Raw genomic sequence first — 57671 nt, 5'->3', positions numbered from 1 at the left:
CGCCCGGGACCGCGGTGCCCCGTCGGTCGCCGCCCAGCTGGGGCTCCTCGCCGCCCGGCACACCCCCGCCGACAGCGGGCCCGGACCCGAGGAGCGGCGGCTGCAGGCGGCCGAGGACGCGATCACCGCGGGCGAGGTCGACCTGGCCCGGGACATCGCCCGCGAGGTGCTGACCCGGGCGACCGTGCCCGCGGAGCGGGTGCGGGCCTGGATCATCGTCATCGACACCGCCGGCCACACCATGGCCGAGGTCGACGCCGTCTTCCCGCAGGCCCTCGCCGACGCCGGCGACGATCCGCGGCTGCTGGCCCTCGTGCACTACCAGCTGGCGTGGCGGGCGCTGATCGTGGAGGGCGACTTCACCGAGGCCCGCGAGGCGGCCGCGCACGCCGCCGAGCTGGCCGAGCGCGGCGGCGACCGGCGCACCGAGCTGCTCTCCCTCGCCTTCCAGGCGCAGACGGAGACCCTGATGGGCCATCCGGAGGCCCCGCGGACCATCAAGCGCGCCCTGAAGGAGCCCCAGGACCCGACGGTGGCCTGCCACCACAACGGCGCGGGCAGCGCCCGGTTCCGCTGGCTGGTCATGGGCGACCAGCTGACCGAGGCCCGGGCGACGGTCACCGCCCTGCTGCGCGAGGTGCGCCGGCGCGGCTCGGTGGAGAGCGAGGTGCACTTCCTGCGCGGCCTCGCGGAGACCGAGCTGCATGCCGGGCACTGCGGCCGCGCCCTCGAACTGGCCCGCGACAGCCTCCGGCTCGCCCGGGACTCGGGCATCGGCGAGACCGCCTCGGCGATGCTCACCTCGCTCACGGAGGCTTCCGGCGGGGACGTGGACCGCGCGCTGGCCCTCGCCCGGGAGGCGGTGGAGCACGCCGAGGAGGACGGCGACCAGATGTACCTGTCCCGGGCCCTGGCCGCGCTCGGGTACGCCCAGTTGGTGGCCGGCGACCCGGCGGGCACGGTCCGCTCGCTGCGCCGGGTGCGCAGCCTGGAGCTGGGCCTCGGCATCACCGACCCGGCGCGCGGCCGCTGGCACGGCGATCTGGCCGAGGCGCTGGTCCGGATCGGTGAACCGGCCGAGGCGCAGGACGTCATCGACGCCAGCCGTGAACACGCCCTCCGGCTCGGCCGGGAGAGTGTGCTCGCCGTGCTCGACCGCGCGGAGGCCCTGGTGCGGGCGGCCCACGGCGACCAGGAGGCCGCCCTCGCCCAGCTGACGTCCGCTCAGGACCGGCTCGCCAAGCTCGGCTACGGCCTGGAGGAGGCCCGGGCCGCGTTCGCGCAGGCCCAGTTGCGCACCCTGCGCCCGGAGAGCGGCCAGCGCCGGGCGACGGCGTACGACGAGGCCACCCGGCTGTTCCGGCGCTGCCGCGCCCTGCCCTGGCTGCGCCAGGTGGACGAAGCCCTCAGCGCCCCGGAGCCCGAGCCGGCCCACGCCGTGCCGGAGGCGCTGGACGCCTTGGCGGGCCTTGCTGCGATGGAGCGTCAGGTCGCCGCCCTCGTCATGGAGGGCGCCACCAACCGGGAGATCGCCTCCCGGCTGTTCGTCAGTGTGAAGACGGTCGAGGCGACCCTGACCCGGGTGTACCGCAAGCTCGGGATCCGCTCGCGGGTCGACATCGTCCGTTTGGCGGCGGCGAGGCGCGCGAAGTGACGACGCGCCAGGTTAACTGAGCTGGACCGAGGGTAACTGAGCTGGACCGAGGGTTTTCCCTCACCCAACCCCCTAGGGGGTTCCCTCATTGGGAGCCGAGGGTTCCGGGTCCTAGCGTAAAGGGCGTGCCGCTCGCCCGGGCATACGGGGGTCGGTCCCGCGACCCCCGTGCTCTACCCACCCGCGCGACCCCCCACCGGCAACCCCCACTGAGGAGACTCATGTTCGGGCTCAGACGTGCCAGACAGACCGCCGCAACCCTGGTGGCCACAGCCGCCGCGGCGGCCACCGCGCTGATCGCCGCCCCCACGGCGAGCGCCGCACCCCAGCCCATCGTGGGCGGTACGACCACCACCACGACGGCGTACCCCTTCATGATGCAGATCACGGACGCGTCCGGCAGCCAGTTCTGCGGCGGCACCCTGGTGGCCGCCAAGAAGGTCGTGACGGCCGCGCACTGTATGGTCGGCGAGACCACCGGCAGCGTGCGCGTGGTCGGCGGCCGCACCTACCTGAACGGCGCCAACGGCACGGTCAGCCGGGTCAGCAAGATCTGGATCAACCCGGACTACACGGACGCCACCAACGGCGACGACGTGGCCGTCCTGACCCTCTCGACGGCGATGTCGTACACCCCGGCGTCGTACGTCTCCTCGTCCCAGACCGGTGTGTACGCGGCCGGCACCACGGCCCGGATCCTCGGCTGGGGCACCACCTCGGAGAACGGCAGCTCCTCCAACCAGCTGCGGACCGCGACCGTCCCGATCGTGGCCGACTCCAGCTGCAAGAGCTCCTACGGTTCGGACTTCGTCCAGACCGACATGGTGTGCGCCGGATACACGTCCGGTGGCGTAGACACCTGCCAGGGCGACAGCGGCGGTCCCCTGCTCATCGGGGGCGTCCTGGCAGGGATCACTTCCTGGGGCGAGGGGTGCGCGGAGGCGGGTTACCCGGGTGTGTACACCCGGCTGACCACCTTCTCGGACCTGGTGACCGCGCAGGTCAACTCGTGACCCGGAAGCAGAACACCTGAGCATCCCTCAGGTAGATACCAGGGGGACGTTGCGGGCCACCACGAGCGGCCCGCAACGTCCCCCTCTCCATGTCTGCGGTGCTGAGCCGTCCGGGGGGCGGCTCAGCACCGTACGACGGTGCCGAACCGGATGTCGTACGGCTCCCGGGGGTGCATCGTCGCCAGCATCCGGGCGCCCTCCGCGGTCACGTCCTCCCGCTGAGCCTTCGTCAGCGGGCCGAAGGGCTCGATGACGAGGGCGTCGCCGTCCAGCGTCCACAGGCCGGCCAGGAAGCCGTCGACCAGGAGAGTGCGGTGGGCCTGGTTGCCCTGCCAGCTGCGGCCCCGGTACTCGGGCGGTACGACGCGGGTGCGGTCGGCGTGGGACAGCAGGAGGTTGTCGAATTCGGGGAGGAAGCGGGGCGGGGCCGGGGTTTCGGGGTCGGGGCGGGGAGCGTCGGGCAGGTCGAACAGTTCGACCCCGTGCACGTCCCGGAAGGTGAGGAGCTGCGGGCGCAGGCGTTCGAAGGCGTCCCTGAGCCGGGTGAGTCCGGCCCAGGTCTGCATGTCCTTGACGGAGGCGGGGCCGAACGCGGCGAGGTAGCGCAGGACGACGGCATCCGGCGCCGGGGCCGGCTCGGCCGGGCGGCCCAGCCAGTGCTCTGCGGTGGTGAGGGCGACCTGTCCGCTCCGACCCCACAGGCCGCGCGGGGTCACCTGGACCAGGGGCAGCCGGCAGCGGGCGGCGACGGCGAGGGACTGCGGGTCGGCGTCCGGCCACTCGGCGCCCAGCGCCGTACGCAGCTGGGCCATGGTCCGCGGCTCGGCCTCGACCAGCTCCCGGGCGAGCGCGGCCAGCCGGTCGAGGTCGACTCCGGCGAGGCCCGTGCGGAAGGCGGCCAGCTCCCGGTCCCGGGCGGGCTGGACCAGCGGCCTGAGGGTCAGGCAGTCCTCGGCGGTGTGGGTGTGGAGGGTCGAGCGCACGGTGACGATCCGGACGGCCTCGCGGGCCGCCATCGGCCCGGAGAGCCGCTCCGGGGCGAAGCCGTCGAGGCGCGCGGCGAGGGCGTAGTACGGGGGCTTCACGTTCTGCGCCTGGAGGCCGAGGAGGTGCCGTACGGCGTCCGTCGCGGACAGCCGGGAGCGGCGCAGCAGGAGCTGCCGGTCCAGGGTGGCGCGGTTCAGGGCGCGGGTGTCCAGAAGGGGAGCCTCGACTGCGCTGCTCTTCGTCATGCCCGCACGCTAGCGTTCCTTGCGGACACCTTCTGTCCGCATCTCTCACCGAACCCTGCACCGGTTGCGGACGCCCGGGGCGGGAGGCCGCGGCTATCCTGCACGTACCCCGCTTCGTGATCACGCCGTACGCAGGCTCGACGGAGAGGCAGCCGATGTCCGAGCGCTTCAACGGCAGAAACGGCGGCCGGAAGTCCGTCTGGCGCCGTGCCGTCACCGCGGTCCCCGCCGCCGAGACCGTCCCCGCCGCCCCGGAGCCCGTTGAGCAGGCCGAGCCGGCGAGTGTCGTCGAGGCGGCGCTGTACCGGGACGGCGTCCGTGTCTCCTCCCCCGCCACGCTCGCCGAGACCTTCCGTGAGCTGCGCGAACAGTCCTCGGGCATGGCGTGGATCGGCCTCGCCCGGCCCACGGCGGACGAACTCCTCTCCCTGGCCGGCGAGTTCGATCTGCATCCGCTCGCGGTCGAGGACGCGATGGAGGCTCACCAGCGGCCGAAGCTGGAGCGCTACGGCGACACGCTGTTCGTCGTGCTGCGCGCCGCCCGCTACCTGGACGCGCCGGAGGAGGTCGACTTCGGCGAGCTGCACGTCTTCGTCGGCCCGGACTTCGTCATCACGGTCCGGCACGGCGCCGCCCCCGACCTGTCCGCGGTCCGCCGCCGCATGGAGGACACGCCCGAGCTGCTCAAACTGGGGCCCGAGGCGGTGCTGTACGCGATCCTCGACGCGGTCGTGGACGGCTACGCGCCGGTCGTGGCGGGGGTGCAGATCGACGTCGACGAGATCGAGACGGAGGTCTTCCGCGGCGACCCGGAGGTCTCCCGCCGCATCTACGAGCTCTCCCGCGAAATGGTCGAGTTCCAGCGCGCCACCCGCCCGCTGGTCGGCATGCTGCACGGCCTGATGGCGGGCTTCGCCAAGTACGAGACGGACGAGGAACTCCAGCGCTACCTCCGGGACGTCGCCGACCACGTCACCCACATCAGCGAACGCGTCGACGGCTTCCGCCAGGCCCTCACCGAGATCCTCACCGTCAACGCGACCCTGGTCACCCAGCAGCAGAACGCGGAGATGCGGGCCCTGGCCGAGGCGGGGTTCGAGCAGAACGAGGAGGTCAAGAAGATCTCCGCGTGGGCGGCGATCCTCTTCGCGCCCACCCTGGTCGGCACGATCTACGGCATGAACTTCGACCGCATGCCGGAACTGCACTGGGCGTTCGGCTATCCGCTCGCGATCGGGCTGATGGGCGTGGTGTGCCTCAGCCTGTACATGATCTTCAAGCGGAAGGACTGGCTCTAGATCCCTGGCGCCCCATCCGGCAGAAGGTGCTCCATCAGCAGGCCGCGTGCGGCTGCCACGCTTCCTGGAAGCGGCGCCGAGCGCGGTAGAGACGGGACCGGACCGTGCCGACGGGAAGCGACAGGGTCGCCGCCATCTCGTCCTCGTTGAGACCGTAGAACCGCAGGGCCAGGACCTGGCGGTGGGGTTCGGACAGCCGGTCCAGCACGTCGTTGATGTGCACGGCGTCCAAGGAGCTGGTCAGCTGTGCCGAATCCACCTGGGAGCAGGCGGCTTCCGCCTTCAGCCGCTTGACGGTGCGGACGGCTTCCCGGGTGGTGACCGAGCGTACCCAGCCGTAGAACGCGGCCGGTTCGCGCAGTGTCCCGAGGCCCCGGTAGATCGCCAGGAGCGCCTCCTGGACGGCGTCGGAGCGGTTGTCGCGGGCTATCGGCACGCACACGCGGGTGACGTACGGGGTGATCTCGGTGAGCAGGTCGTTCATCGCCCGCGCGTCGCCGGCCTGGGCCCGGGACACCAACGCGGCGATGGAGGTGGGGGGTTCGTTCTCGGTCTTCATCTCGGAGGGGCGCTCCTCGGGCGACGCGGTGTCAGGCGGTGGCGGCGCGCTGCCGCTCGTCGTCGGACTCGGCGAGGGCGAGGAGGACCGCGTGGACCTCGTCGCACAGCTCACGCATGAACGGCCGGCTGAAGCAGGCGGTGTGGTGCGGGAACTCGACGGCGAGGCGGCCGTCGAACGAGGTGACGCAGGCCATCAGCGGACTGCGGCCGGCCTGCGGGAAGTAGTGCTCGCGGGCGGGCACGAGCCGTACGTCGGTGACGTGCGTGCCCTGCGGGAGGCGCGGGCCGGACACGGCACCCATGTTGGTGACGATGACCGTGCCGAGGTGCAGCGTCGGATGCTCCGGGACCATCGGCATGATCCGCATCTCCTGGAAGTGGTCGCCGCGGTCGAGGAAGTCCCGGAGTCCGTCGCCGACTTCGCGCGCCAGCTCCAGTACGTCGGTGTCCTCGCCCACACTCAGGGCCTGGAGGTGCGCGGTGACCGCGGCGACCACGACATCGGCGGGCACCGGGGGCGACAGACGTGACCGCAGATCGACCGGTGACATGCAGCGCAGGACGCGCGGACCCGCGCCGTCCAGGCGCCGGCGGGCGGCGAGCAGCAGGGCGGCGCCGATCAGGCCGTGCACGGACAGGCCTTCCGCGCGGGCCCGTCGACGCAGCCGGGCGGTGGGCTCGGTGTCGAGCAGCAGGCGCTGGACCTCGATGCGATGGTGCTCCTCGGGCCCTTGCCCCGGTGCCTCGACGTCGTACGGGACGACTTCGACCGGGTGGCGGCCCGCCTCCTCCACTCGCTGTTCCAGGTACTTCGCGGTCTCGGCGGCGTCCGCGTGGGGCAGCAGCGTGCTGATGGGCTCCGGGAGACGGGCAGCGGGCCGGCGTACGGCCTCCGTACCGCCGACGAACTGCCGGTAGCGGTCCCAGAGGGTGTTGAGCAGGGCGATCGCGCTGTGCCCGTCGGTGATGACGTGGTCGACGGTGAGGACGAGCAGGTGGCGCGCCCCGTCGGGGTCGCTCGCGAGCACCGCCCGGGTCAGCGGACCACCCACCGTCAGCGGGGTGTTGAGCTCCTCCTCGTAGGCCTCCGCGCCGCCGGTGCGGAGCCGCAGCCGGGGTCGCTCGGCCTTCGGGAGGAGTTCGAGGGCGTGGCCGTCGCCGTCCGGGACGATGTGCGTCAGCAGCGTCGGCTGCTCCGCCGTGACCGCCTGGAACGCCGCGGACAGGGCCGCCGTGTCGACGGGACCGTCCAGGGCACAGGACAGCACCGCCCTGCTTCGCTGGGCGACGTAAAGGTTTTCCACAGGGCACAGCAGGCGTCGCATGCACACAGCCTTTCTCCACGCCGGCCTGGCTCCGCACGAGAGCACGCCCGACGAATTTCTTTGCTCGTACTTGCCGGATTCGTCGCGTGAGTGGTCGGCTCACACGGTGAGGGAAAACGGTTTCTGGAGCGGACGGGCAGCGGACGGGACGGTGGACCGCACCGAGCGGAAACGCCGATCTGAATACAAACTGTTCACCGATTGGAAAACAGCAGGCGAACTCCTTTGTTCGCCGGCCGGAAAGGCCATTCATGACCGGGAAAGCAGGTGAGGAGGCGCCTCGGCCACTCCGTCGATTCCCCCGCCACAGCTTACGGTTCGGTTCGGATTCACTTGGTCGACGAACTCGGCACCGCCGCTCCTCCCCTGCCGGAGAAGCGTTCGGGCCTACTTGATCCCCCTGTTGTCGCACGGTCGGGAAGGCCGACGGCGGACCCCGCCGCGCCGTCCGCGCCCCGGGGGTGGTCAAGCCCCTGGGAGGTCCGTCATTCAGCCTTCCGCTCCTCGCATGCTTCCATACGGATCTTCACGAAGTTGCCTATGAACAGGGCAAGTTGACTGATTCGTGTCCCGGAGCCGCTCCGAGCTCGCGGCGCGTCGCGACTTGACACGGTCACCCTGGCGGGGAACCGCGCCGCACGGTCCGGCACGCGTGCGGGCATATGCCCGGGGCGTCGGCACCCCGTCACGCGCCGCTCCGCCCTGGAAACAAGGGGCTTCAGCCCTCCCACGCTCGCTCCGCCGCTTTGGCCGTCCACCGTCCGGCACGCTTCCGTGGCGTCGGCAACAGGGCCTCCGGCGAGGATGTCTCAAATCAATTCCCCGCCCGGGCAAAGCCGGTTGAAGCGCCCGAGAAGTTTTTCCCTGAATTTGTCCCCGGCGTCATTCGAGCCGTCCCCGGGCGCCCTTGACTGGCCTACGACCGGTCGTGCAGAGTGAGACGGCGGAAGATGATCGCCACCTGACCAGGCGATTCCCCGCGCGCGTCCTGCCGCGCGCCTTCCATTTCCCGGCCTTTCCTGTCGTATTCCCCCTTCGACAGCGCCTTGCGCGACGGCCCGACGGCCGGCGGGCGCGTCATCGGATACGGCCCATCCGTCCGCTCGGCCGGGACCGTCCAGTGATTCGTGTGAATACCGCTCGCCATTGAGGGTTGGTGCCATGTCAGTCCACGAGCACGAACGTCGACAGCTGTCGGGAGCCCAGGAGGGTCTGTGGTTCGCCGGGCGGCTGGCGGCGCACGCCGCCGCCTACAACACCGGCGAGTACGTGGAGATCCACGGCCCGGTCGACACCGGCCTGTTCGAGGCCGCGCTGCGCCGCACCGTCGCGGAGGCCGACACCTTCGCGCTGCGCTTCGCCGACACCGCGGACGGCCCCCGCTGCGCTCCGGCCGACGACCCGGGCGACTGGCCGCTGCACCGCGTCGACGTCAGTGCCGAGCCCGACCCGGGGGCCGCCGCCGAGGACTGGGTCCGCCGGGAGCTGGCGACGGCGACCGACCTCGTCTCGGGGCCGCTGTTCTCGCACGCACTGATCACGCTGGGGCAGGACCGCTTCATCTGGTTCCTGAGGGCCCATCACATCCTGCTGGACGGCTACAGCTACAAGCTGGTGGCCCGTCGCCTCGCCGATACCTACACCGCGCTCGCCGCCGGCCGCGAGCCGGAGCCCGCAGGGTTCGAGCCGGTCGCGCGGCTCCAGGCCGAGGAGGCCGCCTATCTGGCCTCGGAGCGTCACGACCGGGACCGTGAATTCTGGGCATCCCGGCTCGCCGGTCTGCCCGAGCCGGTCCGCCTCACCGACCGCACGGCCCCGCCCGAGGCGCCCTTCCTGCGGGCCACGCACGACCTCACACCGGCCCGGACCGAGGCGCTCGACGCGGCGGCGGCCCGCATCAAGGTCTCCCGCACCGACCTGCTCGTAGGTGCCATCGCCGCGTATCTGCACCGCATGACCGGCGCCGACGACCTGGTCCTGGGCCTCGCCACGATGAGCCGGCTCGGGTCGGCCGCGCTGCGCACCCCGGGCACCGCCTCCGACATCCTGCCGCTGCGCGTCACCGTCTCCCCCACCGCGCCCCCGGCCGAACTGATGCGGTCCGTGGCCGAGGAGCTGCGGTCGCTGCGCCGACACCAGCAGTACCGGGGCGAGTTCGTGCGCCGCGACCTGGGTCTGCTGGGCGCGGGGCGGCAGCTGCACGGACCGGTGGTCAACATGGTCCCCTTCTCCGAGGACCTGACCTTCGACGGGCATCCCTCGACCTCTCACCACCTGTCCGGCGGCGCGGTCGACGACCTGCAGATCAGTGTGCGTCCGGGAGCCGAGGCCGGTGGCCTGTGGCTGGCCTTCGACGCGAACCCGGGGGCATACGAGCAGGCCGAACTGGACAACCATCTGCGGCGGTTCCTCCTGCTGCTGGACCGGCTCACCGCCGACGAGGCGCCGTCGGCGCTCGCCGACGTCCCGCTGCTGCTGCCGGGCGAGGAACCGGAGACCCGGCCCCGGCGCACGTACACCGTCACGGGCACCCTCACCCGGCGTTTCGAGGAGCAGGCGGCGCGTGTCCCGGACGCCGTCGCGGTGACCTACGAGCAAGAACGCCTCAGTTACGCCGAACTCAACACGGACGCCAATCGGCTGGCGCGGCTGCTCGTCGGGCACGGTGCGGGACCGGGCAAGGTGGTCGCGCTGGCGCTGCCGCGCGGGACGCGCCTCGTCGTGGCGCTGCTCGCCGTGCTGAAGACGGGTGCCGCCTATCTGCCGCTGGACACCGGTCACCCGGCCGAGCGGCTGCGGCTGGTAGCCGAGGACGTGCCGCCGGCCGTGCTCGTCACCGACACCGAGACCGCCGGGGCGCTGCCCGCGATACCGGCGCCGACCGTCGTCCTGGGCAGCCCCGAGACCGACGAGGATCTCGCCGCACGTCCGGCCGGCGACCTCGGCGACGCGGACCGCACCGGCCCCACGGGCGCGGACGACATCGCGTACATCATCCACACCTCCGGGTCCACCGGCCGCCCCAAGGGCGTCCCCGTCCCGCACTCCAACGTGCTGCGGTTGTTCGAAGCGTCCGCCGAGCACTTCGACTTCGGCGCGGACGACGTGTGGACGCTGTTCCACTCGTACGCCTTCGACTTCTCCGTCTGGGAACTGTGGGGCCCGCTGCTGCACGGCGGACGGCTCGTCGTCGTGCCGTACGCGGTCAGCCGCTCGCCGCGCGAGTTCCTGCGGCTGCTGCGGGACGAGCGGGTCACGGTGCTCAATCAGACGCCGTCCGCGTTCGAGCATCTGATGCAGGCGGATCTGGCGGGCGAGCACGCCGAAACGGCGCTGCGCTACGTCGTGTTCGGCGGTGAGGCGCTTCGGGCCGAGCGGCTGCTGCCGTGGGCGGGGCGGTACGGACTGGACGCGCCCGCGCTGGTCAACATGTACGGCATCACCGAGACGACCGTTCACGTCACCTTCCAGCGCCTGACCCGCGCCCACCTGGACGATCCACGCCGGCCCAGTGTGATCGGCGCTCCGCTGGCCGACCTGTGCGTCCACGTGCTCGACGCGGCACTCCGGCCGGTTCCGCCCGGGGTCACCGGCGAGATGTACGTCTCGGGGGCGGGTCTGGCTCCCGGCTACCTCGGACGGCCCGAGCTGACCGCCGAGCGGTTCGTCGAGGACCCGTTCGGCCCGCCCGGCGCGCGGATGTACCGCACCGGCGACCTCGCCCGGCGTACGGCCGACGGCATCCTGGAGTACAGAGGACGCTGCGACGAGCAGGTGAAGATCCGCGGGTTCCGTATCGAACCCGGCGAGATCCAGGCCGTGCTCGCCGAGCACGCGGAGGTCGCCGCGGCGGCCGTCGTCGTACGGCGGACCGCGGACGGAGACCCGCAGCTCGTCGCCTACGCCGTACCCGTCGAGGGACACCGCCCGAGCCCCGCCGGTCTGCGCGCCCATCTCACCGAGCGGCTCCCCGGACACATGGTCCCGGCCGCGTGCGTGCTGATCGACGCGCTGCCGCTGACCGCGAACGGCAAACTCGACGTGCGGGCCCTGCCCGAGCCGGACTTCACCGACGCCGCCGCGGGACAACGCCCCACGACGATCGAACAGGCCCTGGTCTGCCGTCTGTTCGCCGAGGTTCTGCGGCTGCCCGAGGACTCCGTGGGCGTGGCCGGGAACTTCTTCGACCTGGGCGGACACTCCCTCCTGGCGGTACGGCTGCTGGCCCGGCTGCGTGCGGAGACCGGCCGGGACATCCCGATGGCCGTGCTGTTCGAGACGCCCACGCCCGCCGCGCTCGCGCTGCGGCTGCAGGAGCAGTCCGACGCGGCGGCCAGGCTGCCCGCGCTGGAGGCGGCGGCGCGTCCCGCGCGGGTACCGCTGTCGTTCGCGCAGGAGCGGATGTGGTTCCTCAACCGGCTGGACGGTGCGTCGGCGACGTACAACATTCCGCTGGTCGTCCCGCTGGAGCACGACGTCGACGTGGCGGCGCTGCACGCGGCGCTCGCCGATGTCATGGACCGGCACGAGAGCCTGCGCACGGTGTTCGCGGACGACGGTGACGGTCCGCACCAGCGGATCCTGCCGCCCGGGACGCTGCGTCCGCAGCTGCGGATCGTGGACTGCCCGGCCGAGGAGGTGGACGCGCAGGTCATCGCGGCGGGCCGGCATCGTTTCGACCTGACGAGGGAGAGCGCGCTGTGGGCCGCGGTCGTCGGCACCGGGGCGCGCCGCACGCTGCTGCTCGTGCTGCACCACAGCGCGGCCGACGGCTGGTCGCTGCGGCCCCTGGCGGAGGATCTGGGCGCCGCCTACGAGGCCCGCAGGGAGGGCCGGGCGCCGCACGGGAAGCCGCTGCCGGTGCAGTACGCCGACTATGCGCTGTGGCAGCGCGGGGTCCTGGCCCCCGCGCCCGAGGGGCCCGGCCGGCTGGAGCAGCTGACCGGATTCTGGCGCGAGGCCCTCGCCGGGCTGCCCGCGGAGAGCACCCTGCCCGTCGACCGGGCCCGCCCTGCCGTGGCCTCCGGTGCCGGCGCGAGTGTGTCGGCGACCGTGGACGCGGAGCTGCACGGGCGGCTGATGCGGCTGGCGGAGGCCGAGGACGCGAGTCTGTTCATGGTCCTGCACGCAGCGGTGGCCGCGGTGCTGTCGCGGTGGGACGCCGGCACCGACCTGGTGATCGGCACGCCGGTGGCCGGACGCTCGGAGGCCGCGCTGGACGACGTCATCGGGCTGATCACCAACACCCTCGTGCTGCGCACGGACACCTCGGACGACCCGGACTTCCGTGAACTGCTCGCGCGGACACGGCGGTTCGACCTCGCGGCCCTGGACCACCAGGATCTGCCGTTCGACGTGCTCGTCGACGACCTGAACCCGCCCCGGCACCCGGCCCGCCATCCGCTGTTCCAGGTCATGCTGGCCCTGCAGAACAACGAACCGGCACTGCTCCGACTCGACGGCCGGCAGACGCCGCTGCGGCCCACGGCCACCGGCACCGCCAAGCTCGACCTCTTCGTGGACGTCCTGGAACGGCGTGACGAGGGGGGCACGCCCGGGGGCCTGGACCTCCATGTCGAGTACGCCACCGACCTGTTCGCCCCGGAGACCGCCGCCCGTTTCACCGAGGCGCTGTCCGCCGCCCTCGATGCCGTGTGCGCGGATCCGGCGCTGCGGGTGAGCGACCTGCCCGCGCGGGGATCGCAGCCGCAGGGCCGGCCCGCCGACCTCGCCACCGTGGCTCTGGAGGTGGCCGGTGTGCGTGACGCGGTCGCGCTGCCGCCCCGCGACCCCTCCGATCCGCCGTCGCTCTACGTGGTGCCCGGCCGGGCCGGACAGGTGGCGCAGACCCTCGACGCGGCGCGTGTCACCGCCGTGAACGGGCTGCCGCGCACCCCGGACGGTGCCCTGGACATCGATGCCCTGCGCGCCCTGCCCGCCGTCGACCGCACGGCCGCCGCCCGTTGGCAGCGGGAGCTGGAGCGGCTCACCGGAGTCCGCGAGGCGACGGTCGAACCGGAGGACGTTCCCGAGGAGTTGGGCCGGATCCACGCCGGGCCGCCCCGGCCCGGGACCCAGCCGGAGGCCTCCCCCGAGGCCACGCCCCGGACCGACCGCGTCCCTGCCCTCAGCGAGGGCCCTCTCCTGCCCGAGCCGTCCGTCTCCGGCTGGGCGGAAGCCCTCACCCGCGCGGCGACCACGCCGCACGGCGAGATCGTGCACGTGCGCGCCGACGGCAGCGAGACCCGCCGCAGCTACGCCTCACTCGCCGAGGAAGCCTCGCGCGTCCTGGCCGGACTGCGGGACAAGGGGCTGCGCCCCGGCGATCAGGTCATCCTCCAGTGCTCGGACACGGAGGACTTCGTGGCCGTGCTGTGGGGCTGTGTCCTCGGCGGGTTCGTGGCCGTGCCCCTGACCGTGCCCACCTCCTACGCCACCCCCTCTGCCGCCGTCACCAAGCTGGAGGGCATCTGGCGGATGCTGGACCGGCCGTGGATCGTCGCCTCGCCGCCGGACGCGCCCGGCCTGCGGGAGCTGGCCGAGCGGGACGGCTGGACGGGGCTGCGGCTGGCGACCGCCGACGCGCTGCGTGAGGCGCCCGAGGACCACGACTGGCACGAGGCGGCACCGGACGACCTGATGCTGATGCTGATGACCTCGGGCAGCACCGGGCTGCCCAAGGCCGTGCGGATCACCCACCGGGGCGTGCTGACCCGGTCGGCGGCCACCGAGGCGATGAACGGCCTGGGCGAGCACGACGTCAGCCTCAACTGGATCCCTCTGGACCATGTGACCGGTGTGGTGATGTTCCACCTGCGGGACGTGTATCTCGGCTGCCGGCAGATCCATGCGCCGACCTCCTGGATTCTGCAGGATCCGCTGCGCTGGGCCGACCTCGCCGACCGGCACCGCGTCACCGTCACCTGGGCGCCCAACTTCGCCTTCGGGCTCTTCGCCGAGCAGGCCCACCGGTTCGAGGGCCGCGCCTGGGACCTGTCGCCGATGCGGCTGGTGATGAACGCCGGCGAGGTCGTCGTGGCCTCGGCCGCGCGCCGCTTCGTGCACGTGCTGCGCCCGTTCGGGCTGCCGCAGGACGTCATGCACCCCGGCTGGGGCATGTCCGAGACCTGCTCGGTGGTCACCGACAGCGTGCTGCCCGCCGAACCGCCGGGCCACGACGAGTCGTTCGTCAGCTGCGGGCTGCCCTATCCCGGGTTCGCCATGCGGATCGTCGACGACCGGGACACCGTCATGGCCGAGGGCGATGTCGGACGGCTCCAGGTGCGCGGGACCTCGGTGACCCAGGGCTACTACGACAACGCGAAGGCCAACGCGGAGTCGTTCACGCAGGACGGCTGGTTCGACACCGGCGACCTGGCCTTCCTACGCGACGGCGAGCTGTACATCACCGGCCGGGCCAAGGACGTCATCATCGTCAACGGCGTCAACCACTACAGCCACGAGATCGAGGCCTGCGTCGAGGAACTCGCCTGTGTGGTACGGAGTTTCACGGCCGCTGTCGCCGTCCGCTCCGACCCGTCCGCGACCACCGACGAACTCGCCCTCTTCTTCCACCTGGCCGAGGGCCACGCCCCGGCCGCCGCGCTGCGCGAGATCGGCGGCAAGGTGACCCGGGAGATCGGCGTGAGCCCCGCCTTCCTGATCCCGGTCGGTACCCAGGACATCCCGAAGACCGAGATCGGGAAGATCCAGCGCACCAGGCTCCGCAAGGCCTTCGAAGCGGGCGACTTCGACGCGGCGGTCCGCGAAGCGCAGGTGCTGCTCGGCAGTGCGGCCACGCTGCCGGACTGGTTCCTGCGGCCGGTGTGGCAGCGGGCCGACGCCCTCCGTCCGCCCATGGGAGCGGCGGGGCGGCACGTCCTCCTACTGGCCGGGGGCGATCCCGAGGCCACCGCACGCGTGACCGGACGGCTGCGGGCCGAGGGCGGGCTGTGCACGGTGCTCACCGACGGTCAGGCGTACGAGCGGATCGACGCCGCCACGTACCACGTACGGCCCACGGAGGTCGACGACTTCGCCGCCGTGCTGGAACGGCTCGGTGCCGACGGGCGCGAGGTCGACGCCGTGATCCGCCTGGGCTCCGCCGGCGACACAGACCCCGCCGAGTCGCTGCTGGCCCTCGTCCGTGCGCTGATCGACGCACACGATCCGAAGCGCCCGCTCCCGCTGCTGTTCGCCACGGCCGGCGCGCACGCCGTGACGCCCCTGGACCGGCCGCGCTGCGACCACGCCACGACGGTGGGTCTGCTCAAGTCCCTGCGCGAGGAACACCCTTGGCTGCGGAGCGTCCATGTCGACCTGGCGCCGGACTGGGACGTGGACGCGCTGCTCGCGGAGCTCACGGCCACACCCGTCGAGGCCGAGGTCGCCCACCGTGACGGGCTGCGGTATGTGCGCCGCCTGGCGCCCCTGCCCGACCCGCTGCCGCGCACCCAGCCGTCCACCGCCGGGTTCCATCTCGTCAGCGGCGGTCTGGGCGGTGTCGGCGTCGAGATCGCCGAGCATCTGCTGAAGACGCCCGGAACGAGGCTGCTGCTGCTCGGCCGTGGTGCGCCCGGCGAGGAGCTGCGGCGGCTCGCACAGCTCGGGGAGGTGCGCCATGTGCGGGCCGACGTCACCGACACCGCGCAGGTGCGCGCCGCCGTAGCGGAGGCGGCCGAGGCCTGGGGTGTGCCCCTGACCTCGGTGCTGCATCTGGCCGGTGCCTTCGACGAACGGCCGGTGCGCGAGCTCGACACGGAGAGCTGGCGGGCGGCCCTGGACGCGAAGGTCCGCGGCGCCTGGGCACTGCACGAGGTCGCGGCGGAGCACCCGGTCGACTCCTTCGTCACCTTCTCCTCCGTCAACGGCTACTTCGGCGGCGCCATGAACTCCGCGTACGCGGCCGCCAACGCCCTCCTGGACGCGCTGGCCGTGCACCGCCGTCACCTGGGGCTGCCCGGACAGAGTCTGGCGTGGAGCATGTGGCGCGAGCGCGGCATGAGCCGGGGTTACGGTCTCACCTCGCTGACCGAGGCCCGGGGCTACCGTGTTCTCGACCCGGCGGCGGCGCTGCGCTCGTTCGACCTCGCGCGTTCCCTGGACGAGCCGCACGTACTGATCGGAGCGGACCGTACGGCGCCGTGGGTGCGCAGTCATGTCGTGGGCCCCGTACGGCGGGTGCGACGGCTTGCGGCGAGGGTCGCCCTCGACGAGGGCACCGACCTCGGCGCGCTGTGCCGCGACGCCGCCCGGGGCGCGGAGGGCCACGCGTGGGTGCTGCGGTCGGCCGGCACGGCGGCCGCGGGGTCCGAAGCCCCGGATTCCGGCGAGCAGTCGCGTGGCCTGGAGACGCGGCTCGCCGGCATCTGGTGCACGGTGCTGGGCCGGGACCGGGTCGGCCGGGACGACAACTTCTTCGACCTGGGCGGCAATTCTCTGCTCCTGGTCGGCGCCCAGACGGCGATCAACAAGGAACTGGGCTGCGATCTCGGCGTGGTGGACCTGTTCGCGCATCCGACGGTGCGGGCGCTCGCCCGACACCTGTCCGACAGCGGAGTCGGCGCCACCGAGGCCGAGGCGGCACCCGCGGCGGACCGGCCCACCGGCCTGGACCGGGCCAGGCAGCAGGCACAGCGGCAGCGGGCGGCCCGCGGCGCCCGTCGCTCCGTACGGGAACGGAAGGACCGAACCGATGGCTGAGCCCACCACCCCGCCGGACGAGGAGGTGCCCGCCGTAGCCGTGATCGGCATGGCGGCGCGCTTCCCGGGCGCGGACGACATCGACGCCTTCTGGGAGAACCTCGCCGCCGGCCGGGACGCGGTACGGCCCGTCACCGACGAGGAGTTCCTCGCGGCGGGCGGCGCCCCGAAGGACCTCGAGGACCCGACCCTGGTCCGGATGGCGTCCGTGGTCGAGGGCATCGACCGGTTCGACGCGGACTTCTTCGGCATGAGCCCCGCCGAGGCGGCCGTCGTCGACCCGCAGCAGCGGCTGCTGCTGGAGACGGCGTACCACGCGCTGGAGGACGCGGGGCAGGTGCGCGAGGCGCAGCAGATCACCACGGGCGTCTACGCGGGCGCCGGCGACAGCCGCTACTACCCGGCGCACCTCCACCCCCGCTACGCCGGTCAGCCGGGATCGGTGGCGCTGGTGCACGCGGCCACCGCCAACTCGCTCGGCACGCTGGCCACCCGGATCTCCTACGAACTGGGGCTCACCGGGCCGAGTCTGTCGCTGCAGACGGCGTGCTCCACGGCGCTGGTCGCGCTGCACACCGCGTGCCAGGACCTGCTGGACTTCCGGTGCGACCTGGCGCTCGCCGGGGCGGTGTCCCTCAACCCCTCGGCGCTCCTCGGATATCGGCACGTGCCCGACGGGCCGTTCTCGCCGGACGGGCGCTGCCGGGCCTTCGCGGCGGACGCGGCCGGCACCTCCTCGGGCGACGGGGTCGGGGCGGTCGTCCTGAAGCGGCTGGAGGACGCGCTCGCCGACGGCGACCGGATCCGGGCGGTGGTGCGGGGTTCGGCGGTCAACAACGACGGGCGCCGCAAGGTCGGGTTCACCGCGCCCAGCGCGGCGGGCCAGACCGAGGTGATCCTGGCCGCGCAGGCGCAGGGCGACATCGACGCCGGCACGATCGGGCTGGTCGAGGCGCACGGCACCGCCACACGGATCGGCGATCCGATCGAGGTGGCGGCGCTGACCGAGGCGTTCCGGCAGTCCACGGACCGGCGCGGGTTCTGCGCGCTGGGCTCGGTGAAGACCAACATCGGGCATCTCGGCGCGGCCGCCGGAATCGCCGGGTTCGTCAAGGCCGTACTCGCCCTGGAGCACCGGCGGATACCGCCCAGCCTGCACTTCGGCGCGCCGAATCCGCTGATCGACTTCGCGGCCGGTCCGTTCCGGGTGCCGACCGAGCTGGAGGAGTGGCCGGATGCGGGCCATCCGCGCCGGGCGGCGATCAGCGCCTTCGGGGTCGGCGGCACCAACGCCCACGTCATCGTCGAGGAGGCACCGGCCGCCCCGGAGCCGCCCCGGCCGGCACAGACGCCCCGGCGACACGTCCTGCCGTTGTCCGCGCGTACGGCGGGCGCGCTGCGCGGTCAGGCCGAGGCCCTGGCCCGTCATCTGGAACGCCGCCCCGAACTGCGGCTCGACGACGTCGCGCACTCCCTGCGCACCGAGCGCCCGGCCCTGCGCCACCGGCTCACCGTCAGCGCCACGTCGGCGGCCGAGGCGGTGGCCGCGCTGCGCACCCCGCAGCCGCCGGTGGGCCCCGTCCCCGACGATCCGCCGCGGGTGGCGTTCCTGCTGCCCGGCGGCGGCACCCAGTACGTCGGCATGGGCGCCGAGCTGTACCGGGACAACGACGTCTACCGCGACGCCGTGGACACCTGTGCGCGCGTCCTGCGGCCGGTCATCGGCGGCGATCTGCGCACCGCCCTGTTCGAGCGGGTCGAGCCGGGCAGTGCCCCCGCCTTCCTCGCGCTGATCGTCACCGAGTACGCCCTGGCCAGGACGCTCATGGAGCAGGGCGTGCGGCCCGATGCGCTGATCGGGCACTCCCTGGGCGAGTACACGGCGGCCTGTCTGGCCGGGGTGATGGAGCTCGACGAGATGTTGCCGGTGGTCGCCGAGCGCATCCGGCTCATCGCCTCCTGCGGTGGGGCCACCGTCGGCGTCGCCGCCCCGGCGGACGCCGTCGCCCCGCTGCTCGGCCCGGACCTGTCGCTGGCCGCCGTGAACGGGCCCGCGGCCTGCACGGTCGCCGGCCAGGCCGAGGCGGTGGCCCGGTTCGAGGCCGAACTCACCCGCCGGGACCTGCCGTTCCGCCGACTGCGCATGCCCGCCGCCGCCCACTCCCACGTCCTCGACCCGATCCTCGACACCTTTGCGGACCGTCTGCGCACCCTGCGGCTGCGACCGCCCCGCATCCCGTACGTCACCAATGTCACCGGTACCTGGATCACCGCCGCGCAGGCGACGGACGTACGCCACTGGGTCGACCACACCCGGCGGACCGTGCGGTTCGCCGACGGCATCGGCACGCTGTGGGCCGACGGACGGCCGGTGCTGGTCGAGATCGGGCCCGGTGACAGCATGACCAAGCTCGCTCGGGCCCGGCTGGAGGGCGAGGAGCCGGTGACGGTCACGACCATGCGGCATGCCAAGGCCGACGGCCCCGACGGGTTCGTCCTCGCCGGTGCGCTGGGCCGGCTGTGGGCGGCCGGGGTCGATTCGGCCCTCCCCGACGGCACGGATCCCACCGGACCTCCGCGCCGGACACGGCTGCCCGGGTACGCCTTCGACCGGCGGCGGCACTGGATCGACGCCCCGGGCGCGCGCACCGGCCCCAGGGCGGCGGAGGAGCCGAGGCACGTGGACTCCGGGGGCGGACGGATGCCCCGTCCGCTGCTCACGACCGAGCATGTGGCGCCCCGCACGGACCGGGAGCGGGCGGTGGCCGAGGTGTGGGAGGAGCAGCTCGCCATCGACGGCATCGGCGTCCACGACAACTTCTTCGACCTGGGCGGCGACTCGATGCGGGCCGTGCTCCTCGCGGGCCGGCTGCGCTCGGCCGGTGTGCTGGACGTGCCGGCCGCCTCACTGCTGGCCGCTCCCACGGTCGCCGGGCTGCTGGCGGGCGCCGACGAAGCGGCAGGCTCCCGCCGGGGCCCGTCCTCCGAGGCACTGCGCCCCCTGCTGCCGTTGCGCCGCGAGGGCGGTGAGGCGCCGCTGTTCTGTGTCCATCCCGGTGCGGGTGTCTCCTGGCGGTACACCGGGCTGCTGCCGCATCTCGGCCCGGACCAGCCGGTGTTCGGCATCCAGGCCCACGGACTCGACGGCTCCCGCCCGCCCGCGCCGGACGCCATGTCCATGGTGGCGTCGTACGTGGACCTCGTGCGCGAGGCCCAGCCCGAGGGCCCCTACCGGTTGCTGGGCTGGTCCTACGGCGGTTTCGTCGCGCACGCCATGGCCTGCGCGCTCCAGGAACGGGGCGAGCGGGTCGAGTTGCTGGCCATGCTGGACGCGCCGCAGCCGGATGGCACCCTCCACGACCCGGAGCAGGCCGAGCGGCAGGTGGCCGCGCTGCTGATGCGCGTGGCGGGTCTGCCGGTCGACGCGGACACCGCGGTCCCGGACGTCGACAGCGTGCTGGCGCGCATCGGCGAGGGCGCGGCCGACGGCACCGGACCGGCCCCCGTGACACGCGCCGAGGCCACGGCGATCGCCGACGTGATGCGCAACAACCTGCGCATCGCACCGCAGTTCGACCCCGGCGTCTACCGCGGCGAGGTGCTGTTCTTCAGCGCCACCGAGGACGCGCGCACCGACGGCTCCGATCTCGCGCTCGCCCCCGGCAAGGCGGACGCCTGGCGACCGTACGTCGACGGATCGATGACCGATCACGCCGTGCCGTGCGGCCACTACGAGATGACCGAACCCGCGCCGATGGCCATGATCGGCGCGGTGGTGGCCAAGGCGCTGCGCCCTGTCTCCGGATGAGCCCGACCCGCTTCCCGGCTCACCCGGCCCTCCCCCACCGAACGTCCAGGAGAACTCCGTGAACAAGGATCTGTTCGATCTCGGCGACGCCCCCGAACTCGGGACGGCGCCCAAGCGGATGTACGCTTCCGTGATCCGCCGCGAGCGCTACGGCGAGCCCGTCGACGCCTTCCGCACCGAGGTGGTGGACGTGCCGCCGATACAGCCCGGCCAGGTCCTGGTGAAGGTGATGGCGGCCGGCGTGAACTACAACAACGTGTGGGCCGCGCTGGGTTCGCCGCTGGACGTCATCGCCGCCCGGCAGAAGCAGGGCGCCACGGAGGACTTCCACATCGGCGGCTCCGATCTCTCCGGCGTCGTCTGGGCCGTCGGCGAGAACGTGCGCGGGGTGAAGCCGGGCGACGAGGTGGTCGTGCTGGCCGTGCGCTGGGACGAGTCCGCCGAGGACATCAGGCTCGGCGCCGACCCGGTCACCTCCTCGTCGCAGCGGGTGTGGGGCTACGAGGAGAACTACGGCTCCTTCGCGCAGTTCGCGGTCGTCGACGACTACATGTGCCACCCCAAGCCGGCCAGGCTGTCCTGGGCGGAGTCGGCCTGTTACATGGCGACGGCGGCGACCGCCTACCGTCAGCTGTTCGGCTGGCAGCCGCACACCGTCCGGCCCGGCGACCCGGTCCTGGTCTGGGGCGGTGCGGGCGGCCTGGGCAGCATCGCCATCCAGCTGGTGCGGCACGTCGGCGGGATACCCGTGGCCGTCGTCTCCAGCGAGGAGCGCGGCGAGTTCTGCGTGCGGCTCGGCGCCGAAGGCTGGATCAACCGGCGGGACTTCGACCATTGGGGCCGACTGCCCGACGCTTCCGACGAGGCGGCGATGGCCAAGTGGCTGGCGGGGGCGCGGGCGTTCGGCCGCAGGTTCTGGGAGGTGCTCGGCGAGCGCCGGGCACCGCGGATCGTGCTGGAACACTCCGGCGCCGACACCATCCCGACCTCGGTGTATCTCTGCGACAGCGCCGGAATGGTGGTCATCTGCGGCGGCACGACCGGCTACAACGGCGATGTCGACCTGCGGTTCCTGTGGATGCGGCAGAAGCGCCTGCAGGGCTCGCACGTGGCGTCACTGCGCGAGGCGCGCGAGGTGACCCGGCTGATCGACCAGGGCGCCATCGACCCGTGTCTGTCACGGACGTTCGGCTTCGAGGAGATCGGCCTCGCGCATCAGCTGCTGCACGAGAACAGGCACCCGGCCGGCAACATGGCGGTGCTGGTGAACGCGAGCGCATAGCGACCGGTACGGTCGGGGGCCCGGTGACTTCTCGTCACCGGGCCCCCGACTCGACCGTGGCATTCCACGGCAACGCGCTTCAGACCCGCTCGCGCAGCTGCTTCTTGATGATCTTCCCCGCGGGGTTCCGCGGTACCTGCTGGATGAACTCGATGCGGCGGGGCCGCTTGTAGGGGGCGAGTCTCTCGCCGAGGTGCGCGATCAGGGCCTGTGTGCTGGTGCCGTCTTCGGCGACGACGTACGCCAGCGGCACCTCGCCGTAGTCCTCGTCCGGGATGCCGACGACGGCCGCGTCCCTGACCGCGGAGTGGGCCATGAGGGCGCGCTCGATCTCGGACGGGTACACGTTCTGGCCGGCCCGGATGATCAGGTCCTTGCTGCGGTCCACGAGGTGGATACGGCCGCCCTCGTCGACGAATCCGAGGTCCCCGGTGCGGATCCAGCCGTCGAGGCGCGCTTCCTCGGTGGCCTCGGGATCGTTCCAGTAGCCCTGCATGACGCCGGGCCCGCGTACGACGATCTCGCCGATCTCGCCCCTGGGCAGCTCGTGGCCCTGGTGGTCGACGGCGCGCGCGGACATGCCCGGGATCACCCGGCCGCACGGGATGCGGGCCGTGACGTCACCGGGCGCGGGGTGCTCGTCGGGGCCGAGGGTCACGAACGGGCCGCCGACCTCGGTCATGCCGTACACCTGGCGGAAGCCGCAGCCGAGGCGGGTCACGGCGTCGGCGTAGACGTCGAGGGGCATCGGGGCGGCGCCGTAGAGGACCTCGCGCAGGGAGGACAGGTCGGTGCCGTGCGAGGCCTTCGCCTGGAGCATGAAGCGCAGCATCTGCGGGACCAGCCACATGTGGGTGGCCCGGTGCCGTTCGACGGCGGCCAGGGCACGCTGCGGCGTGAAGCCGGGCATCAGCACGATCGTGGCCCCGGCGGCCATGTAGGTCAGGGAGACGACCATGCTGCCGTGGTAGAGGGGGCAGCAGTTGACCATGACGATGTCGTCGGTGGGGCGGGATACGGCCAGCCAGCCGAGGCCGATGGCGCGGAAGGACGCCGGGTCGACAGTGACGCCCTTGGCCTGACCTGTGGTCGCGGAGGTGTGCAGCACGGCGACCGGGTCGGTGTCGGCGACCTCCGGCAGCGGGGCCGGTCCGGTGACCGTGCCGAGGGCGGTGAAGGCGGGCTTGTCCAGCGCCATGCGCAGGCGTACGCAGGCCGGTAGCGAGGTGTGCCGGTCGAGCAGCTCCGACTCGCCCAGCACCGCGACCGCGCCGGCCCGCTCGATGATCCCGGCCACTTCCGGCACGGCGAGGCTGTGGTTCAGCGGCACGAACAGAGCGCCCAGGCGGGCCAGCGCGAAGTAGCTCTCCAGGACCTCGATCCGGTCCAGGGAGAGGACGGCCACCCGGTCACCGGGTTCGATGCCGAGGCCGGCGAGGCCCCGGGCCAGCTCGGCCGTGCGGTCGTGGAACTCGGCCCAGGTGACGCTGCGGTGCTCGTCGACGAGGGCGACCCGGTCGGGGAAGCACTGGCGGTTGCGCTCCAGCAGCTGGGTCAGCCACATCACGCGCCGCCCGCGGAGCCGGCGACGGACCTCTCGGCGAGGAACCGCTCGTAGTCGCCGATGGTGCGCAGCTCCTCCATGTCGGCGGCGGTGATCTCCACGCCGGTGCGCTGCTCCACGAGCAGCACCAGCCGCACCAGGTCACCGGAGTCGATGCCGCTGCCGGCCAGCTCGACGTCGTCGCCGATGGTTTCGGCGTACTCGATCGTGCCGGTGAGTTCGACCAGCAACTCCCTGATGGTGCTCATGGCTTCCCCTTTCGTCCTGCCGCGGCCGGCGCCCTTCGACGGCCCGGGTGCCGACGCGCGCTCGCGTCCGCGTCTCACCCGGAAGAAGAGGCCCGCTCGCGTCCGCGCACTCCCCTGCGAAGCGCGTGACATGCGTCACGCGGGCAACCGGGAGGAGGCGGGATAGCGGGCCATGGCCACCGCCTCTTGTCTCAGTGAAGGTCCGTCCCCCGGGCCGTCGTCCAGGGGCCGGGGGCGGTCGCAGACGAGGGAGTGATGCAGGTGCTCGGCCAGAGCGCGCAGACAGCGGACCCGGCGTCCGTGACGCGGGGCGCCGACGTCTCGTCGGAGCAGATCTCGAAGGAGGATCCCCTCCCGCACTTCGAGGCACTCCTCGGCGCCGGCGAGACCATCGAGCCGCGCGACTGGATGCCCGACGGCTACCGCCGGATGCTGCTGCGCCAGATCGCCCAGCACGCCCACTCCGAGATCATCGGCATGCAGCCGGAGGGCGCCTGGCTGACCCGGGCCCCGTCGCTGCACCGCAAGTCGGTACTCATCGCCAAGGTCCAGGACGAGGCCGGACACGGCCTCTATCTGTACGCCGCCGCCGAGACCCTCGGCGTCGACCGCGCCGAGTTGCTGGACGCCCTCCACGAGGGCCGCCAGCGCTATGCCGCCACCTTCAACCACCCGGCGCTCACCTGGGCCGACACCGGCGCCATCGCCTGGCTGACGGACGGTGCGGCGGTCATCAACCAGGCACCGCTGTGCCAGACGTCGTACGGCCCGTACGCCCGTGCCATGCGCCGCGTCTGCCAGGAGGAGGCGTTTCACGTCCGCCAGGGGTACGACCTGATGCGCGCCCTGTGCGAAGGCACACCCGAGCAGCGGGAGATGGCGCAGGACGCGGTGAACCGCTGGTGGCTGCCGGCCGTGGCGCTGATGTTCGGCCCGCCCGACACCGTCGCGGGCGGCGCGGACGAGCGTACGGCGGCACTGGGCGCGGCCGTCTCCCGCCAGGCCATCGCCTGGGGCATCAAGCGTCACACCAACGACGAACTGCGCCAGCGCTTCGTCGACCACTGTGTGCCGCAGGCCGAACGGCTCGGGCTGACCCTGCCGGACCCGGGGATCCGCTGGAACGAGGAGCGCGGCCACTACGACTTCGGGCCGATCGACTGGGAGCTGTACCGGGGCGCGCTCGGCGACGACACGCACGTCGCCCGGCAGCGTGTCGCCCACCGGGTCGCCGCACACGAGGACGGCGCGTGGGTGCGCGAGGCGGCGGCCGCGTACGCGGCACGCACGACCGGTACCGAGGAGGAGGCGCTGTGAGCCGGGAGACCGAGGGAGCCCTGGCGTCCTGGGAGGTCTTCCTGAGGCCGCGCCGGGGGCTCGCCCACCAGCACGTCGGCTCGGTCCGGGCCGCCGACCCGGACATGGCCCTGGAGCACGCCCGAGACCTGTACACGCGCCGCGGCGACCCGCTCTCCCTGTGGGTCGTGCGCTCGGACGCCGTGCACGCGGCCTCCCCCACCGAACGGGACCCCTTCTTCGCGGGCGCCCGCCACAAGCCGTACCGCTACCCCGAGGCCTTCGCGCCGCTGGTGGAAGGAGGCGACCGGCATGACGACTGAGGCACGCGGCACCACTGCGGAATCGCTCACTTCGCGCGACCTGGCCGTGCTCACCTCCCGGCTCGGCGACGACGCACTCGTCCTGGGCCAGCGCCTGTGCCAGTGGATCACCCGCGCGCCGACGATCGAGGAGGACCTCGCGCTGTCGAACATCGCCCTCGACCTCGTCGGTCACGCGCGCGCCCTGCTGACGCTGACCGGGCGACTGGACGGCACCGGCCGCTCGGAGGACGACTTCGCCTTCGGCCGCTCGGACCGCGAGTTCGGCAACAGCCTGCTCACCGAACTGCCCGGCGGCGACTTCGCCGTGACCATCGCCCGGCAGCTCGCCTACAGCCACTACGCCGTCCTGTACTACGAGGCGCTCGCGGGCGGTGCGGAGCCCGAGCTCGCCGCGTTCGCCGCGCGGGCCGCCAAGGAGGTCGACTACCACCGCCGGCACGCCGACGGCTGGACGGTCCGGCTGGGCCTCGGGACCGCGGAGAGCACCCGGCGTATGCAGGCCGGCCTTGACCATGTGTGGCCGTACACCGGCGAGTTGTTCGAGGCGGACGAGGTGGTGACCCGCCTCGATGCCGCCGCGACCACCCCGTCGCCGGCTCCGCTCCTCGCGCCGTGGCGGGAGCGCGTGGGTGCCGTCGTACGACGTGCCGGACTGACCCTGCCCACGCCACGGTGGCAGGCGGGCGGCGGCCGGCAGGGTCTGCACACCGAGGCGTTCGGCCCGCTCGTCGCCGAACTGCAGTCGGTGCGTCGGCAGTTCCCTGGGGGGAACTGGTGACCGCACGGACACGCATGTCCCTCGACGAGGTACGGGCCCGTGTGCACGACCTCCCCGACCCGGAGCTGCCCGTCGTGAAGCTGGGCGAACTCGGGGTGATCCGCGAGGTGCGCACGGCGGCCGACGGCCGGCTGGAGGTGGTGTTCACCCCCACCTTCCTCGGCTGCCCCGCACTCTCCGCGATCATCTCGGCCATCGCCGGCGTCCTCACGGAGTGCGGCCACCCCGATGGCCGCGTCCGCCAGGTCATGACCCCCGCCTGGAGTACGGACCGCATCACGGCGTCCGGACGCCGCAAGCTCGCGGAGCACGGCATCGCCCCGCCCGGGCCGACGACCGCACCGCGGCCCGTCCGGGTCGGCTTCGGCGCGCCCTGCCCGCACTGCGGCTCCCGGGCCACCCGGCCGCACAGCGCGTTCGGCCCGACCCGCTGCCAGTCGATCCTGCTGTGCACGGCCTGCCGCGAGACGTTCCCGTACCTGGCCACAGTGTGAGGCGCCCCCGATGAACACGATCCAGGCCGCTGTCGACGCGGTGCCCACCCGGCGCCACGGCTGGTTCCCGCTCCCGGTCACCCGGCTCGAATCGCTCACCGACGACACCGTGGCCGTGACACTGTGCGTCCCGCCGGACCTGACCGGCACCTTCGCGGGCCGGCCCGGCCAGCATGTGGTCGTACGCCATCGGCGCCCCGGCGCGCAGGAACTGCGCCGCGCCTACTCGGTGTGCCCGCCGCCCATGGCCCCCGACACCTTGCGTCTGGTGGTCAAGCGCCATGCGCTTGACGGATTCGGCGCCTACGCCATGGACTCCCTGTCCCGCGGCGACATGCTCGAACTCGCGCCCCCGACAGGGAAGTTCGGGCTCCCGGACATCAAGGGCGGACACCACGTGCTGCTCGCCGGAGGCACCGGCATCACGCCCCTGGCCGCGATGGCGGCGGCGGCCCTGCGCGACTCGCCCGACTGCCGGGTGTCGTTGGTCCACGCGGTCCGTACGGCGGGCTCCGCGCTCCTGGCGGACGAACTCGCGGAGCTGAAGGACGCGTTCGTGGACCGCTTCACGGTGCTCTACGTCCTGTCGCAGGAGCGGCGCGAGAGCGAACTGTTCAGCGGGCGGATCGACGGGGAGAAGCTGCCACGGCTGCTGTCCCTGCTGGACGCGCGGCCCGATGAGACCACCTCGTTCGGCCTGTGCGGGCCCGCCGGGCTGGTGGAGACCGCGCGGACGACGCTGACGGCCTGGGGAGCGCAGTCCGCGCTGGTCCGCTGGGAGCTGTTCTCCGCCGCCGGGACACCGCCGGAGCCCGCGGCCGAGGTCGCCTCGTCCGGCGCCGAGCGGCGCATCCGCGCGGTGATCGACGGCCGTTCGACCACCGTGACCATGGCGGCGGGCGACCGCGTGGTCCTGGACGCCGTGCTGCGGGCCCGGCCGGAGGTGCCGTACGCCTGCCGGGACGGAGTGTGCGGGAGTTGCCGGGCCAAGGTCGTGGCGGGCTCGGTGGCGCTGGGCCGGCAGCAGGCCCTCGACGCCCGCGATCTCGCGGCGGGCTACACCCTGGCGTGCCGCGCCCGCCCCCGCACCGACGACCTCACGCTCGACTTCGACGTCTGACCGGCACCGGACCGGCGAGACCCGCAGCACCTTCAGGAGAGGAAGACAGCCTTGACCACCACCGGGCGACACCAGGGCAGGACCGCGCTGGTCACGGGAGGCAGCCGCGGTATCGGGCGGGCCATCAGCCGGCGGCTTGCACGCGAGGGTGCGCTGGTCGCCGTCCACTACGGGCACGACGAGGCGGCGGCGGAGCGTACCGTCAAGGAGATCGAGACGGACGGCGGCCGCGCGTTTGCGATACGCGCGGAACTGGGCGTCCCGGGCGACGCGGCCACGCTCTGGTCCGCGTTCGACCGCGAGCTGGCCGCGCACGACACGGACGCCGAACCCGGCCTGGACATCCTGATCAACAACGCCGGGATCACCCTGCCCCGGCCGATCGAGCACGTCACCGAGGACGACTACGACCACGTCTTCGCCGTCAACGCCAAGGCCCCGTTCTTCATCCTCCAGCAGGGCCTCGGCCGGCTGCGGGACGGCGGCCGGATCATCAGCATCTCGTCGGCGGCCACCCGGGTCGCGTACCCGGCGATCATCGCGTACTCCATGACCAAGGCGGCCCTGGACCACCTGACGCTGTCCCTCGCTCTCCAGCTCGCCCCGCGGAACATCACGGTGAACACGGTGGCGCCCGGCTTCACCGAGACCGAGATCAACCCGACCTTGCAGAACCCGCAGATCCGGCAGGCGCTGTCCGCGGCCTCGGTGTTCGACCGGCTCGGCACGCCGGCGGACATCGCCGACGTGGTCGCCTTCGTCGCGAGCGACGACGCCCGCTGGGTGACCGGCCAGTGGCTCGACGCGACCGGCGGCGTCCACCTCGGCCTGTAGGCCGGCCGGTTCGTTCCACACCTCAACCACTTCGAGGGGACGGCAGTCCCGAGGAGCACTCCATGAACGACGGCACGTCCGCGCTCGCGGATCTGTCACCGGACGACCCGCTCACCCAGCCGTTTTCCGGCACGAGTCCCTACGACGAGTATGTGCGCGCCTCCGTCCTCAACTCCCTTCAGCAGCCGCTGACCGAGGCCGCCGACGAGATGGGCTTTCTCGTCACGACCCAGGTGATGGAGCTGTGGTTCACGCTGATCGTGCACGAGTGGCGGGCGGCCCGGGAGGCCTTCGCCAAGGACGACCTGGACGTCGCGGCGGACGCGCTGGTGCGCAGCCGCCGCGCGGTCGAGGCGCTGATCGCTTCGTGGACACCGATCGCGGCACTGACGCCACATCAGTTCAACGGCTTCCGTGCGGCGTTCGGCAAGGCGTCCGGCTTCCAGTCGGCGATGTACCGGCACATGGAGTTCCTGCTCGGCGACAAGTCCGCCCCGCTGCTGCGGTCCCACCAGGGCGATCCGGCGGTGCACGAGGCGCTGCGCGAGTCGTTTCACGAGCCGTCGCTCTACGACGAGGTGCTGCGCTTCCTGCACCGGCAGGGACTGCCCGTGCCGGAGCAGGTGTGCGAGCGCGACGTCACGGCTCCGTACACGTCGGACCAGGGTGTCGTCGCTGCGTGGCGGCAGGTCTACGCGGGCCCGCAGCACCATCCGCTGCTCGCGCTCGGCGAGTTGCTCACCGACATCGCGGAGCGGGTCATGCGCTGGCGGTTCGATCATGTGATGGTGGTGCGGCGGGCGATGGGCACCAAGACGGGCAGCGCCGGTTCGTCCGGCGTCGCCTGGCTGGAGGCCCGTGCGAAGCGGCCCGTCTTCCCGGAGCTGTGGGCGGTGCGCGGTGACGTCTAGGGAGATCTCGGCCTTCGCCGCCGAGGAGGAACAGCGCGTCCTGAGCCTGAAGCCGGTCCTCGCACCGGTGCACGGGAAGTACGGGGACCATCCGCACCAGGTCTACGACGCCTGGCCCGCCGAGGACCCGGAGGCACCGCTGGTGCTGCTGCTGCACGGCGGGTACTGGCGCTACGACCGGATGCATCTGACGCCGTTCGCCTCCTGGCTGGCGGAACGGGGCTTCTCGGTGCTGCTTCCGGGCTTTCGCCGGTCCGGGGGAGCCGGCGGCTATCCGGCGACCTTCGACGACATCGCCCGGATCGTGGACACGCTGCCCGCCGGCCGGCCGTACGTCCTGGCCGGTCACTGCTCCGGCGGCCACCTCGCGCTGTGGTGCGCGGCCCGCCGTCTCCTGCCGGCCGACTCGCCCTGGCACACGACATCCCTGCCACCGGCCGTGCTCGCGCTGGCCCCGCTGACCGACCTGGAGGCCACCCGCCGGGACCGGCTCAGCAACGACGCGGCGCTGCAACTCCTGGGCGGGCCCGGCCTGTTCGAGGAGCGGATGCCGTACGTCGATCCGCTGACGCTGCTGAAGGGGCCGGGGACGACGGGTGTGCGGACCGTGCTGCTGCACGGCGCGGTCGACGAGGAGGTGCCGCTGTCGCAGTTCACGGACTACGCGGCGGTCCACGACGACCTGGAGACGGTCGTCCTGCCCGGCATCGGCCACTACACGCTGATCGAGCCCGACGCGCCCGGCGCGATCGCGGTCGCCGACACCCTGCGCCGCCTGGCCGCGGCCGCCGCCTCTCAGGAGCCCCACCGCCCGTGACCGCCACGCTCATCGCACAGGCCGCTGCTCTCGACGCCGCAGCGCCGCTCGCGCAGGTCCGCGACCGCTTCCTGCTCCCCGAGGGAGTCATCTACCTGGACGGCAATTCGCTGGGCCCGCTCCCAGCCGCCGTACCGCCGGTCCTGGAAGACCTCGTCCACCGCCAATGGGGCACCGACCTCATCCGGTCGTGGAACGCCAACTCCTGGTGGGAGGCACCGACACGGATCGGCGACAAGGTGGGCCGGCTGATCGGCGCGGCGCCGGGCCAGACCGTGGCGGGCGACTCGACGAGCGTGCAGCTGTACAACGCGCTCAGCGCCGCCGCGGCACTGCGCCCCGGCCGTCCCTACCTCGTCACGGATCCCGATCACTTCCCCACGGACCGCTATCTGACCGACGCGGTGGCGACGCAACTGGGGCTGGAGACGCGGCGGGTGAGCCCGGCCGACCTCGAAGGCTTCCTGGAGGCCGAAGGCGACCGTGTGGCTGTGGTCGGCCACTCCCCCGTCGACTACCGCACGGGCGAGTTGTACGACATGGCCGCGCTCACCCGGGCGGCGCACGACGCCGGGGCGCTGGTGCTCTGGGATCTGTGCCACGCGGTCGGGGCCCTGCCCGTCCGGCTCGACGCCCTGGGCGTCGACTTCGCGGTCGGCTGCGGCTACAAGTTCCTCTCCGGCGGCCCCGGCGCACCGGCCTTCCTCTACGTGGCCCGACGCCACCACGCCGACTGGCGTCCCCCGATGACCGGCTGGAACGGCCACGCCGACCCCTTCGGTCTGCACGACGCGTACGAGCCGGCACCGGGAATCGGCAGGGCCCGTATCGGCACCCCGCCGATCCTGTCACTGCTTGCCCTGGAGGCGGCACTGACCGTGTTCGACGACATCGACATGGCACAGGTCCGCGCGAAGAGCCTGTCCCTGACGCGCTTCTTCCTGGACTGCGCCGACCAGTTGCTGGACGGCTCGGACTTCGAGCGCGTCACTCCGGCCGCCCCCGAGCGCCGAGCCAGCCAGGTGTCCCTGCGTCACCCGCACGCCTACGGGCTGGTCCGTGCCCTGGAGTCCCGCGGCATCATCGGCGACATGCGCGCCCCCGACCTCCTCCGCTTCGGCGTCAACGCCCTGTACACCTCGCACACGGAGGTCCTCAGGGCGGTGGAATGCCTGCGCGAGATCACGACGACAGGGGCCTACGACCCGACGGCGACGGCCACGGGCACGGTGACGTGAGCCGTACGATCCCGGCAGGCGATCTTGCCCGGACGACCGGAGAATGAGCGTGTGGACGACACAGCCGGACGCATCCCCGACTTCATCGAGCCCCTGCGGGTGGCACCGGGTTCGCAGGTGCGGCTGGGCCGGGACTTCGACCCGCGGTACAGGGCCGGCCTGAAGAAGAAGGAGGGGGTGGAGCTGCTGCGCTCCGGGGTGGAGTTGCTGGCCGAGTACCAGGAACGGCTGGCCGCCCAGGACACCTACGGGGTTCTGCTGTGTCTGCAGGCGCTCGACGCCGGCGGCAAGGACGGAACGATCCGGCATGTGATGAGCGGCGTCAATCCGCAGGGCGTGAAGGTGAGCAGTTTCAAGGTGCCCTCCGCCGAGGAACTGGAGCACGACTACCTGTGGCGCTACGCCCGGCGGCTGCCGGCGCGCGGCGAGATCGGCATCTTCAACCGCTCCCACTACGAGGAGGTGCTCGTCGTCCGCGTGCACCCGGAGAACCTCGTCCGGCAGAAGCTGCCGGAGCGGGCCCGCGGAGCGGACGTCTGGGAGCGGCGCTACCGCGAGATCAACGACTGGGAGCGCTACCTCACCGACAACGGGTTCAAGGTGGTGAAGGTCTTCCTGAACCTCTCCAAGGAGGAACAGCGCCTCCGCTTCCTCAAGCGGATCGACCTGCCCGAGAAGAACTGGAAGTTCTCCGCCGCCGACGTCCGGGAACGGCGCCACTGGGACGACTACGAGCGGGCGTTCTCCGAGATGCTCTCCGCGACCAGTACGGCGTGGGCTCCCTGGTACGTCGTACCGGCGGACCGGAAGTGGTTCGCGCGGATCTGCACGGCCGCGATCCTCGCGCACGCCCTGAGGGACATCGACCCCCACTACCCCGAGGTGAGCGAAGAGGCGCGCAAGGAGCTGCAGGCCGCGCGGCGAGAGCTGGAGCAGGAGGCACCCTCCGAGCACGGCCGGGGCTGAGGTCCCCGGGCACGGCCGGCCGCCGGGGCCCTGATGACCGACCATGCTCACGCCGTGTCGCGGCCTGCCGCCACCCGGCCCATCGTCAGGGCCAGCCGCCGTACCCTGCGCCAGTCCATGGGCGGTGCGGCGCGCGGCACTCCGGGGCGGTGCCGCGGCACGCGGACGCGCAGGGCGCCGGGCACGAGCCGGCAGTGCACCGGGGTGGGCAGTGTCAGCGCCTCGCCGTCGACGCCGACCGGGATGTCCGGCGCGTCGGCGTCGACGACGACCTCGCGGGCGGTGACGGTGGTCAGCCCACGGCTGCGCTCGCCGCGGAGCAGCAGATCCGTCGCCTCCGCCGCGGTGCCGACCTCGACGACCAGCAGCCCCAGTGCGCCGGAGTCCAGCCGCTCCCTGCGCCCCAGCCCGGCCGAGTCGCCGGTCAGATAGGGGTTGTTGCTCACCAGGACGGCCTGGGGGCTCTCCACGGCCTCGGCGCCACCGGCGCGGACCGTCAGCCGGGCGCCGCTGTGGTGGGTCAGCAGGTCCGGCAGCATCTCGAGGGTGGTGCGGGCCTTGTCCTCGCGGTAGGCGGGGCTCTGCACGACGGCGGCGTACACGCCGAACGAGGCGTTGTTGACGAAGACCCGGTCCGCCGGCCCGCCACCCGCGCGGACGTAGCCGAGGTCGACGCGGAGTTCGACGCCGTCGGTGAGCGCGTCCAGGCACGCAGCGGGGTCCTGCCGGTCCAGGCCCAGATCCATGGCGAAGTGGTTGCGGGTGCCGGCGCTGATCACCACGAACGGCAGGTCGTGCTCCGCGGCCACACCGGCGACCAGGGCCTGGGTGCCGTCACCGCCCGCGACGCCGAGCAGGTCGGCTCCCCGCTCGACGGCCTGCCGCGCCAGCTCGGCCACGTCCTCGGGGCGGTCCGGGTCCAGCACGACGACCTCCGCGCCCAGGGCCCGGGCGCGCTCCGCCAGCCGGAACTTGTGGACCTTCCCGCCGCCGGAGCGCGGGTTCATGATCAGGAAGGGCCGCAGGGCGCGGCGGACGGGGCGTTCCGGCATGCCGTGCGAGGAGTCGTCGACGAGCGCGGCCCGGCCCGCGGAGACGGCCAGGGCCCACAGGCCGAGCGAGACCAGCACGACCCACAGCAGCCCGGCGGCCGCGTACAGCGCGAGGACGGCGAGCGGCGCGGCGATCACCAGCAGGACGGCCAGCGCCCGCGTCACCCCGGTGCGGGCCAGCATCCACCACACACCGGCCGCCGTGAGCACCAGCCCGGCCGCGCCCACCCCCACGAGGAGGACACTGCCGAGCCCGGCGAAGACCAGCAGCACCGCGACCGCCGCCGCGCCTGCCAGCAGGGCCACCCGCGCGGTCCAGCGCCTGCTCATGGGGCAACCTCCCGTCCTCGCACCGGAACCGGATGCGGGTCCCGGCCGATGCCCACCGGGTGAGCCGGCCGTCGCTGCCGGCTTCCCGCTCAGGCTACGAGGGGGCACCGGACACGGCATGTCCGACGGGACCGTCCGCGCGCGCTCGCCGTGCCGGTGGGAATGCTGCGACCCTGTCCGGTGTCGATTCCGGTGATCGACACCTACCAAGGAGCTGAGATGACCGAGGCGTTGGTGCTGGGCGGCGGTGGCGTGGGCGGGATCGCGTGGATCACGGGGCTGTTGGCCGGGCTCGCCGACACCGGGCAGGACGTCACCGGGGCCGGTCTGCTGCTCGGGACCTCCGCGGGCTCGACCGTCGCGGCACAGGTGGGCAGCGGGCTGGGGCTCGAGGAGTTGTACGCCCGGCAGGTGGATCCCGCCTTGCAGGCCGCCGAGATCATGGCCGAGATGGACCTGGAGAGGTTCGCCGCGGAGATCGGCGCCGCGACCGGCTCCGCCGCCTCGGTCCCGGAGTTGCGGCGCGCGATCGGGCGGGTGGCCCTGGCAGCGCGGACCGTGCCGGAGCCGGAGCGGCGTTCGGTGATCGAGTCGCGGCTGCCGTCCCACGGCTGGCCGGGGCGGCCGGTGAAGGTCGTCGCCGTGGACGCCGAGAGCGGCGAGGCGCGGGTCTTCGACAAGGACTCCGGCGTGCCCCTGGTCGACGCCGTCGCCGCGAGCTGTGCCGTACCGGGTGTGTGGCCGCCGGTGACGATCGACGGGCGCCGGTACGTCGACGGGGGTGTGCGGTCCATGGCCAACGTCGACTACGCGGGCGGCGCGGACCGGGTGCTGGTGGTCGTGCCGATGGGAACCGTCGAGCCCTTCCCCAGCGAGCAGCCGATGGAGCGGGTCGTGGCGGAGCTGCGCGGCCGGGGCGTCGAGGTCGTGGTCGTCGCGCCGGACGAGGCGTCGCAGGCGGCGATCGGCGACAACCCCCTGGACCCGGCCACCCGCCGCCCGGCCGCGGAGGCGGGGCGGGCGCAGGGGCGGGAGCTGCGGCTTCCGTGGGGCCGGGACTGAGCCGACCGAAGCCGTGGATCCCGCACCGGCCTCAGAGCCTGTGTCATATCCCCGGCCGGGCGCGCGACGTCTGGCACGCACTCCCCCACTGCCTTAAGGGCGTGGGGGGACCCCCAGCCGCGTTGCCGAACCACCCACGTGGCTCCTCGCCCACGCTCGGCTTCGCTCGCGCGGGGGCACCCCCATCGAGGGCGCTCCGGCGCCTTGCGATCGCACGCACCAGACGCCGCGCGCTGATCCGACCGGGGATATGACACAGGCTCTCAGGGGCTGCGGTCGCAGACCGACGGCAGCCAGTTCAGTTCCTCGTCGCTGCTGACGCTGTCCAGATGCGCCAGCAGGTCGTCCAGCTGGCGCGGGTCGGCGAGGAAGTCGATGGTCGCCTGGGCGAAGGCGTCGCGGACCGAGGGCGGCATGGCGTCGGAGGCGTCGAAGCAGTGGACCGCTGTGCGGTCCAGCAGGGTGCGGGCCAGGGTGCCGTGCCAGGAGCCGCCCGCGTCGGCGCCCTGCCGGGCCCTGGTGTCCACGGTGAAGCCTGCCTCCTTCGCGGTCCAGGCCTGCTGGGCCTCGGTGGAGGCCAGGTAGCGGATCAGCTGCTGCGTCTCCGGGGTGCTGTGCAGCAGGGCCACCAGGTCGCCGGAGACCTCCCAGGTGTCCTTGGCGGCGGCGCCGGGGACCAGCTCGGAGGAGTGCCGGTAGCGGCCGCGCGCGTCCTTCCAGGGCTGGGAGCTGCGGACGAACGACGCCTGGTGCTCCAGGCTGCACTGCCGCTGCGCGACCAGCTTCGAGGCGTCCTGGTAGTCGGTCTTCAGCGCCCGTGCCACGAGGTCGGGGTCCGCTCCCGCGCCGACCAGCTTCTGCCAGGTCCGCCAGGCCCGTACCACCTCCTTGGACTGCCAGGGCAGCAGGCCGCGCGCCCACCGCTGGTAGGTCTGCCAGCCGGACTGCTGGAGCAGGATGTCCTCGATCCAGTCCGTGCCGGGCCAGCCGCTGGTGGCGCCGGAGCCCATGCCCAGGCACCACTGCCCGGGCCGGTCCCTGGCCTCCTTCAGCTCCTGGTCGGTGGTGCGCTCCGGGTACCAGACGATGCTCTTGACGTCGGCCTTGAGCGGGAACCAGTACACGTGCCCCTTCAGCCGCGTGGCCCAGGACGTGCCGAACGCGCCCTTGGGGAGGAGGTCTTCGACGGGGAGGAGCTGTGTCCGCTCCGCGTAGTCGGCGAGTTCGCCCGGGCCGGTGAGCACCACGACGTCGGGGGGCGTGCCCGCCTCCGTGTCGGCGCTGAGCACCTGGCTCTCGGCGGAGCTGCCCTGGTAGTCGACGCGGATGTGGTACTTCCGCTCGAAGGGCTCGATCACCGCGTCCTGAAAGTGCCGTTCGTCGTCGCCGGTCCAGTTGGCCAGCAGGGTGACGGTCGGTTCCTGCCCGAGCACCCGTACGACCACCACGGCGGCCAGTACGGCGAGGCAGCCGGCCACCACGGTGACCACCCGCACGAGGCGGCGGGAGGGGCGGCGCCGCGGGCCGGGGGCGGCCGTCGCCGAGCCGTTGCCGGGGGCGCTCACCGGGGCCTGAACCGGTAGTCGTTGATGTGCTGCCGCAGTCCCGTCTCGGCCAGTGCCATGAGCAGGACGCCTCCTATCACGATCCACACCGAGGCCGCGGCGCGGAAGCCGGTGTGCGCCAGGTACGCGGCGGTCTGCTGCCCCGCGTCGGGAATGGCCGGGCTGGGCTGGGTACGGACGAGCAGGTCACGGGTGTCGGCCATGCCCAGGTGGGTCCACACCGTGAACGCCACCAGGGCCCCGAAGCCTGCGGCCAACAGGGCTCCGGTGGCGATGAGTTGGCGGTTGTACCTGCGCCGGAACCGGTGGCGCAGGAAGAGCTGGGTCTCCACCAGGGCCGCCCCGAGGGCGAGGACGAGCAGCGCGGCCACGCTCCAGCCGAGCCACAGCAGCGGCCCGAAGGAGGTCTGCCGCGCGACCGCGGCCAGCTGTTCGCGCTGCAGCTCCTTCAGCCGGGCCTCGATACCGGAGTCCTCGGCCCTCAGGATGCTGGTCGCATAGCTGAGGTAGGCCTCCCGCAGCACGCTGCCCTCGGGTTCCACCTGGGCCTTCAGGACCATGGCGGTGTACCCGGTGATCAGTCCGGAGACCGTCTGCACGGCCTGCCGGCCGGCCGGGCCGCCCACGTCGTCGGCGGCGGCGAGGTTGACGCTCTGCGCGGCCACCGAGATCTGCTTCTGGAACTCGCTGAAGGACTGGGGCGCCCCGGTCGCGTCCGCGTGCGCCGCGTCGAGTGCGTACAGCGCGGTGTCGATGGCCAGGACGGCGGGGGCGCTGGAGGTGCGCAGCGGGTTGGCGTCGCCGTGCACACCCTCGTAGGACAGGAACAGGGAGAGGGTGAGCAGGGCCGACAGGGCCAGCAGCAGCCGGCGGCGCACGGACAGGTCGTGGGCGGTCGTACTGTCCTCGTCCGGCGGCCGCCGCCCGGCGCCCAGGAGACGGCCGAGGAAGCGGGGCAGGGGGGCGGCGTCCCGCAGCCGTGTACCCGCCCCCGTGTCGGCCTTCACAAGGTTCACCGGGCCCCCCTCAGCAACCGCCCGCAGTCGCCCCCGCAGTACACGGAGTCCGCCGGGCCGATCCACCCGCAGTCCGGGCACGTGATCAGCTCGTCCGCACCGGACGGAGCGGGGTCGACGCTGCCGGGCGGGGCCGGCGGGCCCTGGGCCGGCGGACCGCCGGCCGGCTGCTGGGGCGGTGTGGTCATGGCGCTGGAGAGGATCAGGTGCTGCCAGTCGACGTCCTTCAGGCCGTCGCGGACCCGGCCCGTGCCCGGCTCGGCCTCGATCCGGCGCAGCGAGCCGAGCAGGTGGGCATCGCCCAGTTCCCCGGCCAGCGCCAGCGCCCGGGCCAGCTCGCGGTCCGCCTCCGCCCTGCCCTCCGCACGGCGCAGCCAGGCCCGGTACGCCCGGGCCACTGCGGCGCTCGCCTGCTGGTACAGCTCGTGCCGGCGGACCCCGGGATGCTGCCGGGACGCGTCCAGCGGGTTGTCGGTCCAGCGCACCAGAACCGGCTGCGGTGCGGGCAGCCGTACGGTGCGCCCGAAGTCGGGTACGACCACGTCCACGGCGGCGAGCTGGAGGTCCTCGTCGATCTCGCGGCCGGTCGGGTCGGCGGTGAGCACGACCTGGAAGTGCCGGATCTCCTCGCCCCAGGCGCGGGTGACGTACTCGGCCCCGCGGTCGCCGAACTCGGCGCCGGTGGCGAGGAGTTCCTGCTCGCTGGGGACGACCTGCTTGACCTGGCGAATCACCGTGCCGGGGGTCGGGGTGAGCTTGATGCGCAGCTCGGGGACGGCCGTGCCGAGCAGTCCGCTCACCAACTCCTCGTAGGCGGCGGGCAGTTCGCTCTCCCGGCGGACGGCGCCGGCCCGTCCGTGCAGCCGCCGGGTGATCTTCAGGAGCAGTTCGGCGTCCCAGTCGTCGCCGATCCCCCACGCGTCGCAGACGAACCGGCCGTCGCAGGCCTCCAGGGCGGTGTCCAGGCGCATGGCGGCGCGGTGGTCGTGCTCGTTGCGTCCGTCGGTGAGCAGCAGCACGTGTTTGACGGGCGCGGACTGTTTGCTCAGCAGCCGCCGGGCCAGGTCGAGCCAGTGGCCGATGGCGGTGCCGCCGTCCGCGTCCAGGAGCCGTACGGCGCGTTCGGCGGCCTGGCGCTCGGCGGGCCCGGCGACGGCCATCACCTCCCGTCCGGGGCCGGGGTGGACCACCGTGGCGTCGAACCGGCCGGAGAGCACCGCGAACGCCGTCCCTTCCGGCAGCAGCCGGAGGGCGGCGACCGTGGCGTCCTTGGCGGCGTGCAGTTTGGTGTCCGGGTGGAGCATGGATCGGGAGGTGTCGACGATCAGCACCTCGGCGAGGGCGGGCCCGGACCCGCGGGCGGCGCCGGCGGCGAGGCCCGGGGCGCCGTTGCTCCTGACCCCGATCTCCAGGATGGCGTGCATCTCCCGGTCGCGGGGCTGCCCGCCCGCCGTGGACACGGCGGGCAGTTCCTTCTTCTGGCCGACCGCGAGGGTCACCTCGACCTCCGCGGCGCTCCCGGCCACGCTCATGGCTGCGTCCCCCTCGCTTCCCTGTCGGGCTTCCCTGTCGGCTGGTGCGTTCTCCGTACGGCTCAGAACGTGGTCATCGGCCGTACGGCGTGGGCCAGATCGAGCAGCCGGCCGTGTTCCCCGGCGGTGCGCGCCTGGGCGGCCAGTTGCCTGAAGGACTGCTCCAGCAGCGTGCGCAGGGCGTCCTCGGTGCCGGATCCGAGTAGGTCGCCGGTGGGGAACCCGGACCCGTGGCCCTGGTCCGGGCGGCGGTGCAGGACGTTCTCGCGGACCTCGGCGACCAGCCGGGCCCGGGTCTCGCCGTCGGCGGCGCCGCCGTCCAGGTGCAGTTCGGGCAGCCGGCGCTCCGCGTCCCGCAGGTCGGCCGCCGACGGGGCGTCGCCGTGCAGGATGCCGGCGCGGATCCGGACGGCGGCGATGCGGGCGGCGTCGTAGTGGCGGGAGGTGGCGGGGACGTCGTCGAGGACGTGTACGGCCGCGTCCCGGTCACCCGTGGCCAGGTGGCCGCGGGCCAGGCCGAACGCGGCGGCGGTGTGGGCGAAGTCCCGGGCCCACACGGCCTCGTAGAACCGCATCGCGCGGGCCGTGCGCCCCTCGCCGCCGTGTTCGGCGCAGTAGCCGAGGGCGAGCTTCGGCACGTACTCGCCGGGCAGGGCCCGGTAGACGGCCTCGAAGCAGCTGCCGGCCTGCCGTACCTGGGCCCTGCTCAGGTGGAGCACGCCGCGATGCCAGGCGATGCGCCAGTCGTGGGCGGCGGCGCGTTCGCCGAGCTGGGTCTCGGCCTCGGCCAGCCAGCTCTCCGCCTCGCCCTGCTCGCCCCGTCTGAGGTAGGCGCGGCACAGCCACAGCGCGGTCTCGGGGGTGCCGAGGCGGGATTCGCGGGGCCACTGCCGGGCGACCCGGTCGGGGGCGTCGGGCGGAAAGGTGTCGAGCAGCAGGGCGGCGCCGTCGTCGGGGTCGGGGACCGGCTCCGGGAGGGCGCCGGCGACCTCGGCGGCGGCGGGCGGGGAGACGTCGAGACCGGCGGGGTGTTCACCGGGCCGACCGGTCCAGTGGTCGAGGGAGGGGATCGAGCCGAGCCCGGCGTCGAGGCTGGCTTCGGTGGCGCGGAACCGGGTGGAGCTCTCGGGCAGCTGCTCGCCGAACTGCAGCGAGCGGAACTCGCGCAGCACTTCCCACAGTTGGCGGGACATCTCGGCGGCCGAGCGGAACCGGGCGCGGGGTTCGGCGTGGGTGGCGCGGTCGATGAGGCGGCGGAAGGAGTCGGGGGCGAGGCCGCGGGCCGGTTCGGTGCCGCGGGCCAGGGCCTGCAGGGTCAGGCCGACGGTGTAGAGGTCGCTGTCGACGTGCCAGCCGCGGCTGTCGATCTCCTCTTTGGGCGGGGCGTAGGTCGCGGTGTAGACGTAGGCGGAGCCGCGGTCACCGATCGCGCGGACCGCGCCGAGGTCGATGACCTTGATCGCCCGCCCGAAGTGGATGACGTTGGCGGGCTTCATGTCGCAGTAGAGCAGCCCGCGTTCGTGCATGTACTGCAGGGCGCCGAGGATCTTGCAACCGTAGGTGAGGACGTGGTCGAGGCGGGGGCGGCCCTGGAAGATCCGCTCGGCGTCCTCGGCGTCGAAGAGCTGCTGCAGGGAGCGGCCGCCGATGTAGTCCATGACCAGGTAGCCGGTGGGTGAGCCGCCGGGAAGCCGGTGTTCGACGTGGGTGATGATGCGGACGATGTCCGGGTGGTGCAGGTCGGTGAGCGAGCGGCGCTCCTCGACGGCGTTGCGGCGGGCGAGCGCGTCGTGGACGTTGATCAGCCCCTTGAGGACGACGCGGTAGCCGTCGGCGCTGGTGTCCTCGGCGAGGTGGATCCAGCCGAGACCGCCACGGGCCAGGCAGCCGAGGACCCGGTAGTGGCCGGCCACCATGTCGCCCTTGTCCAGCTGGGGGAGGAAGGAGTAGGGGCTGCCGCAGCGGGGGCAGCGGCCGGTGGCGCGGGCGGGCTGGCCGCCGTAGCCGATGCCGACGATCATGCTGCAGCCGTCCGCGCCGCAGCGGCGGCCGCCGGTGGGCGGCCGGGGGTCCGCGACGAGTGCGCCCTCGGGGTCGGGCACGTCGGGCAGCAGGACCAGTCCGTGCTGGTCGAGTTCGCCGACTCCGGCGACGGCATGACTGGCTCCCGGGCCCGGTGGTTCCTCGCTGCCGGGGTCGGGCGGCGGGGGCGGCGGCTCGGTCTGCGGCTCCAGGTGGCGGTGTCCGCAGGTGTCGCAGTAGCCGGTGCCCATGATGTGGCCCGCGCAGCCGGGCCGGATGCACGAGGTCATGGGGTGCCCTCCCTTCCGGGATCCGTGCCGGGGATTCCGGGTTCCGTGCCGGGGATTCCGGGTTCCGTGCCGGGGATTCCGGGTTCCGTGCCGGGGATTCCGGGTTCCGTGCCGGGGATTCCGGGTTCCGTGCCGGAGCAGAAGGCGATGAACCGCCGGGCGGCGGTCTCCGCCTCGTCCACGTCGCAGGGGGTGCGGCGGAGCAGCGACAGGGCGCTCTCGTAGAGCCGGTAGGCCTCCATGACCCGGTCGCCGCCCTGGGTGGCGGCCCGTTCCCGGCACAGCGGCCAGGCGGCGGTGACGCGGCCGAGGAGTTCCTCGCGGCGGTGCAGCCGGGCGTCGAGGAGCGAGAGTGCCTGTTCCAGGCGCAGGCGGCGGCGTTCGGCGGCGTCCTCGAAGGTGAACAGCAGGTCGGCGCGCCGGGGTTCCCGCTCCCGCTCGGGGGTGTGGGCGACCCAGGCACGCAGCATCCGGGTGCGCCGCACGCCGGCCTCGGCCTCGTCCAGCAGCTGCCGGGTGGCGGGGTCCGCCGTCACCCGGTCGCGGCGCTCGTCGAGCGCGGGTCCCAACCTGTCGACGATGTCGTCGAGTTCGTGGTGCAGCCGGGTCCAGCGCTCGCGCAGCGGGCGCCGGACGAAGGATTCGGCGGCCTGGGCCGCGTGGCCGCCGCGGCGGCGGAAGACCAGGAGCAGCCGGGCGCCCTGCCGGGCGAGCCGGTCCAGCAGGCCGAGCAGGGCGTCGGGGTCGGCGGCCTGGTCGACGCCGACCAGGACGGCGGCGAGCGGGACGCGCAGGCCGCCGAGCCGTTCGGGCCGGGGTTCGCCGCGGATGCCGAGCCGCCAGGCGATCCGGTCCATGACCTGAGTGACCGTCATGCCCTTGACGTCCAGGGCGAGATCGTGGCCGCCGGGCGGGGGCACGGTCTCGGGCGGGTCGTGGCCGAAGGCGCTGGTGTTCTGCTGGGTGCGCAGCTCCCGGTCGGCCAGGGTGACGGCGCGGGTGAGGGTGAAGGCGCGGCTGCTGCGGGCGGGGACGACGGTGACGAGCACCGGCCAGCCCTCGCCGCGGAACCAGGAGGCGAGTTCGGTGGCGAACGGCACGTCGAGCCGGCCGGCGGCGCCGGTGCGCAGCGCCGGGTCGACGGCTTCGGCGCCGTCGGTCCAGGCGGCGGCCTGCGGCAGATGGCTGAGGATGGTCTCGGTGGGGCTCATGTAGCTGAAGGCGGAGCCCGGTCCCTCGTCGACGCTGAGGACGATCCCGATGACCTCGTCGGTCTCGTGGTCGACCACTCCCCCGCCGCTGAAGCCCGGGGCGGCCAGTTCGCCCGGGGTCTGCGGGCGCAGCTGCACCTGGCTGTCCCGGCCACGGGCGGCGACGAGGACGGCGCCGTGCCAGCGGCCGCCGTCGTCGCCGGCCGGGAAGCCGTACATGCTCACCGGTCCGTGCGGCGCGGCGAGCCGGTAGAGCCGGGTGGTGTGCTCGGCGGGCAGCGGCTGCGCGAGCCGCAGCAGGGCCAGGTCGCCGCTGCGGTCGCCGAAGGTGTCCTCCCGCTGCGGCACGTGTTCGTCCGCCCGGACCGTGGCGGCCACGCCCGGTACGCCGGGTACGCCGACGAAGTGGACGACGTAGGGCCGCCCGGGCCGGACGACATGGGCCGCGGTGAGCACCCGGTCGGGGGCGAGCAGCACCCCCGCACCGATCACCCGCCCGTCCTGCTCCTCGATGCGAGCCACCCAAGGTGGCGTCCGTAACCGCGACTTGACGGCTCGCTCCCCCGTGCGCGTCATGGCACCCGAGGTTACTCCGCGTGCCGTTGCGCTACCACTGGTGTGCACGGGGTTGTCGCGGACGGACGGGATGCGGGCGCCCGTGCCGCAGCTTCGCCGGGTCCGGTCTCACGGTGCGCAGGCCTCCCACCCGGTCCACCGCAGCACGGTGACGGCGATCACCGGCCCGTCCGGCGGGCGGTCACGGTACTGCGGGTACTTCGCGCACAGCAGCCCGACGGCGGTCTCGTGGGCGTGGCGTACGGCCGGGTCGGCCGCGTCGGGAGGCAGGACACGGGCCTCACCGTCGGCGCGGACCCACCACAGGTGGTCCCAGTTCTCGTCGTAGGCATCCGCGAGCAGGCACACGGACGGGTGCGCGGCGATGTTGCGGAGCCGCTTGAGGCGTGCGGTTGTCTTGGGCTTGTGGTCGACGGCGGTCACGAGGTGGTCGGTGTCGTCGAGGGTGTGCCGGGCGAAGACCACCGGCACCTGGTGCGGACGCCCGGCCGGGTCGACCGTGGCCAGCCGGGCCACCCGGGCGGCGGTGAACCGGCGTCGCGCCTCGGCCTCGTCCAGTTCGGGCATTCCCGCTCCCCGGCCGTCAGCGCACGTGCAGTGCGTCGAGTACGTCGAGCACGTCGGCGTCGGTCAGCTGCCCGAAGTCGTCGTACCACTGGCCGACGGCGCTGAAGGCGGCCGGCCGGTGCGGGCACACGATGATGTCGGCCTCGGCGGTGAGCAGGTCGAGGGAGTCCGGGGCGCCGACCGGGACGGCCAGGACGAGCCGGGCGGGCTGCCGGCGCCGTACGTGGCGCAGGGCGGCGCGGGCGGTGGCGCCGGTGGCCAGGCCGTCGTCGACGACGATCACCGTACGGCCCTTCAGCTCCGGGGGCGGGCGGTCGCCGCGGTAGCTGCGCTCGCGCCGGGCCAGCTCCTGCCGCTCCCGCTCCACGACGGGGGCGAGCCGCTCCTCGGTCAGGCCCAGATGGTCGAGGGTGTCGGCGTCGAAGAGGGGCGGGTCGCCCGCGGCGAGGGCGCCGACGGCGAACTCCTCGTGGTGCGGGGCGCCGATCTTGCGGACGACGAGCACGTCGAGCGGGGCGTCGAGAGCCCGGGCGACGGGTGCGGCGACGGTGATCCCGCCGCGTGGGAGGGCAAGCACGACGGGGTCGGGCAGTTCGCCCTGGTCGCGCAGGTCGCTGAGCAGGCCGGCGAGTGTGCGTCCGGCCTCGGCGCGGTTCCGGTAGCGCATGGGCCCGTCCTCTCGCCGGGGTCCTCTCCTCCCCCGTACCTCCATGGTGCTACGGCGACGGGACCAGCCGTCGGGACCACCCCAGGAGGATTCGAACAGATGATCTATACACAGAGTGTATAGTCCCGGCATGCCTCTTTCGCCTTCGACCGAGATGACCGAGATGAAGCCGGCCCCGCAGCCCGCACCCAGGAAGATGCACGGAGGGCGCCGAAGGTTGCGTCTGTCCGCGCTCGCCGCGGCCGCCGCCTGCCTGGCGCTGACGCTGTCGGGCTGTGCGGAGGTCGACACGACCTCGCCGAGCAGCGCGCGGGCCGAGGCGGCGCACGGGGCACCGGCCCGGTTCGGGAGCGTCGACTGCCGCGAGGCCAAGTGCATCGCGCTCACCTTCGACGCCGGGCCCAGCGAGAACTCGGCGCGGCTGCTGGACATCCTCAAGGAGAAGAAGGTCCCCGCCACCTTCTTCCTGCTCGGCAAGCGGCACATCGACACGTACCCGGAGCTGGTCAAGCGGATGGCGGCCGAGGGGCACGAGGTCGCGAGCCACACCTGGGACCACAAGATCCTCACCCGGATCTCGGACGCGCAGATACGCGAGGAGCTGAAGCGGCCGAACGACGCGATCGAGCGGCTCACCGGGCGCAAGCCCACGCTGATGCGCCCGCCGCAGGGCCGCACGGACGCCAACGTGCACGAGATCGCCAAGGAACTGGGCCTCGCCGAGGTGCTGTGGAGCGTCACCGCGAAGGACTACACGACCAACGACTCCGCGCTGATCAAGAAGCGGGTCCTCGAGCAGGCCTCCCGGGACGGGATCATCCTGCTGCACGACATCTACAAGGGCACCGTGCCCGCCGTCCCCGGCATCATCGACGCCCTGAAGGAGCGCGGCTACGTCTTCGTGACGGTCCCTCAGCTCCTGGCACCCGGCAAGGCCGAGCCGGGGAAGGTGTACCGGCCCTGACAGTCCCCTCGGCCGGTCAGAACACCACGGACCAGCCCTCGCGCGCCGCCTGGTCGGCGGTGTACGAGACGCCGTGGACCTTGAGGCCCGCCGCGTCGAGGAGGGTGATCTCGCCGCCGTGGTTGCCGAGTTGGGTGGCGTCGGTCAGCGGGACGGCGAGGCAGGCGCCCGGCGCGAGGGGGGCCGCGGCGGGTACCGGCGTGCCCTGGCCGCCCAGCCGGGCGACGAGGCGCCAGCCGGTCAGGTCGACCGGGTCGGGCGAGGCGTTGAGGAGGGTGACCGTCTCCGCCTCGGGGGCCGGGCCCTTCGGGTTGACGAGCGCCGCCACGATCCGCACGGACTGCGTGCCGGGCTCGGGCCGGCTGCCGTCGACGTCGTCGAGGGCGTGGCCGGTGGTGTCGTCCGTGTGCCAGGACTGGCTCTGGAAGGCGAGGAAGACCCCGGCCCAGCGGGACTGGCCGGGGAAGTGCAGCAGCAGTCCGCCGTCCTGCCAGACCCCGTCGTCGCCGCTGAAGCGGCCGCTGTTGCCCTGGTTCATGTGGATGTCGTGGACGCCGTTGCCGGGCAGGAACCCGAACACCTTGTCCTTGACCGTCGGTTCGGGTCCGAAGCGGGCGCCGAAGACGTACAGGCGCGCGTCCGGGTCGTCGATCGCGCGCTGCACATAGTGGTCGAGGAGGTCCGCGAGGTCGTTGTCGGGGCCCGCGGCGTCCGCCGGCAGGGTGCGCAGGCCGGCCGGGTCGAAGAGGTTGCCGCGCACGAAGTCGAGGTTCGGGCCGCCGGGGCCGGGCGGCAGCGGGTTCCAGCCGTCGGCCAGGCCCTCCAGACGGGCCGTCACCGGGTGCCGGAAGTCGTCGGCGACCAGGTAGAGCAGCTCGGCGGGCTGCTGCTGGGAGAGGACGTTGACCGCGGCGCGATAGTGGGTGCCCTGGTCGTCGGTGAGATGGATCTGGTAGTGCGGTGTGTCCCGCGCGCCCTCGCGTCGGGTGTCTACGGCCCGGGCGATCAGAACGCCGTACGTCTTCAGCGGCATGTGGATCAACTCCCCCTGCGATCGGGCAGGTTGCCCAGCCCTCGGCAGGAAGGGTAAGCGGGCGGCCGGCCCGGCTCGGCCCCCGCCACCGACTGTTCCCGGACACGACTCCTCGCGGACATCCGGCTGTGCCCGGGGCGGGCGCGGAGGTGCGGGTGACCGGCGCGCATTCCCTACGATCGGGGCGTGCCCTTCTTCTCTCTCGAACGCACCGTGCCTCTCCCCCTCGACGAGGCGTGGCACCGGCTCACCGAGTGGCCCCGTCACGGTGACGTGGTCCCCCTGACCCGGATCACCGTGGTCACGCCCGCGCCGACCCGGGAGGGCACCCGCCTGGTGGCCCGTTCGGGCCTCGGCCCGCTCGCCTTCGACGACCCCATGGAGGTCACGGTCTGGTGCCCGCCGGGGGACGACGAGCCCGGGCTGTGCCGCCTGGAGAAGCGTGGCCGGGTCGTCCTGGGCTGGGCCGAGATCGAGGTCCGGCCGGGGCCCGGGGGCCGTACCCGGGTGGTGTGGCGCGAGGAGCTGCGGCTCCGCTTCCTCCCCCGCCTCTTCGACGGCGTGGTGGAACGGACGGCACGCTCGGTGTTCGGGCGGGCGGCGAACCGGCTGCTCAGGCGGGCGTGAACGTGGGGGTCCCGTTCTCCCGGGCGAGCCGGCGCGCCGAGTACCTCGCCGACCGCACCGCCGCCCGGAGCGGGGCATGCACCGGCAGCAGAGCCGACGGCCGGGCAAGCGGGCTGTGGGAACGCCTCACCGCCCACATGGAGTCGATCCCCGAACACGAGGGCGAGCGCCTGCGCCGGGTGCCTGCTCATCGGCGAGCCCGGGCCCGCGGCCGTCACCTCCGACGACGAGCGGGCGCGCGGCGTCGCAACCGAACCCGCCGGGGCACGGCGGGCGGTCGCCCGGCAGATCCTGCGCGACGGAGTGCGCGGCTGAACCGCTTCGCGGGGGCTCAGGGCCTGTGTCATATCCCCGGCCGGGCGCGCGACGCCCGGCACGCACGCTCGCCGCACACAGGCTCTCAGGCCACCGACCCGATCCGCCCCGCCGGCAGCGACGCCGTGTCGTGGTGGATCGGGGTGTGGGCGCCGGTCAGGGACGCCCCGCTGCCGCCGCGCCGGTTCGCGACGATCTCCGCGGCGATGGACAGTGCCGTCTCCTCGGGCGTACGGGCGCCGAGATCGAGGCCGATCGGGGAGCGCAAGCGGGCCAGTTCGAGTTCGGTGACGCCGACCTCGCGCAGGCGCTCGTTGCGCTCGAGGTGGGTGCGGCGGGAGCCCATCGCGCCGACGTAGGCGACCGGCAGGCGCAGGGCCAGCTGGAGCAGCGGTACGTCGAACTTGGCGTCGTGGGTGAGGACGCACAGGACGGTACGGCCGTCGACCTCGGTGCGCTCCAGGTACGTGTGGGGCCACTCGACGACGATCTCGTCGGCCTCCGGGAAGCGGGTGCGGGTGGCGAACACCGGGCGGGCGTCGCACACCGTGACGTGGTAGCCCAGGAACTTGCCGACGCGGACGAGGGCCGAGGCGAAGTCGATGGCGCCGAAGACGATCATCCGGGGGGCGGGGACCGACGACTCGACCAGGAGGGTGAGCGGGGCGCCGCAGCGCGAGCCCTGCTCGCCGATCTTCAGGGTGCCGGTGCGGCCCGCGTCCAGGAAGGCGCCTGCCTCGGCGGCGACCGTACGGTCCAGTTCGGGGTGGGCGCCGAAGCCGCCGTCGTAGGAGCCGTCGGGGCGGACCAGCAGGGCTCGGCCCAGCAGTTCGGCCGGTCCCGTGGCGATCCGCGCGACCGCCGCCGCCTCCCCACGGGCGGCGGCGGCCAACGCGGCCGCGAGCACCGGCCGGGCGGGACCGTCCGCCCGGACCGGTGTGACGAGGATGTCGATGATGCCGCCACAGGTCAGGCCGACGGCGAAGGCATCCTCGTCGCTGTACCCGAAGCGCTCCAGGACGGTCTCGCCGTCCTCCAGCGCCTGCCGGCACAGGTCGTACACCGCGCCTTCCACGCACCCGCCGGAGACCGAGCCGATGGCCGTGCCGTCGGCGTCCACCGCGAGGGCGGCGCCCGGCTGGCGCGGGGCGCTGCCGCCGACGGCCACCACGGTGGCGACGGCGAAGTCACGGCCCTGCTCGACCCACCGGTTCAGTTCCTCGGCGATGTCCAGCATCTCTCGGTCTCCTTAGGCGGGTTGCGGGAAAGGGGCGGGGAGCCGGCTACTTCACGCCGAGCCAGCCCTCGATGGGATGGAGTGCGAAGTAGACCAGGAAGATGACCGTCAGACCCCACATGAAGGCGCCGATCTCGCGGGCCTTGCCCTGGGCGGTCTTGATGGCCACGTAGGAGATGACGCCCGCGGCGACACCGGTGGTGATGGTGTACGTGAACGGCATCAGCACCACGGTCAGGAAGACCGGGATGGCGGTCGCACGGTCGGCCCAGTCCACGTGCCGGGCGTTCATCAGCATCAGCGCGCCGATGACGACCAGGGCGGCGGAGGCGACCTCCTGCGGGACGATCGCGGTGACCGGGGTGAAGAACAGACAGGCCGCGAAGAACAGGCCGGTGACGACGGACGCGAGACCGGTCCGGGCGCCCTCACCGACGCCCGTCGCCGACTCGATGAAGACCGTCTGGCCGGAGCCGCCCGCCACACCGCCGATCGCACCGCCGGCGCCGTCGATGAACAGCGCCTTGGACAGGCCCGGCATACGGCCCTTGTCGTCGGCCAGGTTGGCCTCGGTGCCGACGCCGATGATGGTGGCCATCGCGTCGAAGAACCCGGCGAGCACGAGCGTGAAGACGATCATGCCGACCGTCATCGCGCCGACCTTCTCCCAGCCGCCGAACTCGACGTTGCCGAAGAGCGAGAAGTCGGGCATCGAGACCGCGCTGCCCTTGAGCTCGGGGGCGCCGTTCGCCCACTCCTTAGGGTCGATGACGCCGAGTCCGTTGAGGACGGCGGCGACGATCGTGCCGGAGATGATGCCGATGAGGATGGCGCCGGGGACGTTCCGGGCCTGCAGCATGAAGATCAGCAGCAGGGTGCCGGCGAAGAGCAGGACCGGCCAGCCGGCGAGTTCACCGGCGGGGCCGAGGCTGACCGGGGTGTGCGCGCCCTGGTGCACGAAGCCGGCCTTGTAGAAGCCGATGAGGGCGATGAACAGGCCGATGCCCATCGTGATGCCGTGCTTGAGCGCGAGGGGAATCGCGTTCATGATCATCTCGCGCAGGCCGGTGACGACCAGCAGCATGATGACGACGCCGTACATCACGCACATGCCCATGGCCTGCGGCCAGGTCATCTGCGGGGCCACCTGCGAGGACAGCACGCCCGAGACGGAGAGGCCGGCGGCGAGGGCGAGCGGCACCTTGCCGACGAAACCCATCAGCAGCGTGGTGAAGGCCGCTGCGAACGCGGTCGCGGTGATCAGGGCCTTCTGGCCGAGCGTGTCCCCCGCCGCGTCCTTGCCGGACAGGATGAGGGGGTTGAGCAGGAGGATGTAGGCCATCGCCATGAAGGTGGTGATGCCGCCGCGGACCTCTCGCGAGACCGTGGACCCTCTCTTGGATATGTGGAAGTACCGATCGAGCCAGGACCGACCTGCCGCGATGCGCGTGCCTTCGCCCGCGTCGTCGGCTGCGGTCCTGGGCTCCACTGACTGCTGGGTCATGGTGCCATCTCCCAAGGTTCACAGGGGCACCCGTGCAACCGCCCTGACGGTCACGGGATTTGGGAATGGACGACCCGGGGGACGGCCCGAGACGAACGAATTTCCTGGTACTTCAAGGACCGCGAGCGGTGCGGAACTCAAAGGGGTTCCTCCGGGCGGCGCGGCGGAGTGTGTGACGTTCCCTCACACCGCCCGGAGAGCTTGGGTGTTACGCGGTTCCCGTCAGGTGCTCGGGCCGCACCGGAGTGCGGTTGAGCTCCAGCCCGGTCGCGTTCCGGATCGCCGCGAGGACGGCCGGGGTGGACGACAGGGTCGGGGCCTCACCGATGCCACGGAGCCCGTAGGGGGCGTGGTCGTCGGCGAGTTCGAGCACGTCGACCGGGATGGTCGGCGTGTCGAGAATCGTGGGGATCAGATAGTCCGTGAAGGAGGGGTTCCTGACCTTCGCCGTCTTCGGGTCGACGATGATCTCCTCCATCACCGCCACGCCCAGGCCCTGGGTGGTGCCACCCTGGATCTGGCCGACGACGGAGAGCGGGTTGAGGGCCTTGCCGACGTCCTGGGCGCAGGCCAGCTCGATGACCTTGACCAGGCCGAGCTCGGTGTCGACCTCGACGACCGCGCGGTGGGCGGCGAAGGAGTACTGGACGTGTCCGTTGCCCTGGCCGGTGTGCAGGTCGAAGGCCTCGGTCGGCCGGTGCCGCCACTCCGCCTCGATCTCGACGCTCTCGCCCTCCAGGACGTCGACCAGGTCGCCGAGGACCTCGCCGCCGTCGGTGACGACCTTGCCGCCCTCCAGGAGCAGCTCGGCCGTCGCCCAGGCCGGGTGGTAGGTGCCGAACTTGCGGCGCCCGATCTCCAGGACCTTCTCGCGGACGAGTTCGCAGGTGTGCTTCACGGCACCGCCGGTGACGTACGTCTGCCGGGAGGCCGAGGTCGAACCCGCCGAGCCGACCTGGGTGTCGGCCGGGTGGATCGTCACCTGGGTGACGCCGAGCTCGGTGCGGGCGATCTGCGCGTGGACGGTGACACCGCCCTGGCCGACCTCCGCCATCGCGGTGTGCACGGTCGCGACCGGCTCGCCGTTGATGACCTCCATGCGCACCTTGGCGGTGGAGTAGTCGTCGAAGCCCTCGGAGAAGCCGACGTTCTTGATGCCGACCGCGTAGCCGATGCCGCGGACGACGCCCTCGCCGTGCGTGGTGTTGGACAGACCGCCGGGCAGCTGCCGTACGTCCGCGCCCTCGCTGGACTCCCACTGGCGCTCCGGCGGGAGCGGCATCGCCTTGACCCGGCGCAGCAGTTCGGCGACCGGGGCCGGGGAGTCGACCGGCTGCCCGGTCGGCATGATCGTGCCCTGCTCCATCGCGTTCAGCTGCCGGAACTCCACCGGGTCCATGCCGAGCTTCTTCGCCAGCTTGTCCATCTGCGCCTCGTAGGCGAAGCACGCCTGGACCGCGCCGAAGCCGCGCATGGCGCCGCAGGGCGGGTTGTTGGTGTAGAGGGCGATGGCCTCGATGTCGACGTCGTCGATGACGTACGGGCCGACGGAGAGCGAGGAGGCGTTGCCGACGACCGCCGGGGAGGCGGAGGCGTAGGCGCCGCCGTCCAGGACGATCTTGCACTTCATGTGCGTGAGCTTGCCGTCCTTGGTGGCGCCGTGCTCGTAGTAGAGCTTCGCCGGGTGCCGGTGGACGTGCCCGAAGAAGGACTCGAACCGGTTGTAGACGATCTTCACCGGCTTGCCGGTGCGCAGCGCCAGCAGGCAGGCGTGGATCTGCATCGACAGGTCCTCGCGGCCGCCGAACGCGCCGCCCACGCCGGACAGCGTCATCCGCACCTTCTCCTCGGGCAGGCCGAGGACGGGCGCGATCTGGCGCAGGTCGGAGTGGAGCCACTGGGTGGCGATGTAGAGGTGGACGCCGCCGTCCTCCTCCGGCACGGCGAGGCCGGACTCGGGGCCGAGGAAGGCCTGGTCCTGCATGCCGAAGGTGTACTCGCCCTCGACGATCACGTCGGCCCGCTTGCGGGCCTCCGCGACGTCGCCGCGGATGATCGGCTGGCGGTGGACGATGTTCGGGTGCGGGACGTGCCCGGCGTGGTGGTCGTCGCGGCCCTCGTGGATGAGGATCGCGTCCGGCGCGGTCGCGGAGGCCTCGTCGGTGATGACCGGGAGTTCCTTGTACTCGACCTTGATCTTGGCGGCGGCGCGGCGGGCCGTCTCCGGGTGGTCTGCGGCGACGAGCGCGACCGGCTCGCCGTGGTGGCGTACCTTGCCGTGGGCGAGGACCGGGGTGTCCTGGATCTCCAGGCCGTAGTTCTTCACCTCGGTGGGCAGGTCGTCGTAGGTCAGGACCGCGTAGACGCCGGGCGTGGCCAGGGCCTCGCCGGTGTCGATCGAGACGATCTCGGCGTGGGCGACCGGGGAGCGCAGGATCTGGCCCCACAGCATGTCCTCGTGCCACATGTCGGACGAGTAGGCGAACTCGCCGGTGACCTTGAGGGTGCCGTCCGGGCGGAGCGTGGACTCGCCGATGCCGCCCTTGGTCTGGGAACCCTGCGTGATCTTCGTAGGGGCGCCGTTGGTCGGCATCGTCAGACCTCCTCGGACTGGCGGGCGGCCGCCAGGCGGACCGCGTCCATGATCTTCTCGTAGCCCGTGCAGCGGCACAGGTTGCCCGACAGCGCCTCGCGGATGTCCGCGTCGGTCGGGTTCGGGTTGCTCTCGAGCATCTCGTCGGCGGCGACGAGCAGACCCGGGGTGCAGAAGCCGCACTGGACGGCGCCGGCGTCGATGAAGGCCTGCTGGACCGGGGAGAGTTCGGTGCCCTCGCCGGTCTGCGAGTCGGTTCCCTTGGCCTGCCACTGCTGGGCGTCCTGCAGGGTCGTACCGCAGGCGCCGGTCGCGCAGCCGCCCTCGGCGCGCTGCTTGGCGTAGTCCGCGAGGCCCTCGACGGTGACGACCTCGCGGCCCTCGACCTGGCCGGCCGCGACCAGGCAGGAACACACCGGGACGCCGTCCAGGCGGACCGTGCAGGAGCCGCACTCGCCCTGCTCGCAGGCGTTCTTGGAGCCCGGCAGGCCGAGGCGCTCGCGCAGGACGTAGAGGAGGCTCTCGCCCTCCCAGACGTCGTCTGCTTCCTGCGGACGTCCGTTGACAGTGAAGTTGACGCGCATTACGCAGCTCCCTCCGAGGCGCGGCGGGCGCCGCGGTACGACTCCCAGGTCCAGGTGAGCGTCCGGCGGGCCATGACGCCGACCGCGTGGCGGCGGTAGCTCGCGGTGCCCCGGACGTCGTCGATCGGGTTGCAGGCGGCGGAGCACAGGTCCGCGAACTGCTTGGCGACCGACGGGGTGATGATCTTTCCGTTGTCCCAGAAGCCGCCCTCTTCCAGGGCCGCGTTCAGGAAGTCCTCGGCGGCCTTGGCCCGCACGGGCGTCGGGGCGGCGGAGCCGATGCCGGTCCGGACGGTGCGGGTCTCGGGGTGCAGCGCGAGACCGAAGGCGCACACCGCGATGACCATGGCGTTGCGGGTGCCGACCTTGGAGTACTGCTGCGGGCCGTCCGCCTTCTTGATGTGCACGGCGCGGATCAGCTCGTCGGGCTGCAGGGCGTTGCGCTTGACACCGGTGTAGAACTCGTCGATCGGGATCAGACGGGTGCCGCGGGCGGCGGACTCCACCTCGACGTCCGCGCCTGCGGCGAGGAGGGCGGGGTGGGCGTCACCGGCGGGCGAGGCCGTGCCGAGGTTGCCGCCGACGCCGCCGCGGTTGCGGATCTGCGGGGAGGCGACCGTGTGCGAGGCGAGCGCGAGGCCCGGCAGCTCGGCACGGAGATTCTGCATGATCTTGGTGTACGGCACGGAGGCACCCAGCCGTACGGAGCCCTCGCCGACCTCCCACTCGTAGAGGTCGCCGATGCGGTTCAGGTCGAGCAGGTACTCGGGCCGGCGGTGGTCGAAGTTGATCTCGACCATCACATCGGTGCCACCCGCAATCGGCACAGCGGTGGGGTGCTCGGCCTTCGCGGCGAGCGCCTCCTCCCAGCTGGCGGGGCGAAGGAAGTCCATGACCGGCTCTCTTCTTCTTCGTCTCGTGGGTCGTACAGATTGAGCCAATCCGTGTGCGGCGGGCCCGGCTCGTTCATGTCCTGTTAACGCGGAGTGGACTCAGTACACCGCCCTCTGCTCCGGCGAGGTCAGTCACCGAAACCATGAAGGAGTTGGCTGGCCACGGTGGGCATCTTGTAGATTCGTATGAACGGAGGTCGTCGGTAACCTCTCCGGTTTCCTCGGGAAACGCAGGACACAGCCCGATGACCCCGGAGAACGGCCTGTGTGCCACGCGTCGGGCCCCTCCCACCTCACCCGACATGATCCATCGTAGGTTTCGAGACAAGAGAACGGCGGCGACGAGATGCGGCTGCGCGCACTTCTGGACACCGACGCGCTGGGCCTGCGGCTGCTGGGCGGCGAGGACGAGCTGGACCGCTCCGTACGCGGGGTGATGACCACCGACCTGCGCGATCCGAGCCGCTACCTCTCCGGCGGCGAGCTGGTGCTGACGGGCCTGGCCTGGCGCCGGGACGCCGACGACTCCGAGCCCTTCGTCCGCATCCTGGCGCAGGCCGGGGTGGCGGCGCTCGCCGCCGGCGAGGCCGAGCTGGGCGATGTGCCCGAGGACCTGGTGCTGGCCTGTGCACGCCACCGGCTGCCGCTGTTCGCGGTGCACGAGTCGGTGGCGTTCGCGACGATCACCGAGCACGTCGTCCGGCAGGTCTCCGGCGAGCGGGCCGGGGACCTGGCGGCCGTGGTGGACCGGCACCGCCGGATGATGACCTCGGGCCCGGCGGGCGGCGGCCCGGACGTGGTCCTGGACCTGCTCGGCTCCGACCTGGACCTGAGCGCCTGGGTGCTCTCGCCCACCGGCCGGCTGATCGCGGGCTCGAAGGTCACGGGCCCGGAGCTGTCCCCGGAGACCTGCGGCCGGCTCGCCGCCGAGCACCTGGCCGCCGCCCGCACGGGCCGCCGGGGGCCGCACCGGCTGCTGCTGAACGGCACCCGGTTCTCGCTGTTCCCGATCCGCTCCTCCGGGCGCTCCCCGCAGGCCGCCCGCGATGTCCGCGAGACGGTCCTGTCGGACTGGCTGCTGGCCGTGGAGGCGGACGCGGGCGACTGGCCCGAGGAGCGCCTGGACCTGCTCCAGGGCGTCACCCAGCTGATCGCCGTCGAGCGGGACCGCCGCGACGCGGCCCGCACGGTGCGGCGCCGGCTCGCCCAGGAGGTGCTGGAGCTGGTCCAGACGGGTGCCGCGCCCGCCGAGATCGCGGCGCGTCTGCGGGTGGCGGCGCCGGTGCTGCTGCCCGGGCTCGGCACGGCCCCGCACTGGCAGGTGGTCGTGGCCCGCGTCGAGTGGGAGGGCGGCGCGGTGGAGGGCGGCCCGGTCGCGCAGTCGCTGCTGGAGGAGGTCCTGGTCGACCCGCTGGCCACGGGCCCGGAGCCCTCGGACCGCATCGCCGTCGCGCACACGGGTGACGAGGCCATCGCGCTGGTCCCCCTCCCGGCGGTCTCCTCCGAGCACGACGGCCCGGAGACCGGCCTGCTCGCCGAGGCGCTGCTGCAGCAGGTGCGCGAGCCGCTGACGGCAGGCCTGAACGACGACGGACGGCTCACCCTCGGGGTGAGCGCGGCCGTGCACTCGGCGGAGGGGCTGCGCGGCGCCCTGGAGGAGGCCCGGCACGCCCGCCGGGTGGCGGCGGCCCGCCCCGGCCGGGTCTGCGCGGCCGGCCACCAGGAACTGGCCTCGCACGTCCTCCTGCTGCCCTTCGTCCCGGACGACGTCCGCCGCGCCTTCACGGCACGGCTGCTGGACCCCCTGAAGGACTACGACCGCCGGCACCGGGCCGAGCTGATCCCGACCCTGGAGGCGTTCCTGGAGTGCGACGGCTCCTGGACCCGCTGCGCCACCCGGCTCCACCTGCACGTCAACACGTTGCGCTACCGGGTGGGCCGCATCGAGCAGTTGACGGGACGGGACCTCTCGCGCCTCGAGGACAAGCTGGACTTCTTCCTGGCGCTGCGCATGAGCTGAGCTCAGGCGGGCGTGCGGCGGCCAAACCAACTCACGCCAAAGCGCCGCCACTTTGTGAAATCTTTCACCCACCCTCTTGGCCCGGCCCCGCCATTGGTGCTGGAATGCCGCCACCACTCAACAGCTCGATGGTGTGCTCGGGGAGGGCAACGTGGCGCATTCCGCCATGTCTGGTAACGGAACGACCGCTGGTGACGATCCACTCCAGACCGCGGTATGGCGGCTGCGCTCACGGGCCTGCTGGGCGGATGCGGCGGCCCTGCTGCCACCGGACACCCCGGCCACGACCCTCCAGCGGGCCGCGCTGCTGGTCGAGCGGTGCCTGTACACCGAGCGGGGCTGGGAGGAGGCGGAGGACGCCCTCCGCACCGCCGAGGCGCTGGCGCACACCGACGAGGAGCGGGGGGCCGCGGCCTGCGAACGCGGCCAGCTCGCCTACTCGGCCACGCTCCACGGCATACGGGACCGGGCGGACGAGGCACGGGCCGCGCTGGGGCGGGCGGCGGCCCTGATCCCTCCGGGGGCTGCGGGACGGGCGCTGCTGGACTTCCGCCGTGGCCTGCTGGCCGAGAACCTGGCCCGCTCCCCGCAGGCGGCGCGGGCGGCGTACCGCCGGGCCCACGCGGGCGCGACGGCCCACGCCGACCCCCTCCTGCTCTCCTTCACCTGGCGCCACCTGGCCGGGCTCGCCCTGCGGGACGGCGAGCTGACGGAGGCGCGGCACGGCTTCGCCGAATCCCTCCGTATCCGGGAGGAGCTGGGCTACCTGGTGGGTACGGCCCCCGCGCTGGCCTCGCTGGCGGACGCGGAGTCCGAACCGGAGGCGTCGCGGTTGCGGGAGGAGGCCCGGCGACTGTTCCGGCTGCTCGGCGGTGTACCGACGTGGCTGGCCCGCCAGTTGACACCGCCGACGCCGGGGGCGGCTACGGCGTAGCTACGAACCGTCTGCGTGGACCGCGTAGACGTACCGCTTGCCGGTGTACTCGCTGAGGTTCCAGATCACGGGCTCGCTGTAGGCCCAGCCGGACGCAGCATTGCTGTGGTAGCTGAGATCCTCGCAGCCGATGGCCAGGTTGCACACGGTGGTCGTGGTCGAGGCGCCGGAGGTGAAGGTGCGCAGCGAGCCCGCGCTGGACGGGCCGTTGCTCGTGGAGAGGTAGTGCTTGCTGTTGCACGACACCACTCCCTGGATCTTCTGCTGGGCGATGGTGACGGCTTCGGACGCGGTGAGCGAGGAGATCTGCCGGTTGGTGTAGTCGAGGTTCCAGCGGACCACCTTGGGCGTGGTCGTACCGGCACCGGTGCCAATGAAGCCCGGGTCCGTGTAGTCGACGGTCCCGGCCATCGAGTACTCGCTCACCACCAGGCTGTCGGGGGTGCTGGTCCGGTCCAGTCCGACCGCGGTGTAGCGCAGGTACGTCCCCGCGTTGTCGTAGGCGTAGCTCTGCGGCAGGACGTACTTGTACCCGTAGCCGTAGTAGGACCCGTCGGTGTGCAGACCGCACACCTCCGTCTGGGTGGTGGCGACCGTGAACAGGGTGTTC

At 72.9% G+C, this 57671-nt stretch carries 42 protein-coding genes (2 of these 42 running past the window's edge); 21 read left to right on the top strand and 21 right to left on the bottom strand.

The features are described from left to right. Together ACZ5DS_RS06945 and ACZ5DS_RS06940 are read left to right on the top strand one after the other, a co-directional pair. Positions 1 to 1654: the 3' portion of an ATP-binding protein gene (locus ACZ5DS_RS06945; protein ID WP_468234814.1), read on the top strand. The gene continues 1181 nt to the left of window position 1, outside the view; the window shows 1654 of its 2835 coding nt (coding positions 1182–2835); its start codon lies off the left edge, out of view; its stop codon occupies positions 1652 to 1654. Positions 1655 to 1875: 221 nt separating this feature from the next. Further along, the gene (locus tag ACZ5DS_RS06940; protein WP_468234812.1) at positions 1876 to 2667 is read left to right on the top strand and encodes a S1 family peptidase; all 792 of its coding nucleotides are present in this window, start codon (positions 1876 to 1878) and stop codon (positions 2665 to 2667) included. Between the two features lie 122 nt (positions 2668 to 2789). Here ACZ5DS_RS06940 and ACZ5DS_RS06935 read toward each other — a convergent pair whose 3' ends face one another. Beyond that, positions 2790 to 3899, bottom strand: a complete 1110-nt coding sequence (locus tag ACZ5DS_RS06935; protein ID WP_468234810.1) for a winged helix DNA-binding domain-containing protein — start codon at positions 3897 to 3899, stop codon at positions 2790 to 2792. Positions 3900 to 4054: 155 nt separating this feature from the next. Here ACZ5DS_RS06935 and ACZ5DS_RS06930 point away from each other — a divergent pair, with 155 nt between their 5' ends. Next, positions 4055 to 5197, top strand: a complete 1143-nt coding sequence (locus tag ACZ5DS_RS06930; RefSeq protein WP_468234808.1) for a magnesium and cobalt transport protein CorA — start codon at positions 4055 to 4057, stop codon at positions 5195 to 5197. Positions 5198 to 5231: 34 nt separating this feature from the next. On the opposite strand, the gene ACZ5DS_RS06925 is transcribed toward ACZ5DS_RS06930, so the two are convergent. The 3 genes from ACZ5DS_RS06925 to ACZ5DS_RS06915 all read right to left on the bottom strand — a co-directional run bounded on the left by ACZ5DS_RS06925 (position 5232) and on the right by ACZ5DS_RS06915 (position 8230). Further along, a complete protein-coding gene (locus ACZ5DS_RS06925; RefSeq protein WP_468234806.1) occupies positions 5232 to 5756 on the bottom strand; it encodes an RNA polymerase sigma factor in 525 nt (174 codons plus the stop codon). Positions 5757 to 5787: 31 nt separating this feature from the next. Further along, the gene (locus ACZ5DS_RS06920) at positions 5788 to 7062 is read right to left on the bottom strand and encodes a phthiocerol/phthiodiolone dimycocerosyl transferase family protein (RefSeq protein ID WP_468234805.1); all 1275 of its coding nucleotides are present in this window, start codon (positions 7060 to 7062) and stop codon (positions 5788 to 5790) included. Between the two features lie 937 nt (positions 7063 to 7999). After that, complete coding sequence (locus ACZ5DS_RS06915; protein WP_468234803.1) at positions 8000 to 8230, bottom strand: hypothetical protein; 231 nt, start codon at positions 8228 to 8230, stop codon at positions 8000 to 8002. Positions 8231 to 8244: 14 nt separating this feature from the next. On the opposite strand from ACZ5DS_RS06915, the gene ACZ5DS_RS06910 reads away from it, so the two are divergent. From ACZ5DS_RS06910 to ccrA, 3 genes are read left to right on the top strand one after another with little or no spacing between them, the layout of a single operon-like run. Then, positions 8245 to 16785 (top strand): amino acid adenylation domain-containing protein, encoded by an 8541-nt coding sequence (locus tag ACZ5DS_RS06910; RefSeq protein ID WP_468234802.1) that lies wholly within the window; start codon positions 8245 to 8247, stop codon positions 16783 to 16785. Then, positions 16778 to 20593 carry a type I polyketide synthase gene (locus ACZ5DS_RS06905; RefSeq protein WP_468234801.1) on the top strand — a complete coding sequence of 1272 codons (3816 nt, stop codon included), beginning with the start codon at positions 16778 to 16780 and terminating at the stop codon, positions 20591 to 20593. The genes ACZ5DS_RS06910 and ACZ5DS_RS06905 overlap by 8 nt, the downstream gene beginning before the upstream one ends. Before the next feature lie 58 nt (positions 20594 to 20651). After that, complete coding sequence (ccrA, locus tag ACZ5DS_RS06900; RefSeq protein ID WP_468234800.1) at positions 20652 to 21875, top strand: crotonyl-CoA carboxylase/reductase; 1224 nt, start codon at positions 20652 to 20654, stop codon at positions 21873 to 21875. A gap of 79 nt (positions 21876 to 21954) precedes the next feature. Here the strand turns inward: ccrA and ACZ5DS_RS06895 are convergent, their stop codons facing one another. Beyond that, positions 21955 to 23439, bottom strand: a complete 1485-nt coding sequence (locus tag ACZ5DS_RS06895) for a class I adenylate-forming enzyme family protein (RefSeq protein ID WP_468234798.1) — start codon at positions 23437 to 23439, stop codon at positions 21955 to 21957. After that, positions 23439 to 23687 (bottom strand): acyl carrier protein, encoded by a 249-nt coding sequence (locus ACZ5DS_RS06890; RefSeq protein WP_468234796.1) that lies wholly within the window; start codon positions 23685 to 23687, stop codon positions 23439 to 23441. The genes ACZ5DS_RS06895 and ACZ5DS_RS06890 overlap by 1 nt, the downstream gene beginning before the upstream one ends. A 255-nt stretch (positions 23688 to 23942) precedes the next feature. Here ACZ5DS_RS06890 and paaA point away from each other — a divergent pair, with 255 nt between their 5' ends. The 10 genes from paaA to ACZ5DS_RS06840 all read left to right on the top strand — a co-directional run bounded on the left by paaA (position 23943) and on the right by ACZ5DS_RS06840 (position 32467). Beyond that, entirely contained in the window at positions 23943 to 25004 is a 1062-nt protein-coding gene (paaA, locus tag ACZ5DS_RS06885) for a 1,2-phenylacetyl-CoA epoxidase subunit PaaA (protein ID WP_468234794.1), read from the top strand. Further along, complete coding sequence (gene paaB / locus ACZ5DS_RS06880; protein WP_468234792.1) at positions 25001 to 25306, top strand: 1,2-phenylacetyl-CoA epoxidase subunit PaaB; 306 nt, start codon at positions 25001 to 25003, stop codon at positions 25304 to 25306. Before paaA ends, paaB begins: the two co-directional genes overlap by 4 nt. Further along, complete coding sequence (paaC, locus tag ACZ5DS_RS06875) at positions 25296 to 26087, top strand: 1,2-phenylacetyl-CoA epoxidase subunit PaaC (protein ID WP_468234790.1); 792 nt, start codon at positions 25296 to 25298, stop codon at positions 26085 to 26087. The genes paaB and paaC overlap by 11 nt, the downstream gene beginning before the upstream one ends. 14 nt (positions 26088 to 26101) lie before the next feature. Then, positions 26102 to 26581, top strand: a complete 480-nt coding sequence (gene paaD / locus ACZ5DS_RS06870; protein WP_468235112.1) for a 1,2-phenylacetyl-CoA epoxidase subunit PaaD — start codon at positions 26102 to 26104, stop codon at positions 26579 to 26581. A gap of 10 nt (positions 26582 to 26591) precedes the next feature. Then, on the top strand, positions 26592 to 27701 hold the full coding sequence (locus ACZ5DS_RS06865; RefSeq protein ID WP_468234788.1) for a 2Fe-2S iron-sulfur cluster-binding protein: 1110 nt from the start codon (positions 26592 to 26594) through the stop codon (positions 27699 to 27701). Positions 27702 to 27752: 51 nt separating this feature from the next. Continuing rightward, complete coding sequence (locus tag ACZ5DS_RS06860) at positions 27753 to 28535, top strand: SDR family oxidoreductase (RefSeq protein WP_468234786.1); 783 nt, start codon at positions 27753 to 27755, stop codon at positions 28533 to 28535. Between the two features lie 62 nt (positions 28536 to 28597). Next, entirely contained in the window at positions 28598 to 29446 is an 849-nt protein-coding gene (locus tag ACZ5DS_RS06855; RefSeq protein WP_468234785.1) for a tryptophan 2,3-dioxygenase, read from the top strand. Next, positions 29436 to 30263, top strand: a complete 828-nt coding sequence (locus tag ACZ5DS_RS06850; protein WP_468234783.1) for an alpha/beta hydrolase family protein — start codon at positions 29436 to 29438, stop codon at positions 30261 to 30263. Before ACZ5DS_RS06855 ends, ACZ5DS_RS06850 begins: the two co-directional genes overlap by 11 nt. After that, positions 30260 to 31501 (top strand): kynureninase, encoded by a 1242-nt coding sequence (kynU, locus tag ACZ5DS_RS06845; protein ID WP_468234781.1) that lies wholly within the window; start codon positions 30260 to 30262, stop codon positions 31499 to 31501. Before ACZ5DS_RS06850 ends, kynU begins: the two co-directional genes overlap by 4 nt. Before the next feature lie 51 nt (positions 31502 to 31552). Then, on the top strand, positions 31553 to 32467 hold the full coding sequence (locus ACZ5DS_RS06840) for a polyphosphate kinase 2 family protein (protein WP_468234779.1): 915 nt from the start codon (positions 31553 to 31555) through the stop codon (positions 32465 to 32467). A gap of 47 nt (positions 32468 to 32514) precedes the next feature. Here the strand turns inward: ACZ5DS_RS06840 and ACZ5DS_RS06835 are convergent, their stop codons facing one another. Beyond that, the gene (locus ACZ5DS_RS06835; RefSeq protein ID WP_468234777.1) at positions 32515 to 33849 is read right to left on the bottom strand and encodes a diacylglycerol/lipid kinase family protein; all 1335 of its coding nucleotides are present in this window, start codon (positions 33847 to 33849) and stop codon (positions 32515 to 32517) included. Between the two features lie 219 nt (positions 33850 to 34068). Here ACZ5DS_RS06835 and ACZ5DS_RS06830 point away from each other — a divergent pair, with 219 nt between their 5' ends. After that, positions 34069 to 34911, top strand: coding sequence for a patatin-like phospholipase family protein (locus ACZ5DS_RS06830; RefSeq protein WP_468234775.1), 843 nt, complete (start codon positions 34069 to 34071; stop codon positions 34909 to 34911). A 263-nt stretch (positions 34912 to 35174) separates the two neighbouring features. Here the strand turns inward: ACZ5DS_RS06830 and ACZ5DS_RS06825 are convergent, their stop codons facing one another. From ACZ5DS_RS06825 to ACZ5DS_RS06795, 7 genes are all read right to left on the bottom strand, one after another. Continuing rightward, entirely contained in the window at positions 35175 to 36476 is a 1302-nt protein-coding gene (locus ACZ5DS_RS06825; protein ID WP_468234773.1) for an ABC transporter substrate-binding protein, read from the bottom strand. Next, positions 36473 to 37492, bottom strand: coding sequence for a hypothetical protein (locus ACZ5DS_RS06820; protein ID WP_468234772.1), 1020 nt, complete (start codon positions 37490 to 37492; stop codon positions 36473 to 36475). The genes ACZ5DS_RS06825 and ACZ5DS_RS06820 overlap by 4 nt, the downstream gene beginning before the upstream one ends. Continuing rightward, a complete protein-coding gene (locus ACZ5DS_RS06815; RefSeq protein WP_468234770.1) occupies positions 37489 to 39024 on the bottom strand; it encodes a VWA domain-containing protein in 1536 nt (511 codons plus the stop codon). Before ACZ5DS_RS06815 ends, ACZ5DS_RS06820 begins: the two co-directional genes overlap by 4 nt. Before the next feature lie 62 nt (positions 39025 to 39086). Beyond that, on the bottom strand, positions 39087 to 41336 hold the full coding sequence (locus tag ACZ5DS_RS06810; protein ID WP_468234768.1) for a serine/threonine-protein kinase: 2250 nt from the start codon (positions 41334 to 41336) through the stop codon (positions 39087 to 39089). After that, a complete protein-coding gene (locus ACZ5DS_RS06805) occupies positions 41333 to 43123 on the bottom strand; it encodes a trypsin-like serine peptidase (RefSeq protein WP_468234766.1) in 1791 nt (596 codons plus the stop codon). Before ACZ5DS_RS06805 ends, ACZ5DS_RS06810 begins: the two co-directional genes overlap by 4 nt. Positions 43124 to 43231: 108 nt before the next feature. Then, the gene (locus ACZ5DS_RS06800) at positions 43232 to 43690 is read right to left on the bottom strand and encodes a TIGR03668 family PPOX class F420-dependent oxidoreductase (RefSeq protein ID WP_468234764.1); all 459 of its coding nucleotides are present in this window, start codon (positions 43688 to 43690) and stop codon (positions 43232 to 43234) included. Positions 43691 to 43706: 16 nt separating this feature from the next. Beyond that, positions 43707 to 44357, bottom strand: a complete 651-nt coding sequence (locus tag ACZ5DS_RS06795) for a phosphoribosyltransferase (protein ID WP_468234763.1) — start codon at positions 44355 to 44357, stop codon at positions 43707 to 43709. Between the two features lie 196 nt (positions 44358 to 44553). Here ACZ5DS_RS06795 and ACZ5DS_RS06790 point away from each other — a divergent pair, with 196 nt between their 5' ends. Further along, positions 44554 to 45321 carry a polysaccharide deacetylase family protein gene (locus tag ACZ5DS_RS06790; protein WP_468235111.1) on the top strand — a complete coding sequence of 256 codons (768 nt, stop codon included), beginning with the start codon at positions 44554 to 44556 and terminating at the stop codon, positions 45319 to 45321. A 16-nt stretch (positions 45322 to 45337) separates the two neighbouring features. Here ACZ5DS_RS06790 and ACZ5DS_RS06785 read toward each other — a convergent pair whose 3' ends face one another. Next, positions 45338 to 46354, bottom strand: a complete 1017-nt coding sequence (locus ACZ5DS_RS06785; RefSeq protein ID WP_468234761.1) for a DUF2278 family protein — start codon at positions 46352 to 46354, stop codon at positions 45338 to 45340. Positions 46355 to 46540: 186 nt separating this feature from the next. Here ACZ5DS_RS06785 and ACZ5DS_RS06780 point away from each other — a divergent pair, with 186 nt between their 5' ends. Continuing rightward, positions 46541 to 46981 carry an SRPBCC family protein gene (locus ACZ5DS_RS06780; RefSeq protein ID WP_468234759.1) on the top strand — a complete coding sequence of 147 codons (441 nt, stop codon included), beginning with the start codon at positions 46541 to 46543 and terminating at the stop codon, positions 46979 to 46981. A gap of 400 nt (positions 46982 to 47381) precedes the next feature. On the opposite strand, the gene ACZ5DS_RS06775 is transcribed toward ACZ5DS_RS06780, so the two are convergent. The 5 genes from ACZ5DS_RS06775 to ACZ5DS_RS06755 all read right to left on the bottom strand — a co-directional run bounded on the left by ACZ5DS_RS06775 (position 47382) and on the right by ACZ5DS_RS06755 (position 54107). Beyond that, a complete protein-coding gene (locus ACZ5DS_RS06775; protein ID WP_468234757.1) occupies positions 47382 to 48533 on the bottom strand; it encodes an XdhC family protein in 1152 nt (383 codons plus the stop codon). Between the two features lie 46 nt (positions 48534 to 48579). Beyond that, positions 48580 to 50037 (bottom strand): NCS2 family permease, encoded by a 1458-nt coding sequence (locus ACZ5DS_RS06770; protein WP_468234756.1) that lies wholly within the window; start codon positions 50035 to 50037, stop codon positions 48580 to 48582. A gap of 208 nt (positions 50038 to 50245) precedes the next feature. Further along, positions 50246 to 52630 carry a xanthine dehydrogenase family protein molybdopterin-binding subunit gene (locus ACZ5DS_RS06765; protein ID WP_468234754.1) on the bottom strand — a complete coding sequence of 795 codons (2385 nt, stop codon included), beginning with the start codon at positions 52628 to 52630 and terminating at the stop codon, positions 50246 to 50248. A gap of 2 nt (positions 52631 to 52632) precedes the next feature. After that, positions 52633 to 53214 carry a (2Fe-2S)-binding protein gene (locus ACZ5DS_RS06760; protein WP_468234752.1) on the bottom strand — a complete coding sequence of 194 codons (582 nt, stop codon included), beginning with the start codon at positions 53212 to 53214 and terminating at the stop codon, positions 52633 to 52635. Next, positions 53214 to 54107, bottom strand: coding sequence for an FAD binding domain-containing protein (locus ACZ5DS_RS06755; protein ID WP_468234751.1), 894 nt, complete (start codon positions 54105 to 54107; stop codon positions 53214 to 53216). Before ACZ5DS_RS06755 ends, ACZ5DS_RS06760 begins: the two co-directional genes overlap by 1 nt. A gap of 346 nt (positions 54108 to 54453) precedes the next feature. On the opposite strand from ACZ5DS_RS06755, the gene ACZ5DS_RS06750 reads away from it, so the two are divergent. Beyond that, positions 54454 to 56127 (top strand): PucR family transcriptional regulator, encoded by a 1674-nt coding sequence (locus ACZ5DS_RS06750; RefSeq protein ID WP_468234749.1) that lies wholly within the window; start codon positions 54454 to 54456, stop codon positions 56125 to 56127. A 166-nt stretch (positions 56128 to 56293) separates the two neighbouring features. Beyond that, positions 56294 to 57061 carry a hypothetical protein gene (locus tag ACZ5DS_RS06745; protein ID WP_468234748.1) on the top strand — a complete coding sequence of 256 codons (768 nt, stop codon included), beginning with the start codon at positions 56294 to 56296 and terminating at the stop codon, positions 57059 to 57061. Here the strand turns inward: ACZ5DS_RS06745 and ACZ5DS_RS06740 are convergent, their stop codons facing one another. Beyond that, positions 57062 to 57671, bottom strand: the end of a protein-coding gene (locus ACZ5DS_RS06740) for a hypothetical protein (protein WP_468234747.1). 662 nt of this gene lie beyond the right edge of the window; only the last 610 of its 1272 coding nucleotides appear in the window; its start codon lies beyond the right edge, outside the window; its stop codon occupies positions 57062 to 57064.

This window comes from Streptomyces sp. NPDC031100 (genome assembly GCF_055570785.1).
The sequence above is the reverse complement of the archived record's forward strand: the minus strand, read 5'-3'. Positions and strand labels throughout refer to the sequence as shown.

Excerpts from the sequence above, each read along its gene's own strand:
- ACZ5DS_RS06915 (WP_468234803.1), bottom strand. The coding sequence starts at position 8,230 with ATGGCGAGCGGTATTCACACGAATCACTGGACGGTCCCGGCCGAGCGG.
- ACZ5DS_RS06795 (WP_468234763.1), bottom strand. The coding sequence starts at position 44,357 with ATGCGCTACCGGAACCGCGCCGAGGCCGGACGCACACTCGCCGGCCTG.
- ACZ5DS_RS06750 (WP_468234749.1), top strand. The coding sequence starts at position 54,454 with ATGCGGCTGCGCGCACTTCTGGACACCGACGCGCTGGGCCTGCGGCTG.
- ACZ5DS_RS06815 (WP_468234770.1), bottom strand. The coding sequence starts at position 39,024 with ATGAGCGTGGCCGGGAGCGCCGCGGAGGTCGAGGTGACCCTCGCGGTC.
- ACZ5DS_RS06855 (WP_468234785.1), top strand. The coding sequence starts at position 28,598 with ATGAACGACGGCACGTCCGCGCTCGCGGATCTGTCACCGGACGACCCG.
- ACZ5DS_RS06760 (WP_468234752.1), bottom strand. The coding sequence starts at position 53,214 with ATGCGCGTCAACTTCACTGTCAACGGACGTCCGCAGGAAGCAGACGAC.
- paaD (WP_468235112.1), top strand. The coding sequence starts at position 26,102 with ATGTCCCTCGACGAGGTACGGGCCCGTGTGCACGACCTCCCCGACCCG.
- ACZ5DS_RS06940 (WP_468234812.1), top strand. The coding sequence starts at position 1,876 with ATGTTCGGGCTCAGACGTGCCAGACAGACCGCCGCAACCCTGGTGGCC.
- ACZ5DS_RS06755 (WP_468234751.1), bottom strand. The coding sequence starts at position 54,107 with ATGGACTTCCTTCGCCCCGCCAGCTGGGAGGAGGCGCTCGCCGCGAAG.
- ACZ5DS_RS06805 (WP_468234766.1), bottom strand. The coding sequence starts at position 43,123 with ATGACGCGCACGGGGGAGCGAGCCGTCAAGTCGCGGTTACGGACGCCA.
- ACZ5DS_RS06800 (WP_468234764.1), bottom strand. The coding sequence starts at position 43,690 with ATGCCCGAACTGGACGAGGCCGAGGCGCGACGCCGGTTCACCGCCGCC.
- paaC (WP_468234790.1), top strand. The coding sequence starts at position 25,296 with ATGACGACTGAGGCACGCGGCACCACTGCGGAATCGCTCACTTCGCGC.
- ACZ5DS_RS06835 (WP_468234777.1), bottom strand. The coding sequence starts at position 33,849 with ATGAGCAGGCGCTGGACCGCGCGGGTGGCCCTGCTGGCAGGCGCGGCG.
- ACZ5DS_RS06865 (WP_468234788.1), top strand. The coding sequence starts at position 26,592 with ATGAACACGATCCAGGCCGCTGTCGACGCGGTGCCCACCCGGCGCCAC.
- ACZ5DS_RS06830 (WP_468234775.1), top strand. The coding sequence starts at position 34,069 with ATGACCGAGGCGTTGGTGCTGGGCGGCGGTGGCGTGGGCGGGATCGCG.
- ACZ5DS_RS06810 (WP_468234768.1), bottom strand. The coding sequence starts at position 41,336 with ATGACCTCGTGCATCCGGCCCGGCTGCGCGGGCCACATCATGGGCACC.
- ACZ5DS_RS06790 (WP_468235111.1), top strand. The coding sequence starts at position 44,554 with ATGCACGGAGGGCGCCGAAGGTTGCGTCTGTCCGCGCTCGCCGCGGCC.
- ACZ5DS_RS06775 (WP_468234757.1), bottom strand. The coding sequence starts at position 48,533 with ATGCTGGACATCGCCGAGGAACTGAACCGGTGGGTCGAGCAGGGCCGT.
- ACZ5DS_RS06905 (WP_468234801.1), top strand. The coding sequence starts at position 16,778 with ATGGCTGAGCCCACCACCCCGCCGGACGAGGAGGTGCCCGCCGTAGCC.
- ACZ5DS_RS06935 (WP_468234810.1), bottom strand. The coding sequence starts at position 3,899 with ATGACGAAGAGCAGCGCAGTCGAGGCTCCCCTTCTGGACACCCGCGCC.
- ACZ5DS_RS06770 (WP_468234756.1), bottom strand. The coding sequence starts at position 50,037 with ATGACCCAGCAGTCAGTGGAGCCCAGGACCGCAGCCGACGACGCGGGC.
- ACZ5DS_RS06930 (WP_468234808.1), top strand. The coding sequence starts at position 4,055 with ATGTCCGAGCGCTTCAACGGCAGAAACGGCGGCCGGAAGTCCGTCTGG.
- ACZ5DS_RS06925 (WP_468234806.1), bottom strand. The coding sequence starts at position 5,756 with ATGAAGACCGAGAACGAACCCCCCACCTCCATCGCCGCGTTGGTGTCC.
- ACZ5DS_RS06890 (WP_468234796.1), bottom strand. The coding sequence starts at position 23,687 with ATGAGCACCATCAGGGAGTTGCTGGTCGAACTCACCGGCACGATCGAG.
- paaA (WP_468234794.1), top strand. The coding sequence starts at position 23,943 with ATGCAGGTGCTCGGCCAGAGCGCGCAGACAGCGGACCCGGCGTCCGTG.
- ACZ5DS_RS06745 (WP_468234748.1), top strand. The coding sequence starts at position 56,294 with ATGTCTGGTAACGGAACGACCGCTGGTGACGATCCACTCCAGACCGCG.
- ACZ5DS_RS06785 (WP_468234761.1), bottom strand. The coding sequence starts at position 46,354 with ATGCCGCTGAAGACGTACGGCGTTCTGATCGCCCGGGCCGTAGACACC.
- ACZ5DS_RS06895 (WP_468234798.1), bottom strand. The coding sequence starts at position 23,439 with ATGTGGCTGACCCAGCTGCTGGAGCGCAACCGCCAGTGCTTCCCCGAC.
- ACZ5DS_RS06910 (WP_468234802.1), top strand. The coding sequence starts at position 8,245 with ATGTCAGTCCACGAGCACGAACGTCGACAGCTGTCGGGAGCCCAGGAG.
- ACZ5DS_RS06765 (WP_468234754.1), bottom strand. The coding sequence starts at position 52,630 with ATGCCGACCAACGGCGCCCCTACGAAGATCACGCAGGGTTCCCAGACC.